At 52.8% G+C, this 57,671-nt stretch carries 40 protein-coding genes, 1 tRNA gene and 2 pseudogenes (1 of these 43 running past the window's edge); 17 read left to right on the top strand and 26 right to left on the bottom strand.

Translation table 11 applies throughout. From position 1 onward, the window contains the following. Nucleotides 1-4,043: the 3' portion of a hypothetical protein gene (locus FJ147_00685; protein MBM4254393.1), read on the top strand. 2,227 nt of this gene lie to the left of the window's left edge; 4,043 of the gene's 6,270 nt are visible here — the last part of the coding sequence; the start codon falls outside the window, past its left edge; it ends in the stop codon at nt 4,041-4,043. Between the two features lie 10 nt (nt 4,044-4,053). Here the strand turns inward: FJ147_00685 and FJ147_00680 are convergent, their stop codons facing one another. The 15 genes from FJ147_00680 to FJ147_00610 all read right to left on the bottom strand — a co-directional run bounded on the left by FJ147_00680 (nt 4,054) and on the right by FJ147_00610 (nt 26,722). Further along, nucleotides 4,054-4,551 (bottom strand): hypothetical protein, encoded by a 498-nt coding sequence (locus FJ147_00680; GenBank protein MBM4254392.1) that lies wholly within the window; start codon nt 4,549-4,551, stop codon nt 4,054-4,056. A 141-nt stretch (nt 4,552-4,692) separates the two neighbouring features. Then, nucleotides 4,693-8,685 carry an FHA domain-containing protein gene (locus FJ147_00675; GenBank protein ID MBM4254391.1) on the bottom strand — a complete coding sequence of 1,331 codons (3,993 nt, stop codon included), beginning with the start codon at nt 8,683-8,685 and terminating at the stop codon, nt 4,693-4,695. A 20-nt stretch (nt 8,686-8,705) separates the two neighbouring features. Beyond that, complete coding sequence (locus tag FJ147_00670) at nt 8,706-9,779, bottom strand: hypothetical protein (protein ID MBM4254390.1); 1,074 nt, start codon at nt 9,777-9,779, stop codon at nt 8,706-8,708. A gap of 23 nt (nt 9,780-9,802) precedes the next feature. After that, nucleotides 9,803-11,371: a cyclic nucleotide-binding domain-containing protein gene (locus FJ147_00665; GenBank protein ID MBM4254389.1), complete on the bottom strand. Its 1,569-nt coding sequence runs from the start codon at nt 11,369-11,371 to the stop codon at nt 9,803-9,805. A 109-nt stretch (nt 11,372-11,480) separates the two neighbouring features. Next, on the bottom strand, nt 11,481-12,251 hold the full coding sequence (locus FJ147_00660; GenBank protein MBM4254388.1) for an HAD family hydrolase: 771 nt from the start codon (nt 12,249-12,251) through the stop codon (nt 11,481-11,483). Nucleotides 12,252-12,299: 48 nt separating this feature from the next. Then, nucleotides 12,300-13,055 carry a 6-phosphogluconolactonase gene (gene pgl / locus FJ147_00655; GenBank protein ID MBM4254387.1) on the bottom strand — a complete coding sequence of 252 codons (756 nt, stop codon included), beginning with the start codon at nt 13,053-13,055 and terminating at the stop codon, nt 12,300-12,302. A 45-nt stretch (nt 13,056-13,100) separates the two neighbouring features. Beyond that, on the bottom strand, nt 13,101-15,812 hold the full coding sequence (locus FJ147_00650) for a glucosidase (protein MBM4254386.1): 2,712 nt from the start codon (nt 15,810-15,812) through the stop codon (nt 13,101-13,103). A gap of 16 nt (nt 15,813-15,828) precedes the next feature. After that, entirely contained in the window at nt 15,829-16,827 is a 999-nt protein-coding gene (gene glk / locus FJ147_00645; GenBank protein ID MBM4254385.1) for a glucokinase, read from the bottom strand. Between the two features lie 32 nt (nt 16,828-16,859). Beyond that, on the bottom strand, nt 16,860-18,461 hold the full coding sequence (gene zwf / locus FJ147_00640; protein ID MBM4254384.1) for a glucose-6-phosphate dehydrogenase: 1,602 nt from the start codon (nt 18,459-18,461) through the stop codon (nt 16,860-16,862). A 240-nt stretch (nt 18,462-18,701) separates the two neighbouring features. Further along, nucleotides 18,702-19,598, bottom strand: coding sequence for a decarboxylating 6-phosphogluconate dehydrogenase (gene gnd / locus FJ147_00635; protein MBM4254383.1), 897 nt, complete (start codon nt 19,596-19,598; stop codon nt 18,702-18,704). Between the two features lie 134 nt (nt 19,599-19,732). Beyond that, nucleotides 19,733-22,603 carry a bifunctional transaldolase/phosoglucose isomerase gene (locus FJ147_00630; GenBank protein MBM4254382.1) on the bottom strand — a complete coding sequence of 957 codons (2,871 nt, stop codon included), beginning with the start codon at nt 22,601-22,603 and terminating at the stop codon, nt 19,733-19,735. A gap of 14 nt (nt 22,604-22,617) precedes the next feature. Then, nucleotides 22,618-23,607 (bottom strand): transketolase family protein, encoded by a 990-nt coding sequence (locus FJ147_00625; protein ID MBM4254381.1) that lies wholly within the window; start codon nt 23,605-23,607, stop codon nt 22,618-22,620. A gap of 5 nt (nt 23,608-23,612) precedes the next feature. After that, on the bottom strand, nt 23,613-24,446 hold the full coding sequence (locus FJ147_00620) for a transketolase (GenBank protein MBM4254380.1): 834 nt from the start codon (nt 24,444-24,446) through the stop codon (nt 23,613-23,615). Nucleotides 24,447-24,757: 311 nt separating this feature from the next. Further along, nucleotides 24,758-25,654 (bottom strand): adenylate/guanylate cyclase domain-containing protein, encoded by an 897-nt coding sequence (locus FJ147_00615; protein MBM4254379.1) that lies wholly within the window; start codon nt 25,652-25,654, stop codon nt 24,758-24,760. A gap of 96 nt (nt 25,655-25,750) precedes the next feature. Beyond that, nucleotides 25,751-26,722: a nicotinate-nicotinamide nucleotide adenylyltransferase gene (locus FJ147_00610; GenBank protein MBM4254378.1), complete on the bottom strand. Its 972-nt coding sequence runs from the start codon at nt 26,720-26,722 to the stop codon at nt 25,751-25,753. Between the two features lie 719 nt (nt 26,723-27,441). Between FJ147_00610 and FJ147_00605 the strand changes: the two genes are divergently transcribed. From FJ147_00605 to FJ147_00585, 5 genes are all read left to right on the top strand, one after another. Further along, a complete protein-coding gene (locus FJ147_00605; protein MBM4254377.1) occupies nt 27,442-28,638 on the top strand; it encodes an MBL fold metallo-hydrolase in 1,197 nt (398 codons plus the stop codon). Nucleotides 28,639-28,749: 111 nt separating this feature from the next. Beyond that, a complete protein-coding gene (locus FJ147_00600; protein MBM4254376.1) occupies nt 28,750-29,883 on the top strand; it encodes an LLM class flavin-dependent oxidoreductase in 1,134 nt (377 codons plus the stop codon). Nucleotides 29,884-30,302: 419 nt separating this feature from the next. Next, entirely contained in the window at nt 30,303-32,498 is a 2,196-nt protein-coding gene (locus FJ147_00595; GenBank protein MBM4254375.1) for a hypothetical protein, read from the top strand. Nucleotides 32,499-32,530: 32 nt separating this feature from the next. Further along, nucleotides 32,531-34,312 carry a tetratricopeptide repeat protein gene (locus FJ147_00590; protein ID MBM4254374.1) on the top strand — a complete coding sequence of 594 codons (1,782 nt, stop codon included), beginning with the start codon at nt 32,531-32,533 and terminating at the stop codon, nt 34,310-34,312. Between the two features lie 76 nt (nt 34,313-34,388). Continuing rightward, complete coding sequence (locus tag FJ147_00585) at nt 34,389-35,264, top strand: DUF4292 domain-containing protein (protein ID MBM4254373.1); 876 nt, start codon at nt 34,389-34,391, stop codon at nt 35,262-35,264. Between the two features lie 115 nt (nt 35,265-35,379). Here the strand turns inward: FJ147_00585 and FJ147_00580 are convergent, their stop codons facing one another. Next, a complete protein-coding gene (locus FJ147_00580; GenBank protein ID MBM4254372.1) occupies nt 35,380-35,847 on the bottom strand; it encodes a hypothetical protein in 468 nt (155 codons plus the stop codon). 287 nt (nt 35,848-36,134) lie between these two features. Between FJ147_00580 and FJ147_00575 the strand changes: the two genes are divergently transcribed. Then, a complete protein-coding gene (locus tag FJ147_00575; protein MBM4254371.1) occupies nt 36,135-36,350 on the top strand; it encodes a hypothetical protein in 216 nt (71 codons plus the stop codon). A 371-nt stretch (nt 36,351-36,721) separates the two neighbouring features. Here FJ147_00575 and FJ147_00570 read toward each other — a convergent pair whose 3' ends face one another. From FJ147_00570 to dprA, 5 genes are all read right to left on the bottom strand, one after another. Beyond that, complete coding sequence (locus FJ147_00570) at nt 36,722-37,888, bottom strand: acyl-CoA dehydrogenase (protein MBM4254370.1); 1,167 nt, start codon at nt 37,886-37,888, stop codon at nt 36,722-36,724. 65 nt (nt 37,889-37,953) lie between these two features. Beyond that, a complete protein-coding gene (locus FJ147_00565) occupies nt 37,954-38,268 on the bottom strand; it encodes a hypothetical protein (GenBank protein MBM4254369.1) in 315 nt (104 codons plus the stop codon). A gap of 137 nt (nt 38,269-38,405) precedes the next feature. After that, entirely contained in the window at nt 38,406-39,770 is a 1,365-nt protein-coding gene (gene trmFO / locus FJ147_00560; protein ID MBM4254368.1) for an FADH(2)-oxidizing methylenetetrahydrofolate--tRNA-(uracil(54)-C(5))-methyltransferase TrmFO, read from the bottom strand. A gap of 84 nt (nt 39,771-39,854) precedes the next feature. Then, on the bottom strand, nt 39,855-42,167 hold the full coding sequence (gene topA / locus FJ147_00555; protein MBM4254367.1) for a type I DNA topoisomerase: 2,313 nt from the start codon (nt 42,165-42,167) through the stop codon (nt 39,855-39,857). A 5-nt stretch (nt 42,168-42,172) separates the two neighbouring features. Next, nucleotides 42,173-43,315, bottom strand: a complete 1,143-nt coding sequence (dprA, locus tag FJ147_00550) for a DNA-protecting protein DprA (GenBank protein ID MBM4254366.1) — start codon at nt 43,313-43,315, stop codon at nt 42,173-42,175. Nucleotides 43,316-43,480: 165 nt separating this feature from the next. Between dprA and argS the strand changes: the two genes are divergently transcribed. Both argS and FJ147_00540 read left to right on the top strand, forming a co-directional pair. Continuing rightward, nucleotides 43,481-45,199 carry an arginine--tRNA ligase gene (gene argS / locus FJ147_00545; protein MBM4254365.1) on the top strand — a complete coding sequence of 573 codons (1,719 nt, stop codon included), beginning with the start codon at nt 43,481-43,483 and terminating at the stop codon, nt 45,197-45,199. Between the two features lie 97 nt (nt 45,200-45,296). Beyond that, a complete protein-coding gene (locus FJ147_00540) occupies nt 45,297-46,121 on the top strand; it encodes an alpha/beta fold hydrolase (protein MBM4254364.1) in 825 nt (274 codons plus the stop codon). 57 nt (nt 46,122-46,178) lie between these two features. Here the strand turns inward: FJ147_00540 and FJ147_00535 are convergent, their stop codons facing one another. Further along, nucleotides 46,179-48,335: an ATP-dependent helicase gene (locus FJ147_00535; GenBank protein MBM4254363.1), complete on the bottom strand. Its 2,157-nt coding sequence runs from the start codon at nt 48,333-48,335 to the stop codon at nt 46,179-46,181. A gap of 72 nt (nt 48,336-48,407) precedes the next feature. On the opposite strand from FJ147_00535, the gene FJ147_00530 reads away from it, so the two are divergent. From FJ147_00530 to FJ147_00515, 4 genes and pseudogenes are all read left to right on the top strand, one after another. Continuing rightward, entirely contained in the window at nt 48,408-49,460 is a 1,053-nt protein-coding gene (locus tag FJ147_00530) for a GTP-binding protein (GenBank protein MBM4254362.1), read from the top strand. Between the two features lie 440 nt (nt 49,461-49,900). Then, nucleotides 49,901-50,290, top strand: a complete 390-nt coding sequence (locus FJ147_00525) for an RNA-binding protein (GenBank protein MBM4254361.1) — start codon at nt 49,901-49,903, stop codon at nt 50,288-50,290. Nucleotides 50,291-50,431: 141 nt separating this feature from the next. Further along, nucleotides 50,432-50,674, top strand: a pseudogene (locus FJ147_00520) (RNA-binding protein). Nucleotides 50,675-50,683: 9 nt separating this feature from the next. Further along, a complete protein-coding gene (locus tag FJ147_00515) occupies nt 50,684-51,067 on the top strand; it encodes an RNA-binding protein (GenBank protein ID MBM4254360.1) in 384 nt (127 codons plus the stop codon). Nucleotides 51,068-51,088: 21 nt separating this feature from the next. Here FJ147_00515 and FJ147_00510 read toward each other — a convergent pair whose 3' ends face one another. The 3 genes from FJ147_00510 to purH all read right to left on the bottom strand — a co-directional run bounded on the left by FJ147_00510 (nt 51,089) and on the right by purH (nt 55,343). Next, complete coding sequence (locus FJ147_00510) at nt 51,089-52,357, bottom strand: DUF1015 domain-containing protein (GenBank protein MBM4254359.1); 1,269 nt, start codon at nt 52,355-52,357, stop codon at nt 51,089-51,091. A 41-nt stretch (nt 52,358-52,398) separates the two neighbouring features. Next, entirely contained in the window at nt 52,399-53,691 is a 1,293-nt protein-coding gene (gene purD / locus FJ147_00505) for a phosphoribosylamine--glycine ligase (protein ID MBM4254358.1), read from the bottom strand. A gap of 62 nt (nt 53,692-53,753) precedes the next feature. Beyond that, the gene (purH, locus tag FJ147_00500; GenBank protein ID MBM4254357.1) at nt 53,754-55,343 is read right to left on the bottom strand and encodes a bifunctional phosphoribosylaminoimidazolecarboxamide formyltransferase/IMP cyclohydrolase; all 1,590 of its coding nucleotides are present in this window, start codon (nt 55,341-55,343) and stop codon (nt 53,754-53,756) included. 119 nt (nt 55,344-55,462) lie between these two features. Here purH and thiS point away from each other — a divergent pair, with 119 nt between their 5' ends. The 4 genes from thiS (at nt 55,463) to FJ147_00480 (ending at nt 57,289) form a co-directional block, all read left to right on the top strand. Continuing rightward, on the top strand, nt 55,463-55,663 hold the full coding sequence (thiS, locus tag FJ147_00495; protein MBM4254356.1) for a sulfur carrier protein ThiS: 201 nt from the start codon (nt 55,463-55,465) through the stop codon (nt 55,661-55,663). A gap of 17 nt (nt 55,664-55,680) precedes the next feature. After that, nucleotides 55,681-56,454 carry a thiazole synthase gene (locus FJ147_00490; GenBank protein MBM4254355.1) on the top strand — a complete coding sequence of 258 codons (774 nt, stop codon included), beginning with the start codon at nt 55,681-55,683 and terminating at the stop codon, nt 56,452-56,454. Nucleotides 56,455-56,550: 96 nt separating this feature from the next. Further along, on the top strand, nt 56,551-57,180 hold the full coding sequence (gene thiE, locus FJ147_00485; GenBank protein ID MBM4254354.1) for a thiamine phosphate synthase: 630 nt from the start codon (nt 56,551-56,553) through the stop codon (nt 57,178-57,180). Nucleotides 57,181-57,216: 36 nt separating this feature from the next. Next, nucleotides 57,217-57,289 (top strand) — tRNA-Thr (locus tag FJ147_00480). 130 nt (nt 57,290-57,419) lie between these two features. Here FJ147_00480 and FJ147_00475 read toward each other — a convergent pair. After that, nucleotides 57,420-57,572: pseudogene (locus FJ147_00475) on the bottom strand (integrase). Between the last annotated feature and the right edge of the window lie 99 nt (nt 57,573-57,671).

The raw sequence follows: 57,671 nt of genomic DNA, 5'->3' as shown, positions 1-57,671 counted from the left end.
AGGCCTACCAGAAGCAAGAATATCGCAGTGCTACGGATCTCTACACTCAGGCTGCGAAGGCTTATACCCAAGCACGCACTAACGCTGAGCAAGAACAATTACAACAGGAAGTCCGTGATGCACAGCAGCAAGCGCAGTCTGCAAAAACGCGCGCTGAACAACGCGAAGCAACGCGTTACGCTGCTGAGTTGTGGCGCGATGGGCTTGCTGCACTGAGCGACGCTGAAAAACAGATTCGCACCAAAGAATTGCGGGCGGCGATTCAACGCTATTGGCGCGCGGCAGAGCTGCTGGCGAAAGCTGCTGACGATGCGCAACGGGAACGTCACAGACAGGAAGCCGTAAGCGCTCGACAACGTACAACGGAAGCACGGCAGATTGCCGAGAAGTCCGGGGCTGCACAACGCTTTGCCACGGATTTTGCTAAAGCCTCACACCTTGTTGAGCAAGCGGCCCAAGCGGAAACGCAAGAGAATTTCTCTCAGGCAAGCGAGGCCTATCAGCAAGCACGTCAACTCTGGGAGCGTCTTGGGGGCGAAGCCTTTCGGCAAGCTGAGAAGGAAAAGGCGGAAGCCGCACGGAAACGTGCGGCTGAATCTAGGAATGGATTGGCGGGGCTCACTGAATGGCGCGGAGCGAAATGGGCTGACGCGGAACGAACAGAAGCTGAAGCGAACGCCGCCTGGGAAGCCCAGCAGTATGCGAAAGCAGCAGAAGCGTATGATCGCGTCACGCAACGTTACATAGAAGCGCGAACAGAGGCCGAGAAGGCTCGACACGCAGCTGAGATCGAGCGGCAGCGACGCCGCGCACTCGATGCGCAGCAACAAGCGGAAGAAGCTCGCGCTGAAGCGCAACGAGCTGAGGCGGAAAGGTACGCTACGGCGCTCTTTCAGCAAGGGGCGCAGACTGCTCAACAGGCCGAACAACAGATGCACGCCCAGCACTGGAACGATGCCAGCCAAGCGTTTGCACAAGCACGGTCACTGTGGTCACAAGCTGCGCACGATGCACAACAAGAAAGAGCGCGGCAGGCTGTCATTGCCCTGCGTCAGCGATTGGAAGCTGCTCAGGTTGCAGCCACTGAAGCGGCAGTCCACTCACGCTTCGCACAAGAGTTTGCTCGTGCTCAACAGGTAGTTGTCCGGGGACAACAAGCGGAAACACAACAAGACTTCTCCCAAGCGAGTGATTTATACGAACAGGCTCGTCAGCAACTGTTGCGTCTTCGTCGTGACGCAGACGTTGAGGCTGCACGCGAAGACGCTGCAGCGGCGCGCCAACAGATGCTGCAGGCGAAAGAGAACGCGAGTGAGCTGAAACAATGGGCCAACGCACAATGGGAGGCCGCGCAGAAGCAAGAAGCCGATGCCGAGCGAGCGTTCTCAGACCAAGACTACGAAAACGCACTGGCGCAGTACACACAGACGGCGCAGTTATACACGACGGCAGCGACAGCAGGAGAACAGGAACGACTCCGACAAGAAACCGCTGCGGCAGAAAAACAGGCTGGTACTGCGAAGAAGCAAGCCGAAGAAGTTGATGCCCCACGCTATGCGGCCACGGATTTTAACCAGGCGGCGGCGGCTCTCGATGAAGCGAGTCGCCACCAACGACAGCAAAAATTTAGTCAAGCTACACGTGAGTATCGCCACGCAGAAGAACTCTTTGTGCAGGCGAAGGGTACGGCACAGCATGAGTACGCTAAGCAGGAAATGCTTGCTGCTCTGCAACGTGCAGAAGAAGCAGGATCTGCCGCAACCCAGAGTTCTGCCGAGCAACGTTTCCCGCGCGAGTTTGCTCAGGTTCGAGGACTTTTCGAACGTGGCCAGGCTGCGCAAAAAAAAGATGACTTCACTACAGCCCGCCAGAATTACGAACAAGCGCAACAACAGTTTATCAAGCTCGTTCAGGCGGTGCAGCAACAAATTGCTCAGGAAGAGGCCGATGTTGTGCGGCAGCAAGCCGCACAGGCAAAACAAGCGGCCAGCACCCTAGCTCCTCGTTTTGCCGCAGCCCGGTGGAAAGAAGCGCAAACCTCCGAGACCGAAGGTGAGAAAGCGTGGCAGGCACAGGCGTATGAGCAAGCCCGCGCGCATTATGCGCAGGCTGCACAGATCTATGAGTACGCGCAAGCTGAAGCTGAAGTAGAGGAGCAGCAGCAACGTGCCCTCTTGGCTAATCAAGAAGCGAAAGGACGTCAACGCGAAGCTGACGCCGTGCATGCTCCACAATATGCTGCAGACCTCTATCGACAAGCACAGGAAGTGCGAGAGCAGGCGGAGGCTGCGTTAGCTGCAAAGCAATTCGAGGAATCGGTTACGCTCTCAGCGCAAGCAGGAGAGTTGTTTGGTCAGGCATTGGGAATTGCCCGGCTTGCCCGAGCGAAGCAAGCCGCGACAGAGTCGCAGAAACGGGCCGTTGCAGCCCAGGCAGAGGCCCAGGCGGTCAGGAGTGAAGAATTTCTTCCTGGTCAACATGTCGAGGCGATGTCTGAGTTGCATAAGGCAGAGCAGGCGCTTGCCGACGAAAAGTTTGATGCGGCACGAGACCAGTTTGACCGTAATGTTTCGCGCTGGAAACAGATTCGCCAAGAGTCTGAGGTTGCATGGCAAAAGCATGAAGCCGAGGGTGCAAGAACTCGCGCGTACGAGCTGCGACAACAAACGCAGACTGCGAAAGGGAAACAGAAAAAGTCAGCTGAGAAGTTTATCACTACAGGCGATCAGTCGTTTCAGCAAAAACGCTACCCACAAGCGCTCGCGAGCTATAATGAAGCCTCTGCACTTCTCTCCGCATTGCAGCAGCAAGAAACAGAAGTCCATCCGCTGCTTGATCAGGGGCCAACAACGGAAGGCGAGCGTACCAGTCGTCCCGTTCCCGTGGATGCCCCTTCTCCTGCGCGTCAATCTTCGCCAGTTGTCGCAGGTATCGCCGCGTTTGTCGTTGTTGCTGCCTTAGGGTTTTATTTCAGCCGAGGAGGAGAGTCAGTTAACCCGCAGAAACCGTCGACTCAGCAGGCGCAGGAGGAAGAAGCCCGAAAGGCCGCCCAAGCGAATGCAGCACAAGAAGAAGAGGCGCGTCTGAAAGCTGAACAAGCCAAAGCCGACCAATTGAAAGCAGAGGAAGAACGTCGTAAGGCCGAGGAGGTAGCTAAATCCCAAAAGGCAGAAGACGATCGCCGCAAAGCTGAAGAAGTAGCCAAAGCTCAGAAAGCAGAGGAAGATCGGCGAAAGGCGGAAGCAGCAAAAGCGGAAGCCGATCGTGTGAAAGCCGAACAAGCCAAAGCTGAGAAGCTTAAGGCGGACCAAGAGAAAGCGGCAAAAGCGGAAGCTGACCGCCTAAAAGCTGAACAAGAAAAGACCCTACGGGCCGAGGCGGAACGACTCAAAGCTGAACAAGAAAAGGCGGCAAAAGCGGAAGCCGATCGTGTGAAAGCCGAACAAGCCAAAGCTGAAAAGCTCAAGGCGGATCAAGAGAAAGCGGCAAAGGCGGAGGCCGATCGGTTGAAAGCGGAACAAGAGAAGGCAGCAAAGGCAGAAGCTGAGCGCTTGAGAGCTGAACAAGAGAAAACTGCACGAGCGGAAGAGGAACGGCGCAGAGCAGAAGAGGCCGTTCGCCAGAGAGCTGCAGAGGAAGAGCGGCGGAAAGCAGAAGCCGCGAGACTGGCGGAAGAGGAACGATTGGCGAAGGTCCAACGCGAAGAAACTGAACGGGCAAAGGAAGCCGGACCTCCCAGTGATAGAGAAGCCATGAACTGGCTGGAAACCATCTATCGCCCGGCATGGGAAAACAAAAATACGGATGCCCTGGTGCAGCTCGGCGAAATCTCAGCACAGGACGCGACCAGACTTCGTGGGATCCTGGAGGGGTACAAAAGCTACAGTGTATCGTTCCGGGATGTGAGCGTCCGCAACGAAGGGAACCGTGCGGTGGTCCGCTTCATCCGAGTTGACACGATAGATGGCAAGACTCTTGCCCTGCCACCGAAAGAAGTCAAGTTAGAAAAAAGTAATGGCGGGCGTGTTGCTCGCACGCGATAGGCTTTTTTGTCTACCCCGCCTGAGTGGTGCGCGGCACTAAGGCAAACGCGACCTGATCAAGGCCGCCGAGCCGCCACCCATTTGCACCATATTCAAGAACAGTCGACAATTGAATACTCTTTTCGATCTGTCGTTCTGTGAGGCGATCAATAAAACGATCGGTGCGGAAAAACGAGACCGTAGCGGTATTCGCCGTGAGCTGGACTTGTACATTGCGCACATCGATGTGTAAGTCACGAATCGTGTGAGAAAAATAGCCTTGCAAAGTAGAAAGTTGCTCTGTCGTCAGGGTGGGGTGGTACTGGGCCAGTTTATTCACCTCGCCTTGGGCTAACGACGAGAAATAGCCCTGCAAAAAGGTGAATAATGGAGCTTGTTGTTGGGCCTGTTCTGGTGAGGCTGCAATAACCGTAGCAGGCTGTGATGTTTCCCCGAACGAAGAGGATGTCGCTGTCAAAAGGCCCAACCACGGCACGATAACAAGAGTGGCGATCCGGTACAGGTTCATACGATACCTCTTTGTACTGCAAATTACTGTACCCTACTTTATCGGCCTATTCTAGAAGTATTTTATTGTCAGACGGTGGGTACTGTAGGGGCGTCGTCTGCGACGTCCCTACGGCATTTGTACGGGGGAGGTGGCGAGGCCTTAGATCGTTTTCTCAACAATCACGTATTTTATCCCCATTTTTTCCAGCCAGGCCTTTGGTGGATCAGCACCGATGAGGACAAACACGGCGTCATTGTCGAGTTCGTGGACTTCGTTCCCTGCTTTGATTGAGACCCGTTTCTCTTCGATTTTTGTGACGTTAGAATTCAATAACACTTTCAGTTTTCCGGCTTTTTCTTGTTCTTTAATGGCTTCGACGTTTCGTGCTGCCGCGCGCGAGAAAGCCCCGCTTCTATACGAGATTGTCGCCGTGGCCCCTGGCTGTTTGGAGATCGCTACTGCCGCCTCAATGGCGCTGTCACCGCCACCGACGGCCAGCACGTGCTTCCCTTGCCATTCTGCAGGGTCGTTGAGGTTATACGATACTTTAGGAAGATCCTCACCCGCTGCACCGAGTTTGCGAGGGTTGCCCCGCGCACCTAAGGCGAGAATCACATACCCGGTCTGATAGGTGCCTTTATTCGTGGTGACGGTTATCACGTTGCCGTTCTTCTTGACTTCGCTGACCTCTTCGTGGGTATTCACGTGCAAGCTTTCCTTGCGGACAATGTCTTCCCACAGTGCGACGAGGTCTTCCTTGGTTGCATCTTTCATCGGTAACAAGCCGTAGACTGCCATCTGCACTGGTTCGGCGAGCACGGCTTTATCTCGTGGGTAGTTCTGGATCGTATTCGCCAAACTCTCGCGTTCAAGCACCACGTACCGAAGACCACGTTGTTTGGCTTCGAGACCGGCAGCGAGTCCACAAGGACCAGCACCGACGATGATAACGTCGTACTGGGCTTCAGGAATCCGCGGTTTACGAGTATCGATGTAACGAACAATTTGTCCGCCCTGATTGACGACCTTTTTGATGAGAGCGTTGCCCAGAATTTCTCCGCCCAAAAAGATGCCCGGAACATTGTGACTTTCGCTGTTGGGGTCAATATCCGGTCGTTCAGATTTTCTGACGATCGGCACAGGCGAGATACGGATCGCGCCGGTCGGGCAGTTCTCATGACAAATGGTACAGCCTTCGGTGAGTGACCGACATGCACCAGGAGTGACAACCGCAGCCTTGTGTGTCGCTGGAGACAGTGCCAGTACTTTTCCGGGACATGAGTCATAACAGGTACCGCATGGCAGACAGGCGTCGGAGTCAATTGTCGGATAGGGGTACAGGGCTCCCTCACTACTCGGAGTAGGTGGTGGGATCGCCGCTGCTGGTGCCGCTGCTGCTGGTGCCGCTTCTCCCTCATGCCCGTCGTGTCCTGCTGCTGCTGGTGCCGCTTCGTTTGCGGGGGGTGGCGTAGCCGTTTCTAATGACGCCAGCCATCGTCGAGCGAGGCGCATGTCTGCGTAGATATAGGCACCGGTCGCACCTACGAGTCCAAGCATAGAAAGAAGCACGCCGTTCAATGACAGACCACCAAACCAACCCCAAGCCAATTCGGTCGTCGATGGATAACTGTGATGTTGTCGATGGCAATCTAAGCAGGCGATCGTTACTTTCTTCTCTTCATGACACGAATAGCAGGCGTCCATCGGCATCGGATATGCTGCTGAAGAGCGGAGGACCGGGCGATACTCAGTCTCGCTTGTCACAACCGCATGACACTGAACACAGCGCATTTGCCCATGATCGTTATGCTGAAAGACGACGTAGTTGATATTTCGTGCGACATGGGTCACACCCCCGTCGGCCTGGGTGTGGCACAACTCACAATCTTTCGAGGCGCTCTTCTTGGCGATCTGGGGATCGACGTTGGCAACCTCTTTGTGACAATCGATACACTGAGCATGTGTGGGGAATGGCGCAAACTGCCCGTCTAATAACTTGACGTGGCAATCCAAACATTGCTCCTGCTTCTTGTTTTTCTCTAACACCTGCGCGCTGTGGAGAGCGTGTGCATACTTGAGCCCAGTCGGCTGCGCAGAGAAATCTTTCTGCCAGGTCTCTCGTGCGGTGGAGAGTGCTGCCGGTTGTATCCCTTGCGTCGGCACTTTTCCGGGTTGTGGGATCAGCTGTTCAGCGACAGAAAAGACTTGCGTGTGATACACTCCCATCGGACGTGAGGCATACGCACGGACGTTCATGCCTGCTTCATGACAACTCCAACATTGCTCTTTTCCGCCTTTGATCGCGAAGGTCCGGCCTCGGTGTTCAGTATGACAACTGACGCAATCGTCACGCCGGTCGTCTCTCACTTTCAATACATCAGCGTGACAGTCCGTGGCGGCGCAGGTGGCATTGACTGGTTGAAGACCCCAAGTGGGATGGCACGCTGTACAGCGCTGTTCAAAGGTGCCGTTCTCTAGCTTGGCGTGACTTTCTGAAATTGGACCACCGGCAAAATAGTCAGACCGTCCGAGCACCGCGAAGCCATACGAACTCAGGGCTGCAACCAACATCAAGGCAAATGTGGCCCACTGTCGAGGAGTGCCGGGAACTGTGAACGGTCGTAACGTCACTCCACTTTGCCGAGCGATAATAGCTAAACGATCTTTGAACGCCGCCGAACGTGACCTGACATTCTCGGTGGCGGGCTGCTCAACGACCACAGGTACTGGTGCATCCGGTGTTGCGGCTGGTGGAGTTGGCGCATGATAGGGAACATACGAGGTCTTTTCATCGGCACCCTCAGCGGCGGCTGCGGCACCTTCAGGAAGGGTGATCTCAACCTTGAACCGAGTGTCTGCCAGCAAGACTTCTTCGCCGCCCTTGAGAGCCACACGAGTAATACGCTCGGTGTTCTGTCCGATAAACGTCCCGTTCAGGCTTCCATCATCGACTAGGAAAAACCCAGCGGGGGAAATCTCGATTGCGCAGTGAATACGTGATGCTCCGCGATCTTGCAGACGAAACGTTGCTTGTTCGCCACGACCGATGGTGTAACGTTCCACACCAGGAAGAGGAGTGAAAACCGTCCCTTGATCTGCTCCTTCGATCACCCGTAGGGAAATTTTAGGACCAGCCGGAGCCGCGCTCGTCGGTTGCTTTGGTGGAACCGCAGGTTGCCTAACAAAACGGGTTGCTTCATCAAGAGGTGGGGTACTGCTTTGTGCCATCGCAACGCGAGTTGCTTCATCGGTTGGCACTATCTGCGTTGCTCGTGTGCCGCCGCTGAGCGCGCTCAGGGTGAAAGTAAAGTTTTTGCCGCCGACGGTTCCAGTAATGCGCATGGCTTCTTCACTGCCAACTTCTAAGGATACAGGGGGATGCGTAAGATGGATTTCGACGCGAAATTGGTTCTGGCCAACGAAAAATGTATCTCCATCAGCGAGGTCGGTTTGATAGACGCGAGTTTGCGGGGTGCTTAAATACACACCATTGACACTATTGTTATCATACAGGCGGTATTTCCCTGCCTCCCGCTTAATCGTGGCATGCACCCGAGAAGCGGTAGAGTCATTGACGGCAATGTCACATGTTGTTGCACGACCGATGGAAATAACCTCTCGTGCCGGAGAGTAAACCATGCCGCGGTTTGGGCCACCAACGATAGTCACAACGATCGGCACGTCTGGTTGATGAACGGCATTGAGACCGTCCGTTGCAGTCGGCGGCGTTGGACTGACCGGTGGGGTTGGGCTGACCGGTGGCGGTGCTTGGGCAATACGAGTGGATTCGTCTGTCGCAGCCGCGGGTTGTCCTGCACTGGCAGTGTTGCGCGGCCCCGGACTTTCCTGCGACTGCAGCGACAGGTCTACACGGATACGACTTTTCCCGATGAGGATTTCATCGCCGTCTTTCAGCGTATAGGGCTCGGTAATGCGCGTTCCTTGTGAGTTGACAAACGTCCCGTTGCCACTTTGGAGATCGGTCAAGATATAGTCGTTACCGCGCCGTTCAATGCTGGAATGGCGACGAGACACTGCGGCATCATGGAGCACGACCGTACAGGTGCTACTCCGTCCGAGAATAATCGGATCGCTTGAGGGGGAGATCTCTTTCCCTGTTTCTGTTCCGGTCTGTACCGTGAGCTTGATCATGGCCGCTATTCCTTCTGCGTTTAGTAGTAGAGGATCGAGACAATGTGAATGAGTGAAAAGATCATCAGCCCAGCGGTTAACGGAATATGCAAACTGAGCCAGATCTTCAGCAGATAGTCGTACCGCAACTGCGGGTAAAGTGAGACTTCAAGTTTCTCTTTCTGGAAGAGTAACCGCACCATCTGGCGGAAATCTTCTTGTTCGGTGCCGGGAATTTCTTTGACGATCAGACGTAGACGATCCGGACGGGTCGTATCGCGGGCAATTTCTGCTGGTGCCCACAACCAACGCCACGATGGCTTGAGACTCACCCCAGGGATAGCGGTTTCCTGTTGATAGATTTCATTGAACAGTTGGGATTTGCCTTGGATAATCGTTTCTAACTCTTGGGTCACTTCTTGTAACTCATCGCGCAACTCTTCTGGCGTTTTTTCGACTCGTTCTTCCACCTTGGTCAAGGCCGTGGGAACAAGTTGATAAATGATGTAGCCCCAAGTCCCTGTCGCTACGACGCCAATCAGGCAGATGAGAGCGAGGACGGCGACCAGATTACCGAAACGAAAACCCGCGTGCGTCAGAATGAGCAAGATCGAGAGGAGGCCAAGCATCAAGTGCCAGTAATACCAGGTCTGTAAACGGCCTCCCCACTCGCGTCGACCAATGGCCAACCGTACACCACGTCCGCCTGGACCGGCATCCACTTGGGCATAGAGAAAACGTTTCATCCCGGTTTGTCGCAGGATGGCGCTCGCTTGACGACGAACTGCGGAAACCGTCAGTGAGGCATTCTGCATGACCTGGCGTTGCAAGTTTTGCAGCTGTTCAAGTGCGGTGCGCTCGCCTTCTTTAATCTTCCGTCGTACATCTGGATCAACGCGGATCGCGTTCATTGCGCGACTGAGAAAGCGACGGCGGACACTATACAGCAGCGCACCGATCATGGCCGCAAACCCGAGATTCCCCAGAACGAGCCCTTCAAACGTGCGGCCCGACGGCGGCCCGACCAAGTGTGCCGTATAGTGATCGTAATACGCGATGTTGACCAGAGCTACTAATATGGTAGCGATAACATACCAACGTGCGGGTGACCGCATACGCTTCTCGTCTCCTGCTGGCGTTAAGACTTCTTGTTACGTTGTCCAGTGATGATGACGTCAAGTTCATCGGCCCGGTAGCGCCGAATGGCTTGGGTTGGGCAGTTGTTCACACACGCGGGAAAGAGGTGGCCCTTATCGAGGTCACACTTGACCGGCACCTTTTTCAACCGTGGGCGTTGCTCAGCCCCAACGGTTTCGCCGCGTTTGTGGGCAGCGATATGAAAAAGCTGATCCGCTAAGGTCGGTGGTGTCAAATGCTCCAACTCTTCGATGTCGACCATAATAATGTTGCCGTACGGGCAGCGTTGCGCACACCCGCTGCAACCAATACAACTATCGGTGAAGTAGATATCTCCGTCTTTGTCGCGTTTGATACCACCTGACTTGCACAAGAGGCACACGGGATCCTGGCAGAACCGACACGCTGTGGGTAACAGCATCTCCTGAAAGATCGTTCCCTTACGAATAAGGCGAGAGATGCCATCATCGTGAGCGGCGGCACACGACTTTACGCAGTTATCGCAACGAACGCAGAGGGTTTCATCGATGGCGAGAACATCCAGGTTCGGCATCACCTCGGCTTTGAACTGCAACCGTGCACCAATAAATGTCACGTCTTGTGCCATGTCGGCATCTAACCGACGTAGATTGGCAACGCCGCGACTTTCCTGGATCGCTTGTGGGTTGGCATTGACCAGTATTTGGAACTGTGGACCTGGCACGACCAGCAACTCCGTACGGCTCATGGCTGTCGCACTTGCTGCGCGTGGGGCATTGTTCAGGACGCCGATTTCGCCGAAGCAATCGCCTTCACTGAGATAGCTGAGAATGCGCTGTCGGGCTTCGCCGCGCTTCGAGATTTTGACGAACCCTTGATGGATGACATACAAGTCGTCTGGTGGATCGTCTTCTTCAAAGATGATGTCGCCAGCTTCAAACGTCTTCAACTCCACTTTCTCTAGGAGACGTGTGATGTCGTTGTCGGAGGTGAAACGCAGCATCGGAATACGACGAAGCAGGGTGAGCACTGCTCGTCGTACATACTCTTGCATGATCGGGCCACGGAACGCATCTTGAGTTTTTGCGAGTTCTTGAACGATAAACTGCGGCACCAGGAGCAACAGTGTCGGCGTCACCGCCTCAGCCGTGATGAGATGGGAATTCATGGAGAGCGCAGACATCTCACCAAAGAAGTGCCCGTCTTTGAGGTCTTCGAGCGGAACCATTGCTTTACGTTCGTTATCTAACGAGACGCTGGTGTTGGTGCGTACCGTTCCTTTGAGGACGATGAAGAGATGCTCGCCGAAGCTTCCCTCCTGAAAGATGACCGTCCCTGCTGGCACTTCGTAGAAATCGGCATTCTCAACCAGCGCGTCCCGGACGTAAATGTCACGTCGCTGTTTGCTACCGTCAGGCATGAGGACAGGACGCATCTTTTCAAAAAGTTCATCAAGCACATCGCCAAAGATTGGCAGGCGGGTAAAATAATCCAGTTTTTCCCGCGCGTTCAGGGTAATCTGGCGCGCGGTGTCACCAGAGGGATGATAAAATATCGGGCGATGCTGCCCAGCAGATTCAGTAAATGGCATATGTTCTACCGTTGAGGAAAATGAAGGAAGCGCCCTAACGTAACAAGAGACATTTACGATCTCAAGTGTGCAAAAGAGAACGTCTTCATTTTCGTCGTTGTGATTAAAGTTAATTTAGCTCATCAACTGGAATATCACCAGCTGTATCGAACACATAATGCGGACGGAAGGCATACGTGGAGATGTCTTCACGTCTGGTGACGCCGGATAACACGAGAATCGTACGCATACCCGCTTCAGTGCCAGCGATGACATCCGTATCCATACGATCCCCAACCATAAAGGTATCTCCTGAATGCGCACGTAACCGACGCAGGGCTGTGCGCATCATCAACGGATTTGGCTTACCGACAAAATAGGGATGGGCTCCGGTCACGAGCTGAATAGGTGCAACCAATGCGCCGCACGCTGGAATAATTCCATGATCAGATGGGCCAGTGACATCGGGATTGGTCCCGATAAGCCGTGCTCCACCACGAACGAGAGCTACAGCTTTTTCCATGCGGTCATAGTCATATGTCCGGGTGGTGCCGACGATGACGTAGTCGGGGCGATCTTCGGTAATTGTGTATCCTACGGCGAGGAGCGCTTCGCGTAGCCCTTCTCCGCCGATGATGAACGCACGGCCATTGGGCAACTGGTTGTTGAGGAAATCAGCGGTGGCCATGGCTGAGGTGAAAAAATGATGTTCGCTGACCTCGATTCCCATTTTGCTGAGTTTGCGCTGTAAGTCCGGCGGCGTCAGATTTGAACTGTTGGTGAGAAAAAGAAACCGATGGTTTCCCTTCGTGAGGCGGTCAATAAAGTGCTTTGCGCCGGGAATGAGTTCGTTACCAAGATAAATCACCCCGTCCATATCGATGACATAATTACTAGGCATAGGTTCCTCACTTACTTGTGATGTGTGTGTTGTGCTGCATGGTACGTGTCACGTGTCGCTGGGGCGGTGTGTGAGACCGCTTGCTGCCGTTGCCTCCACCAACCACTGGAGGCTTTCCGGTGCGGGTTGAATCAGTTGTGAAGGAAGGCGGTCGGGTTGAAACGGACCTTCGAGCACTTCTTTTAACGTCAGTGCTTTATCTGCTCCGGCAACGAGAAAAGCGACGTGCGCAGCAGCATTGAAGACTTTTGCCGTGAGTGTGACACGCCAGCTTGAGAGTTTTTCGACGTAATGGGCGACGGCGAGGCGGGTTTTTTCCTGTAAGCCACTTGTTCCAGGAAAGAGGGACGCGGTGTGGCCGTCAGGCCCCATCCCGAGGAGTGCGAGGTCAAAGCACGGGGTGCCGTCGGATGGCAGTGAAAATACCTCTCGGAGTTTTCGCTCGTAGTTATAGGCTGCCTCAAGCGGCTCCAGTTCTGCCTGAATGCGATGGATATTCTCCGGGGGAATAGGAACGTGCGCGAGTAACGCCTCGTTTGCCATGTGATAGTTGCTATCTTGATGCGTTGGTGGCACACAACGTTCGTCACCCCAGAACACATGCACGTAGGGCCAGGCGATCGGTTGCATGCGAGGATTACCGTGAGCAAGCAAAGTGTAGACGCTTTTGGGAGTGGATCCTCCAGAGAAGGCGACCGTAAAGCGTCCTTGGCTGGCAATGGCCTCGTTCGCCAAGCGTGTGAACAGGGCCGCGGCTTCGGAATATAACTCTTGGGTATCCTGGTATATGTGAAGGTTTGTCATAGGTTATAAAAAGTAAGCCATAGGCTGTAGACTTCACAGCCGCGTTTATTCGTCTCGTCTCCATTCATCAATCAATGAAGCTACCAGACCGGTCCAGCCGGTTTGATGAGAGGCGCCGAGGCCCCGCCCGGTATCAGCATGGAAATGTTCGTAAAAGAGCAGACAATCACGCCAGTAGAGGTCATCACGAAACTTCTGAGCTGCCCCGTGGACTGGACGTTCCCCGCGTTCATTGCGAGTAAACAAATTGATCTGACCATTGGCAAGCCCACGTGCTAACTCATCGAGAGTGACTTGCTTGGCAGGATTTGTAGGGTCAGCAATCGTCAATGCAGCCCCGTAGGCTTTCCGAAGTTTGCGCAAGGATTCGATCAGGAGAAACGTCGTTGGCAACCAGACCGGTCCGCGCCAATTCGAGTTCCCGCCTTTATGCATGGCTCGGGATTCGCCGGGCTCATACTCCACTCCGTCGTTGCCGAAGGTAAACGGATGCTGCTCGTGATACCTGGAAAGGCTACGAACCCCAAACGGCGAGCGAAACTCCTGTGGATCCCATACTCGCTGCAGGAGCTGGCGGATCTGCTCAGGATTCATGATGGCGAGAACATGAACCTGTTGCCCGTCCTGTTGTACGGTCGTGACACACTGTTGCACTAAATCTTGGCGATTGCGTAAAAACCAGTGCAGGTTGGCACGGAAATCTGCGAAGGGCACAATCCACTCTTCTTCGAGGCGTTCAATCGCATATAAAGGAATCAACCCCACCAGGGAACGCACGCGGAATTTGTGAAACTCACCGTTCGGGTAACGTAAGACGTCGTAAAAGAATCCGTCTTTTTCATCCCAGAGCTGGTAGTCGCGGCTCCCCATGTTCTTCATCGCCGCGCCGATATAGACGTAGTGCTCGAAGAATTTCGTGGCTAAGGCCTCGTAGGTTTTGTTCTCTTTGGCCAATTCCAAGGCAATACGCATCATATTGAGACAGAACATGCCCATCCAGCCGGTTGCGTCAGATTGTTCGAGCTTGGCGCCGTGGGGTTTCTCATGGCTGCGGTCGATCACGGTGATGTTGTCCAAGCCGAGAAAGCCACCCTCGAATACGTTATTCCCTTCACTATCGACTTTATTGACCCACCAGGTGAAGTTCAACAACAATTTGTGACAACACTGCTCTAAAAACTGGCGGTCGGCACTGCCGGAGCGGACACGGTCCATGTTGTACACCCGCCACACTGCCCATGCTTGGACTGGAGGGTTTAAGTCAGAGAATTCCCATTCGTACGCAGGGATCTGCCCGTTCGGGTGTTGAAACTGCTCGAAGAGTAACAACCAGAGTTGTTCCTTGGCAAATGCAGGATCAACGAGGGCCAGCGGGAGGCAATGAAACGCGAGATCCCAGGCGGCGAACCAAGGAAATTCCCATTTGTCTGGCACGGACAAGATGCGCTGTGAATTCAAATGTCGCCAGTGGACGTTCCGAATGTGGTGGCGTGATTCTGGGGGTGGCCATTGCGGGTTGTCACCGTGCAGCCACACGTTCACATCATATAAATAACTCTGCTTGTTCCACAGCATGCCGGCGAGGGCCTGGCGTTGAATCAGACATTCATCTTCAGTGGCGTTCTCAGGATGAATCGAGCGGTAAAAGGCATCAGCTTCTTTTTTCCGCTCTTTGACAATGGTGTCCACTTCAGCAAGCGGACTCGCAAGTTTCGTATCCGTTAAACGGAGGCGGACCACCACTGACCCATGAGCAGGAACAGTGAGGTTTGCATAGTGGAACCCGGCTTTGGTACCAATTTGCTTAGGGTTGAGACAATCTTCACCGTTGATGATATGGCGATGAAAGGCATCTTTGACATACGGGCTACGGGATTGCACCTGTGGACCCCACACCCGTTCTGCATTGGTCTCATTGTTGGTGAACAGCAGTTGGGCCCCAGCTTCGCCATACAAATACCGTGGCCCGAGCTGATAGGACGTCAACAAGTTGGTGAGTGGTTCAGCAGCAGAGTCATTGGCGCGAAGGCTCAGGAAGTTTTTCCCACGCGGGCCGACCTCAATCACAGGTTCGGGCTTTGCCGTGGGGTCCCAGGCCCAGCGATTACGGAACCAGAGTTGTGGGATAATATGAACCGGTGCTGCTTCTGGGCCGCGGTTGCACACCTCAATGCGAATGCACAGGTCGTCTGGTCCAGCTTTGGCATATTCAACAAAGACATCGAAGTAACGGTTCTCGTCGAAGATGCCGGTATCGAGGAGTTCGTATTCAGTCTCCCCAGTTCCTTGTCGTCGCTGATTTTCCTCTATCAGTTGCACGTAGGGATACGTCGCGTGCGGATACTTGTAGAGGTACTTCATGTACGAGTGCGTAGGGGTAGAGTCGAGATAGAAGAAGTACTCTTTCACGTCCTCGCCATGATTTCCTTCAGTCGGGACCAGGCCAAACGCCCGCTCTTTGAGAATAGGATCTTTCCTATTCCACAGTGCGAGCGCAAACACTAACAGTTGGTACCGATCGCAAATTCCGGCGAGGCCATCTTCCCCCCAGCGGTACGCGCGAGATCGCGCATGATCATGAGGAAAGTAATCCCAGGCTGTACCGTAGGGGCTGTAGTCTTCACGAACCGTGCCCCAGGCCCGTTCGCTGACATACGGTCCCCAACGTTTCCAGGACGCTTTGCCTCGGGCGTCTTCGGCAAGCCGTTTGGCTTCTACAGTGACTGTTTTTCGTGGAGCCTTCGCTCGTTTGGCCATGTGTAGCGGTTCCGTTCTAGTGGTTCTCAGCTAATAATTCGCGAGCAGCATGGGCGGCACCAAACTGTGAGGCCTTGGCATTAAGAATGATCCGTACGGGAATGTCAGCCATGAACGAGGCGTAACGTCCCTTTGCCAGGTAAGCATCCATAAACGCGCCGGAGATAGCTTTCGCAAGCAGCTTTACAATGATGCCACCACCTATGTACACACCGCCGAGCCCCATGATTGTCAGTGCGAGATTGCCAGCCTGGGCACCATACACGCCAAAAAAAATGTCGACTGCCTCGGCGCACGTCGAGCAGAGATCCTCGACGCCTGCCTGGCCGATGACTGCAGCTGGGTCCTCGTTGACCAGACGTTGGCGAACGATAGGAGCGACGGGCTGATGCAAATGCTGATCGAGAAAGTTGAAGATATTGACGAGCCCAGGGCCTGACAGGAGACGCTCGTACGATACGTGCGGGTAACTCCTTCTGAGAAAATGGAGTAACTCGACTTCTTTTTCTGTCCGAGGAGCAAAATCGGCATGGCCTCCTTCGGTGGCAATTGGCCGATAGCGGGTACCATCCCACATCAAGAACGCTTGCCCCAGACCGGTCCCGGCCGCTATGACGACGCGGTGACCGTTGCGTGTTTTCCCTTCGTGGAGAATCTGGATTTCCTGGGGTGGAAGGAACAGCGACCCATAGGCCGTTGTTTCCAGATCATTCATCAGCTGAATGCGCGAACAATCGAGTGCTTTGGCAATGCGGTCAGTTTCTACCTTCCACGGCAGGTTCGTGGCCAACACGACGCCATCGAGCACCGGCCCGGCTATACCAAAGGCAGCGGCGGAGACGTGTTCTCGGCCTTCCTTGAGGAACTCACCCAGCACTGATTCCAATCCATCGTGTTGTCGACTGGAAAAGGAGGACTCGCGGACAAGGGTAACGTGCGCAGGTCGCTCGACTGCGTAGATCGCCAGGTTCGTCTTGGTACCACCAATATCACCAGCCAATATATACTGTGCCATGCGTGCCTCGTTGCTCTCTCCCTGTGCATGATCTACATGTCACGAATCGATCGCCACTGTGCTTGTGTCCCGTCGAATAACTTCTGCGCTTCATCCGGCCCATCGGTAAATGGGTAATAGTTGGGAAAAGTCGGGGAAGGAAGATTTGCCCAGCCATCATGAATTGATGAGATAACGCGCCAGGCATACTCGACTTCATCCGAACGCGTGAACAACGAGGCGTCACCACGCAACGCATCGAGTAAGAGCCGTTCGTAGGCTTCGGGTGAGCGTTGCTGGAATACTTTGTTATAGAAGAAATCCATGTGGACATCTTCAAGATGAATACGCATTCCTGGCTGTTTGCAGGCGAATGAGAGATTGATGCCTTCGTCAGGCTGAATCCGCAGAACCAGCACATTCGATTTTGACCGGGAGACATCTTCGTTGCCATTGTTTTCGAGTTGGCCAAACAAATGGAGCGGGGGATGTTTAAATTCTACCGCGATTTCCGACACGCGCTTGTGCAAGCGTTTGCCCGTGCGCAACAAAAACGGGACACCGGCCCAGCGCCAGTTGTCGATCTTCAGACGCATAGCAACATAGGTTTCGGTGATGGACTTCGGATTCACGCCTTCTTCTTGTCGATACCCTTTGACAATCGTGCCGTTGTTTTCTCCGACACCGTACTGACCACGCACTGTATTGGCCGCGACCTCTTTGCGCGAGAGTGGGAGTATGGCACGCAGCACTTTTACTTTCTCATCACGAATGGCACGTGCTTCGAGTGCGGCTGGTGGCTCCATGGCGAGGAGACACAGTAATTGCAGCATGTGGTTCTGCACCAGGTCACGCATCGCTCCAGAGGTGTCATAGTACGCACCACGTCGGCCTTCCATGCCGAGGGTTTCGGCGACAGTGATCTGCACGTTGTCGACATATTTTTGGTTGAACAGCGGCTCGAAAATCGAGTTGCCAAAACGGAAGCTCAAAATATTCTGTACCGTCTCTTTGCCGAGGTAATGGTCGATACGGTAAATTTGACTCTCGTCGAGGAGTGCGGTGACATCCGTATTCAATTGCCGGGCACTGGTGAGGTCTCTACCGAACGGCTTTTCGATAATCACGCGCGACCACGTCTTATCTTGGCGTCCACAAATCAAGCCTGCAGCGCACAGGTTCTGAATAATGACGGTAAAAAACTCTGGTGAAACCGAGAGATAAAACAGCCTGTTTCCAGGCAGATTCCGCTCCCGATCGAGCTGTTCGAGTTTTTCTTTCAACGCTTTGAACGAAGCCAGATCATCGTTACTACCTGGGTGATAGTGCAACGCTTGCACGAGTTGGTTGTCGGCAGTGACAGTATGCCCTTCACTTGCCAGTTGTTCTTGCAACGCAGTACGCATGTTTTCGCGATAGGCTTCATCGCTCATCGAGGTACGTGAGAAACCGACTACGGCGTATCGCTCTGGCAGGTACCCGGCCCTTTGCAACTGATAGAGCGCAGGGATGAGCTTGCGCTTACTGAGATCGCCAGACGCACCAAAGATGACAATGGTAACAGGATCTTTGGCGCGAAAGACCTCGTCTCCTACCTCAACTCCTGTGTCGCGGTTTCCTGTGACCGATGTTTTGACTTCGCCTGCGCTGTCCATAGTATGTCCTCTTATGATTTACATGTCGGAGCACGGTATCCCGGGCGCCGCGTATTGGGAGGTGCCTCGGCACCTCCCAATACCAGACGTCACAAAATTCGTACACCTTCCGCGGTACCTATTCGCCATTGTCATTCTGAGCGGAGTGAAGAATTCTCTAGGAGAGACCCTTCACCTCGTTCAGGGGGACAATTCTGGGGTGCCAGTTCTCTGCTATTGCCAGAGCGAAGACGGACGTGTTTACTTCGCCTTCACCGCATGCCCACCAAACTCATTACGTAACGCCGCGAGTACCTTCTCGCCAAACGACTCCGCCTGTCGCGAACGAAAACGGGTGTACAAGGATTGGGTAATCACAGGGGCCGGAACATCTTTCTCGATCGCGTCAAGAATTGTCCATCGACCTTCGCCTGAATCCTCGACGTAGCCTTGAATCTTTGCCAGTTGTGGATCTTTACTCAAGGCACTGGCGGCGAGGTCCAAGAGCCACGAACGAACAACGCTGCCCTGCATCCACATATTGGCGATGAAGGGGAGGTCGAGTTTAAAATCGCTTTTTTGCATCAGCTCGAACCCTTCGGCGTACGCTTGCATCATGCCATACTCGATGCCGTTGTGAATCATCTTGACGTAGTGGCCAGAGCCGTGTCCGCCCATGTAGCCGTAGCCGTTCTCCGGTGCAAGCGTTTTGAAAATGGGCTCATGTTTGTTGAACACTTCGCGGTCACCGCCAACCATCATGCAGTAACCGATTTTGAGTCCCCAAATACCGCCGCTGGTACCGGCATCAAGATAATGAATACCTTTTTGCTTCAGCATGGCTGCGTTGGCTACGTCATCTTTGTAATGAGAATTGCCACCTTCAATGACTGTGTCTCCAGCGCTGAGAAGGCCTGCCAAGGTATTGATGTTGTCAGTCGTCGCCTTTCCTGACGGGACCATGACCCATACGGTCCGAGGGGCGGGAAGCTTTTTGACTAGCTCTTCAATCGAGAAAGCAGCCGTAGCCCCGAGTTTTTCCACTTCACGAGTTGGTTCTGGGCTACGATTGTAGGCAATGATTTGATGCCCACCTTGCAATAAACGCCGAACCATGTTGCCACCCATACGTCCCAAGCCAATGAATCCTAATTGCATATGATGCCTCCTCATTAAAAAATTTATGAATTAAGAATGGAGAATGCCAAATGAAGAATATAGATAACCGCATGTGAGATTTTGTCGCGTGCCATTTGCAATGTTCATCATCTTCATCGTGCATTCTCAATGCTTCACTGTTTTGCCGCCGCTCCTGCTATGAGATCGCACACTCGCTCAACGTGTCCTGGGTCTGGGGAGTCGAGGTGCACATGCACCACCCGTCGCCCGGTCGCTTCAAGTGAAGCAACATCGCCTAGTGCCTGCGCCAATTCCAAAGTGGCAAAGGAGAAGGGCTCACCTGGAATGGCCAGGTCTTCCTGCGGTGTTGCTGTAAGCACGATAAACACACCACTATTCGGACCACCTTTGTGTAACTGGCCGGTTGAATGGAGATAGCGAGGGCCGTAACCGCCCATCGTTGCTACACGGCACAGGTCGCGCAGTTGGCTACGGACACGCTGCAATGATGCTTCAATCTTGTCGTTGACTGGCAGATAGGCAAGCAGTCCGAGGTAATCGCCTTTCTCCACCGTGCGCAGAAACTCTGCCAGCGCACTGAGAGGGCGAGACACATCGTTACCACTGGCTTTGATCTTTTCCCAACTGGCCTGATCACAGGTCAACGAGGTGCCGTGTATTGGTACCTGGGGTGTGGGAACAGGGAGCTTTCCCTCGGTGGTGAATCGTCGCAACAACGCTTTTGTCGCATCTTTTGCTTGTTGAACATTTGGTTCATCGAACGGGTTGATATCCAAGATGGCACCGGCGGTAGCGGTGGCGATCTCCCAACGTACGAACTCTGCACCAATTGCGGCAGGAGCATGCATACTGATCGTGATAATGGGAAACCCCGCTGCTCGCAGTCGCTCCATTTTGCCGTCTCGATCATGTTCTTCAGGATCGCCGCCATGGAGTCGCAAGCGGACAAACAACCGATCGCCTCCATACACCTCTGGCAGTCCGAGTGGCTCACCAACAATGGGAACAATGCCTGTCCCCTTTTTCCCCGTGGACTCAGCGATAAGCTGTTCAATCCACAAGCCAAATGGACGCAGATGTGGGCCAGTAACGAGCGTCAACTTATCGCGGCCAGTACGGGCAGCCGCACCCATTGCGATACCTAAGGCGACGCCAGGGTTCTGGGCGATGGCGTTGGTTGGACCACATAAGAGTGCCATTCCCCGCCCCCAGGCCAGGAGGTCGACCAAATCAATCCCCATGAGTGCGGCTGGCACGAATCCAAAGAAAGATAGAGCGGAATAGCGGCCACCAATGTCTGACGGGTTCACGAAGATCTCGCGATAATGATCGTGTTGCGCCTGTTCATGGAGTGCAGTTCCTTCGTCGGTAATCGCGACGAGGTGACGAGCAGGATTCGCAATCCCGGCGTTTTTCAACAGCTGGCAGAAGTAGGCCGACAAAGTGTTGGGTTCGATCGTTGTGCCGGACTTACTGGCAATGAGGAAGATCGTCTCTTTCAGTGATATGCGATCAGTAATTGCCTTGATGGATCCAGGGTCAGTCGAGTCAAGCATCGTGAACGTTGGAGCCCCAGGCTGCACCCCGAGGATCGCCCGCATCACCTCTGGGGCGAGGCTTGAGCCCCCCATGCCAAGCAGGACCACGTGTTTGATACCGTCATGACGGACAGCGGCAGCAAAGCGCTTCAGCCGCGGGAGCGCTTTTGCCATCACTTCAGGTGAATCCAACCACCCTAAGCGATTCGCGATCCGTTTTTGTTCCGTCGGATCGTCTGACCACAGTTCCGCGCGTTTGCTCCACATGCCTTCGACATAGTCTTGGAGTTGCAGGTCGATATTGTAGCGGTCGAGCGCGTCACCCAATTTGGCGCCAGCAATCTGATAGCGGCCTTTCAACAGTGCGGCTTTGCGTTTGGTATCGACTCCTAAAAGAAGGGTGTCAAACGAATCAGCGAAAGCTTGGAGCCCTTCCTCTTTGAGTTGCCCGTGGACCTTGGTCATGTCGACACCCAATTCGCCAAGGCGATCAAACGCATTTTGTGCCTCTTGCGTGTTGAGTTCGATCGTGGGGCGCGCACGGCCATGATCGCGAAACGCCGCAAGTGCACCAGGAGGAACCGTATTCACCGTGTCCGGGCCGACAAGTTCTTCGATGTAGAGGACGTCGCTATATTTGGGATTTTTCGTGCCAGTGGAAGCCCACAGTGGACGCTGGCGACGGGCTCCGTGCTCTTCTAGTCTTTGCCACTCACTGCTAGAGAAGAGCGCTTTGAAGCGCTGATACACCAATTTGGAATTGGCGATGGCGGCCTTGCCTTTCAAGTTTTCGATGCCTTGGCGTGCTTCGCTGTCACGGGTGGTAGCCAGCGCTTGATCGAGGAGTTTGTCGACGAGAGAGTCAATCCGGCTCACGAAGACGCTCGCGACTGAGGCGACACGACTGATGTCTCCGCCTTTATTCAAACGGTCAGAGAGTCCACCAATATATGCCTGCGCAGCAGCTTCATAGTCGGCGATCGAGAAGAGGAGGGTGATGTTGACGTTGATGCCGTCGCTGATGAGTTTGCGTACCGCGCGAAATCCGGCTGGCGTACCAGGGACTTTGATCATCACGTTATCGCGTCGGATCTGTTGCCACAGGCGATGCGCTTCGGCGATCGTTCCCTCGGCATCATCAGCTAAACGTGGAGAAACTTCGAGACTGACATAGCCATCGCCGCCATTGGTCGCGACAGAGACAGTCTGCAGAATATCTGCAGCTTCGGTAATATCTTGCACGGCGACACGCGTATAAATGTCTTCAGCAGACAAACCATGACGAGCGAGGATGGCCATTTCCTCGTCGTAGGCATCGGTTTTGTTGATCGCCTGTTCAAGAATACTGGGGTTTGAGGTGACGCCGGAGACGCCGTCTCGGTTGATGATGCGTAATAACTCGCCAGATGCGAGGAGTTGGCGACTGATAAAGTCATACCACACACTTTGACCATACTGGCGGAGATCGAATATTTGGTTTGCCATCGTGGCTTCCCCTTCTAACGAGCTGAGGCTACTTGACGTTTGTCTTTGCGCCGAACAACCTGTTGGATAGCGCCCAGCACATGTTCAACTGTCAGACCATAGGCGCGGAAAAGTTCTTGCGGGGTGCCAGACTCGGCAAAACTGTCGGGCAAACCAACAAACTCCATCGGGACTGGACAGCGATTGACGACTACTTGAGCGACAAGCGAGCCTAGCCCTGGGCGGCTTAAGTGCTCTTCAACTACGACTAACGCTCCGGTATCACGCGCGGCAATCTCGATCGTCGCTTCGTCCAACGGCTTCGCCGTATGGAGATCGATCACCCGCGTGTGAATGCCTTTGCGTTCCGCTAATTCTGCTGCCTGGCACGCCAGGGCAACCATCAGGCCATTGGCGATGACAGTGACGTCGTCACCATCTGAGAGTGTTTTGGCACGACCGAAAGCAAACCGTTCTCCGGCAGGATAAATTTTGGGCGCGCGTGGGCGGCTGACACGAAGGTAGACCGGACCGTAATGGGCAGCCGCGGCTTGGACCAATTCGCGTGTGGCCACCTCGTCCGCGGGCATGGCAACCGTGAAGCCTGGGAGGCTGCACGCCAGCGCAATATCTTCGATCGACTGCTGCGATGGGCCATCTTCCCCTAAGCTGATTCCACCGTGTGAGCCAACGAAATTGACATTCATTTCCATGTACGAGCAACAGATACGGAGTTGTTCATAGCCTTTGCATAAGAGGAACGAGGCAAAACTCGAAGCGAACGGAATAAAGCCGTCAGAGGCGAGTCCGGCGGCGATAGAACACATATTGGCCTCGGCGATCCCCACATCAAAAAAGCGCGCCGGAAATTTTTTGCCAAACAGCGAAGTGAAAGTCGACTTCGACAGGTCAGCATCAAGGACCACAACTTTAGAATTCTCTTCTCCCAATTGTGCTAACGCGTGACCGTATGCCTCGCGTGTCGCCATCCCCAGTTCCCATTGTGTCGGCCAGCGTTTGATCATGGCGCTTATCTCCCGGTGGTGATTTCTTGCAAGGCTTGCTGGATTTGTTCAGCTTTTTCGGGGACACTGCCGTGAAACTTGATCTGGTTCTCCATGTATGACACGCCTTTTCCCTTCACCGTAGTGGCAACCAAAACTGTAGGTTTCCCTTTGGTCTGTTCGGCATGTGTAAAGGCGCTGAGGATGTGTTCGTAATTGTGCCCGTCGATTTCCTGCACGTTCCATTGAAAAGCACGCCATTTCTCGGCCAATGGTTCGAGGCTAGTAATTTCCTCGACGCTGGCATCGAGCTGCAGGCGGTTGTAATCGACGATAGCGCAGAGATTGTCGAGCTTCTGATGCGCTGCCCACATCGCCGCTTCCCAAATTTGCCCTTCTTCGCACTCTCCGTCGCCAAGCATGACGTAGATGCGAGAAGGGCTGTTACGCAGACGAGCGGCAAGAGCCATCCCCACACCGAGTGAGAGGCCGATGCCCAGCGATCCCGTCGAGGCCTCCATAAGGCCAAATTTGCGCCGGTCAGGATGCCCTTGGAGTGGGCTGCCAAAGCGCCGCAACGAGGTTAATAGATCTGGGGTAATGTATCCGGCTTCGGCCAGCGCGGCGTACAACACCGGACAGGCATGACCTTTCGAGAGAATGAAGCGGTCGCGATCCTGCCACGTGGGATCGGTCGGCCTATGGCGCATGACCTGGAAGTACAAGCAGGTAACAAGGTCAGTCGCCGAGAGGCTCCCTCCTGGGTGGCCTGAGCCGGCAGCAGCCAACATTTCGATGATCGACCGACGGATGTGTTGGGCCTTTTCGCGCAGCCGGGTAAGCTGCTCACTGTCGTGCATGCGTTTCTCCTTATTAACTCCCTGTTACACTCCGAAGCAGAGTAGCGGGATGAAGTACGGGCTGGGACCAAGAGGAAGGAGAAACAGGTTGTTGGGTGTCCCTTTGTTAACTTACTAAACCACGCTTCGTAATGTCAAATGTCCCCTTATTCATATTCGATGTATGAGCGAGTCTCTCCGTTTCAACGGCCTCGGAGAGAGACGATGGCGGGAGAGGGGGGAGATGTCTATACAGAAACAGCCTGAGGAAGGTACGAAATTTCCCTCATGGGGGAAATTTCTCGCACGCAGGTGAACCAAATCTGGCGAAATTATGGTTCGCAGACGAAATGAATCAGGGTTGGCGGATTTCCATCCAACGGGCGACCAAGGCTGATGACTCCTGTTCCCTGCAGGAGCAGTTCTTCGCGGTGGAGGTGCAACGGCTTTTCGTTCTGAATGATGACGAAAGTCCCATTGGTGCTTTGGTCGAGAAGGACGAATTTTCCACGACGCAACTCGACCCGCGCATGCAGCCGTGAGGCGAATTCATCAGCGATCACGAGGTCATTCTCTTGTCCGCGGCCGATAGAAACCGACGGACGAGATGGGGTAACTTCTACCGCTTGCTCACCAAAGCTCAGGCGTAATCGCGCGGAATGTGCTGTGGGAAGTGGAGCAAGGCTAGGCCCTTCCATGCGGGTGAGTTCATCCTCACGCCAGATGACTTCATAAATATCAACGGCTTCTTGTTTTCCCTTGAGCGGGGCACGGTCGACATGTCGTGTCATGGTTTGCAGCGAGGTGGGGAGTGTGTCGACAGTTTGACGGGAAGTAAGAATCTGATTCGCTTTTGCCAGGCCGACGATACGGGCAGCCAGGTTGACGGCATCGCCAAAAACATCCGCTGCTTCGACCAAAGCTGGGCCATAATGTAAACCCACCCGAATGGTGAGCGGGCTTTTACTCAAGGCCGCACGTTCGGCCAACGATTCCTGCATCGCACAGGCCGCCTGGACCGCAACTTCAGCACTGGGAAATGTACTCATCACTTCGTCACCGATAGTTTTGATGACTGTACCTCCACGTTGCTGAATCGCTTCGCTGAGCACCGATAAACAATCCGCAACCTTCTGCCGCGCGAGTGCGTCACCCAAGGTCTCATACAGGCGGGTACTTCCACTGATATCGGCAAAGAGAATGGCGAGAGTTGTCGTTGGCTGATCCATGCTCTGTATTATATAAACTTCATCGCGCGAGAGCTATGGCAGCCTGGCGCAAGGGACCGTGGGAAAAAAGCTATCGGCTTGGGCGAAGGCCAGCCTTTAGGCTTCAGGCTTTAGGGGGAAGATGGCAATGGACTCTCCGATATCCTTTCCACTCCCCGCTTGGCGTAGTGCTCGACCGTGAGCATCTGGTGAAAGCGCTGCAGTCATCAGGCGTTGAAAATCGATTTCTTGCTCTGTCCAGGAACGTTCAGTGAACAGTAACGCGAGCAGTGCTTGACGAACGGCATAAGCGTAGAGCTGTTCTTCGCCGCATTGTTGCGGAGGATGATGCGCACGAGTCTCGTTGATGAATTCTTCTACTGCTGGAGGGACATACGCTGAGATGGGTTGCTCGGTCGCAAGGTTGTGACGGACCTGTGTCGCCGATAAGTCGGTGATATTTGCGGGGAGAGTGAAGAAATGCACGTGTTGACGAAACGGATGATTCTCAGGCTGGTCGAATAATTGGGAAAAGCTCTGCTCATCCATATCGCCACGATTGGCAACAATAAGTGAGGTAAGACTGAAGAGTTGTTGTAGCGCTGCGTCCCGATCTTGATAGTAACGCGGGTCAAAAATCTGTAACAACTTGTCCATGCCGATGAGGAAATTCAGCTCTACCTGATTGCCAAACAATGAGTGAAATGCTTGTGCTTGCTCGAAATAGAGTCCACGATTGACGAGGGCGACGCCGAGGTTGTGATGTTGCTCAACATAGAGCGAGAGTGACAACAGACGATCTTCTAAGCTCATGCCTGTTACTTGCTCTTTATCAACTGTCACTTTAGCAAGGGTAAAGAAGACCTGATCGAGGGTAAAGGCTTCGATTGCTTTTTCTGCTAAGGTCGTGTGGGCGAAAGTGAGAGGATTGAATGACCCGCACAGGATTCCGACACGACGGAGCGATGGTGCGGTGTGAGGAGCAACAAGTCGGACGGTCGGAGGAGCAACAAGGTCGAGTGTGTCTACGGCTTCTCGTAAGCCAAAGAGGCGTGTGAGATCGTAAATTGCCTGACCCAAGATGGGCATGGTGGTTACCTATTCCGATCTAGATGCTCGTTCCGACGCACTTCTCTCACACGTGTGGAGAATCCCATACGCCGTAATAAGAATGCCCAACGTGTGAAGTGCTTTGCGTTTTCAGTGACAACTTCAGCTCCAATCGCTGCACCGGCGAGCAAAATGAGGATGTCATTGACATGTTCTCGAGGTTCAATATTCCCATAAAGCCGACTGTAGTGGCGAATCCCTTGACCTGCCCGTATCCAATCTTCTGCGGTCGGTACCACGAGAAAACCCAATGTCTGATATGTACCAATACTGTAGACACTTTTTGGAGATAGACGATTCGTAAATGGCCGACTTCTTTGAGATCAGAGAATTAAATGCAAGTCAGGGAGCATGCTAACTTTGCTTTTATTCGATTTTGTAGCCGTAACCTTCTGATTTTATAGAAATGTTCCGCCGAAAAAGTGTCTGAAGTACTGATATGTACGATAAATTACATCTAAATCCACTTTATCCCGGGCAGAACGTGTTCCAGCGTAAAGTTCACTCAATACGACAGTACTGAGACGAACGCGAGCCGTGCGGATCATGCTTTCTATAAGATCCGTATATGCCTCTTCTCGGAGGTATGGGATGTAAATCGAAGTATCGAAGATAACAGGCAAAGCAATCATCGGGGTTATTTGCGCGAGTCTGGGGCGCTCCGATGGAAAACATCCTCAATACCGCCGCGTGCACGGATGCGGCGAAAAGCGGTTTGGGCTTTTTCAAGCGCAAGTCGGTCTCGTACGGCAATACGGACTGCTTCTGATTCAGTGGCGACTTGCAAGACACGCTTTAGCATACGAACGTCTTCTTCATTGACCATAAAATTTTTTCTCGCCAGGGTTCCAGAGGTGCGCATACTGCTTGCTTCTCCACGTGTGGAAATTTCTTCCTCAATATACACACCTGCAATAGTCGGTCAATTCATTCTGCCGCTTCCCTACTTGATTAACTGGATTCGGTATATAACTTCGCTTTCTCAACCAGTAATACACGGAGGACTCATGGCAGAGGTGCGTAGTTTCGGTCGCGTCAAAGTCATTATCGGTGAGAAAAACGGCAAGTATCCGCACGGTAACTCGATCCTGGTCGAAGATGATGTGACCGCGCTGATCGACCCATCACAGACAGTGTATGAAATGCAAGGAAAGGTGACAGGCCGACCGGTGGATATGCTGCTCAACAGCCACTACCACGAAGACCACTGGATCGGCAGTCATTGGTTCCCCGAGGTACCGCTCCACATCCACGCACTCGATGCGCCAGCGATGCGCTCGTTGGAAACGCTTCTGGACTACTATGGTATGGATGAAGCGTCGAATGACGTGTGGCGACCAGTTTTGCTCAAGAAGTATCACTATAAGTCACGCGAACAGATGGTGCATTTCCACGATGGTCAGGTGTATGACTTCGGGCACACGCGTATGCGCGTGCTGCATACGCCCGGTCATACGGGCGGACATTGCTGTTTCTTTTTTGAGAACGAAGGGTTGCTGTTCTTAGGAGATTGGGATCTGACCAAATTTGGCCCGGTGTATGGCGATGCCACCTCTGATCTTATTGCTACCATCGCATCGCTAGAGCAGATTCGTGCCCTCAGTACGAACACGTTGGTCAGTTTCCATCACGTCGGGATTTGCGAGAAGGATCAAGCGGCAATAGTGCAAAGTTATCTGGATATCGTCTATGAACGTGAGCAGATGTTGCTGGAGTTTCTTGCCCAACCACGCACGTTGACCGAGATCATTAAGAAGCGAATCGTCTACCGCAAAGATTACAATAACGTCGTCTGGATTGATGCGGTCGAGAAGAATTCGATGCAGTTTCATCTCCAAAAACTGATACAGGAGGGAAGGGTGGTGCAGGAGGGAGAGCGGTATCGTGTAGCATAAGCGCTTCTTCTTGCTCTCGCTATCTGATTAAGGTAGCCTTCCCAGAAATTCTTCTGCTCCCGCCTGGTATCCTGCTAAAGCCTCGCGCGGAGTGACACGAAAGGAATCGACATGAGAGTTGGCATTCAGATGGTTATCCAGAATCACAAGGATTACTCCGACCGCGAGATGTATAAGCACGAGCTGCGTCTAGCGATTGAAGCAGAAGGCTGGGGCTACGACATTCTGTGGCCAGTGGAACATCACTTCTTTGATTACTCAATTTGCCCGGACAACATGCAGTATCTGAGCTACATCGCGGCACGGACCGAGCGCATGGAACTGGCGACTGGTGCCATTATCGTGCCGTGGAACAATCCAATGCGCGTGGTCGAGAAAATGGTTTTGTTGGATCATCTATCTGATGGTCGTGCTGTTCTGGGATTGGGGCGCGGCCTCGCCCGTCGTGAGTATCGAGGCATGGGTGTCGAGATGTCCGAAGCCCGTGATCGTTTTAACGAGGCCTCTGAGATGATCGTGAAAGGCTTGGAAACTGGCTTTGTTGAAGGGAACGGCAAATACTATCCCCAGAGCCGCATTGAAGTGCGCCCACGCCCGATCAAGAGCTTCAAAGGTCGTCGTTACATGGTGTGCATGTCGCCTGAGTCATTCTCGGTTGCGGCGTCACTCGGTCTTGGCGCGATGTTGTTTTCGCAGATGTCGTGGGAAAAAGTCGCGGACGTCATCTGGGCGTATCGCGAAGAATATCGCCAGAAGAATAATGGTGAGGAAGCACCACCGATTCACATTGCCGATTTCGTCTCCTGTTACACAGATAAGAAGAAAGCTGAAGAAGTCGCGCGCGAAAAGATCGTTGGCTACTACTTCAGTGTCATGGAACATTACGAAATGCTCGGTGACCATTTCTCTGGTACTGGCAATTCATACCAACATTATGCCAAAGCGTCAGAGGCAATGAAGGCTGCAGGGCAAGACGCAGTAGTTGAAGATTTTCTCAGTGCCAACCTGTGGGGCACCCCGGACATGATTATTGCCAAGCTGCGCAAGCGCCGTGAACTGATTGGTGACTTTGAAGTTAACGGTGCTTTCAGCTACCAGAGTATTCCGTACGACCAAGTTGAAGCCTGCATGAAGTTGTTCGCCAAAGAAGTCGGGCCAGAAATTAAGAGTTGGAAACCATCGCCGCAACCACGTCGCACTGCGGTGGATGTCAACGCATCGGCACCGGTGCGGGCTGGGAAATAATCTCACGGTTCCCCACAGTTACCCACAGCTCACGCTGTGGGCTGTATTGTGTCACCCCTAGCGAGGTTCGTTGAGCCCTGGAAGGGCGACATTATACAGCCCACGGTGTTAACCGTGGGGGCGTTGGCGAGAATGACGATCGTGTCATTTGCCGATTCCCCATAGCTCACGCTATGGGCTGCATTATGTCGCCCCTAACGGGGCTCGTTGGTGAATTGTCACTTCTTCATGAGCCTCGGAGAGGCGGCAGATTATAGCCCACGGTGTTAACCGTGGAGCATGACGATATATTTCAGCCCACGATGTGAATCATGGGACAGATGTGACCCGCCGGAATGTGACAAGACAATTTATGACGGGGCTTTTGATTGCGTATCCCATCCGTGTAAGGTGGAGGGCGAGGTGGGAATCGCTCTAGCATGATTGCTCCGATTAGTGCGCATCAGATCTTTCTGTTCCTTGTGCAGTTCGCTGTATTGTTGGCTAGCGCTCGTTTGTTCGGTGAGATGATGAAGCGCTATGGCCAGCCACCCGTCTTTGGTGAGTTATTGGCTGGGATCGTTCTTGGCCCTTCCTTGTTGGGGTGGCTGCTCCCCGAGGTTTCTCTCGCGCTCTTTCCCCGTGATGCGTTGCAATATCAACTGCTCGAATTGATCTCCTGGCTGGGCATGATTTTCCTGCTGCTGCTGACTGGACTTGAAACCGATATCACCATTCTACGCAAACTTGGCCGACCAGCAGCACTTGCCTCACTCTTCGGTATTCTTCTGCCTTTCACTCTTGGTTACATTCTCGGAACCATGATCCCCGACCGCCTGGTTGCGCGTCCAGAGCAGCGAGTGGTTTTTCATCTATTCATGGGAACGGCGATGGCAATCTCTGCCGTACCGGTGATTGCCAAGATTCTCATGGACCTCAATATGCTGCGCCGCAATATCGGCGCGATTATTATGGGATCGGCCATCGTTGACGACATCGCTGGATGGCTCATCTTGTCAACTCTGATTGGCATGACCACGAAAGGTGTTCTCGATTTTCGCGATGTGGCTGTTGCCGTTGGGAGTACTGCAGTTTTTGTGCTTGTGGCGCTTGTGTTTGGGGTACACCTTGTCCGTCGCCTGATGCGGTGGGTTGATGAACGGGTACTCGTCGAGGAAGGCCATATCACTGCGGTGTTGGTGGTTACGTTGATCTGTTCAGCAATTACCGAAGCCATCGGCATCCATGCGGTTTTTGGCGCTTTTGTTGCTGGCGTGATGTTGGCGCAATCTCCGCGTGTACGTGCCAATGCTCTGGAGAAGTTAGTTGGTGTCGTACATGGCGCATTTACGCCGGTCTTTTTTGCCTTTGTCGGGTTACGGGTGAACCTCACGCTCTTAAGCGATTGGGGCCTGATTGTTGCCGTTATTGTAGTTGCCTGCGCCGGGAAATTAATCGGTTGTACCCTCGGTGGGTTGTTAGGACGCCTGCCGTGGTGGGAGTCATTCTCGATCGGCATTGGCATGAATGCACGCGGAGGTATGGAACTCATTGTGGCGTTGATTGGGCTGACTGCGGGAATTCTTGGACCAGAAGTCTATAGCAGCCTTGTGTTGATGGCGATGGTGACGTCGTTTATGGCTCCGCCTTTGTTGCAATGGGCACTGCAACACATCCCTCTCTCCAGTGAAGAACAAGAACGGCTGGGACTCACGACGGTCCAACGGGGAATTTTTAACAAGCGTACGCTTCGCGTGCTGCTTCCAGCAGCCGGTGGACCCAATGCCCAGACCGCCATGCGTATGGCTGCACCGCTGGCAACGAATGCCGAAGCGCGAATCACAACCTTGTTCGTCGGAAAAGATCCGTCGCAGAGCTTTGGCGTCCTGCGACGATGGTGGCGAGAGAGGGCCCCGTCTGTTGAAGGAGAGCCGCTCTTTGCGTTGCAACGCATAGCTCAGGATTTTGGCGTGACGATTGAGAAACGTGTCATTTCGGCGGATGGCATGCGAGAAGGGGAACTGGTCCGACGTGAGGCTCAGCGTGGATACGACTTGATCCTGTTGGGAGCGTCTGGATATCAGAATCCGCTAGGGGGAGAGTTTCTTGGCGAGATTTTAAAAGACCCACCAACGCATGTTGCTATTGTTAAAGCACGAGATGAAAAGCCACGCTACGAGCATATTCTTGTGCCTACGGCTGACGACGTCTATTCACAGCTTGCGGTCGAATTCGCTGCTATGTATGCCGAAGACGTCGGCGCGCAAGTGACGTTGTTGCATGTCTTGCCGTCCCCAGAACCGCAGCGATTTCGCTGGTTTCGCCGAAGACAAGACGGACTTGAGGAAAATGTCCTGAAAATGATGGCTGACACCATGCTGTGGGAGATGCGCCCCACAGGAGTGAAACCTGAACTACGCTTGGCAGCTAAAGTGATTGAGGGGGCGCGCCCGACTGAGGAGATTCTCCGGGAAGCTCGCAGTGGTAGTTATGACCTGGTTGTCTTGGGGGTAGAGAGTCGCTCGGGCCGCGCCGGAACGATATTGAGTCAAGGAACCGAGCAAATCGTCAATCAAGTCCCTTGTACTGTCGTGGTGGTGTTCCCTCGTGGGTTACGAACCAGTTTCATACATTGACCGTACATTTCTCGACGTGCTAGGGTTTCTCCATGTTTGTAAAGACAGCCACGGTTATGTGCCGTGTCGTTTTTTCTTTCCTTGTCGGTCTTTCGGTGTCTGGCTGTGCAGCCTTTCGTCCGGCTCCTCCTCCCCCGCCTCCTCCTGTCGCTCCTCCAGTCTTCAAGATTCCTGGTGAGCCTGTCGTTCTCTCCCCAGCCGACCGCGCCCTGGGAAATTTTCTCAAGGGGAAAGTCGCGCTTGATCGAGGGGATTCTGAAGTTGCACTTCCGGCATTTGAACAAGCAGTGACTAATGACCCGGCAAGTACCTTTCTGCGCTTACAGCTTGCCAAACTCTATGTTCGTAAAGGGAAGCTGGCGGAAGCGCTTGAGCATTGTCGGAAGGTGAGAGAACAAGACCCGAACAACGCTGAAGCTGAGTTGCTAATGGCTGGACTTCTCTCTTCCATGAACCAAGAAGAGGAAGCTGCCAAGTTGTACGAGGCTGTCCTGGCACGTTCACCACGGAACCAAGAGCCGTACCTCTATCTTGGTACTCTCTATGCCAAGCAAGGGAAATTTGACAAAGCGATCGCCGTTCTCAATAAATTGATGGATGTGCACCCGCGATCGATCCTAGGCTTGTATTATCTAGGCCAGGTGCATGCTGCCGCTAATCAATTTGACAAAGCAGAGTCCTACTACCAAAGAGCGCTCAAGCTGAATCCTCAGTCAGAACTGGTCATGCTCGATCTGGCATTGGTCTACGAGTTACAGAAAAAGCCAGAAAAGGCCATGGAGATCTACCAGAAGGCGCTGTCGTTAAACCCACAAAGCGCGCAAGTGCGCAAACGACTCGGTGGGTTTTACGTGGGGCAGAAGAAATTAGATGATGCACTGCTGCAGTATCGCGAACTCGAAAAAATTGAAGCCGACCCGCAAGAAACCAGAGTCCGCATTGGCCTCATTTATCGTGAGAAAGGGGAATATCAGAAGGCGGAGACCGAACTAAGCCTGGCCCTTGCCGCCCAGCCGGACAATGAACGTGCACGTTACTTTCTTGGTGTCGTTTACACAGAAGGCAAAGAGTACGACAAAGCGATTGCGGAACTGAATCGTATCGCTACAGGATCGGAATACTACCCTGATGCACGACTGTATCTCAGTTATGTGTATCAACGGCAGGGAAAATTGGATGAGGCAATCGGCGAAGCCGATAAAGCACTTGCAGCGAAGAAAGATGACCTTGATCTTTTGGGATTCTTGGCATCGCTCCAGCGAGAAAAGGGAGATCGTGAGAAAGCAATTGAGATTCTGAAAAATATGATCTCGTTGAACCCAGAGAACGATCAGTTTTATTTCACTCTGGGTGCTGTGTACGATGAAACGAAGGATAAGCAGAACTGTATCCTCAATATGGAGCAGGCAATTAAGTTGAATCCCAAAAACGCGGCTGCCCTCAACTATCTGGGCTATACGTGGGCTGAACAAGGAGTGCGTCTCGATGAGGCGGAAAAACTCATTCGCCAAGCACTCCAGGTAGAACCTAACGACGGGTTCTATATCGATAGCTTAGGGTGGGTGTATTACCAGCGTGGTGAGTATGCCAAAGCTGTCCAGCAGTTAGAACGGGCGGCTGAACTTGTGGGGCAGGACCCAACGGTCAATGAGCATCTCGGTGATGCGTACGAAAAAGTCGGACGCACGATGGATGCTGCACGTGCATATCGTGAAGCCCTCGCACACGCCAAAGAAGAAAGCCAAACTCAACGGTTGCGAGGAAAAATCGATACCATCGCGAGCGATAAAAAAGCCATCAGTGACGGAATCTAACTGACTGTTCCGGCGAGGAGCTGCACGCGTGATGAACTCGGTACGGGTGGGAAGTTCGACGCCACGTTAACATCTCATGCCGCTTTTCTCTCGCCGCCCCTGGACTTCGGACTCTGGACTTCGGACGTTTACTGTCGCTTGTTTCTTCCTATTCGCCATTGTTACCAGCTGTGCCCCACGTCAACCGCTTCCCTCGACCCCACCTGTTACGTCAGGGGAAACTCCTACAGGTTCAGGGATACCAACGGCAGCGCAGCTCCTTGCCCCGTTACGCTTGCGCCAACAACAATTGACAAGCCTGCGAGGCTTAACCCGAGTGACCTACAAAGATCGTGAGGAAAAGGGGACGGCACGACAAGCCGTTGCCGTTGTTGCTCCCGATCGCACTCGTGTGGAACTCTTTTCTCCGATCGGAATTGCCGCTTTGGTGACAACGAACGGCCAGCGACTGTCTGCCTATTTCCCCAAAGAAAAGACGATCTATCGTGGAGCTGCGAGTGCAGAAAACGCTGCGCGTTTCCTCCGGATTATGCTCTCTGCCAGTGATATTGCGAGTTTGTTGTTCGGCCTACCACTCTCGACACCTCAAGAAGAGAACAGCAACGTCCGCTTTGATGCCGATCGGGACTGGTATGTTCTTTCAGTGCCTGACGAGGGGGGAAACAGTCAAACCTTAACGTTCGATGCAAAGAAACGTCACTTGTTGCGTTGGGAAACTCTCAACAGCGACGGAACGGTGTCTGCTCGGATGTCCTTAGCCGATTACCGCATCGTGCAAGGACACGAGTTCCCTTTTGAGATTGTGTTGACTGATTTCCAAGGTGGACAAGAGGTTGGTATCTACTACGAACGCGTCGATATGAATCCGGTACTTGCGGATACTTTATTTTCGCTTGCTTCAATTACCGGGGTGCAGGAAGTGGATCTAGATGTAACAGGACGAGAGCCGTAAAGAGCAAGATCGCTACTGAGAGGTACAAGGATAAGATCCTGGCTGTGTTACCCTTGGTTCATCGTCAAGTGTCTGACTGTTTTGCTCCGGGCATGAGCGAATTTTTCACTCCTCGTTACTTATTCTCCGCTGCTACCGGTTCACGTTTCCGCACTAGCGCAATCGCTCGTTGCGCAACCGAATACCGTTTGTCCTGCCAGTGTTGAAACCGCTGACCTTGATCACTGTATTGTCCTACTGTCACCCAGTCGGGATAGATACTGTCAGTGTTGACGTGATCGACTTTTTGCAATGGGAGAAGGATGATCGCCTCTGCGCCTTCCTCACACGCTTTGGCTTTGATAAGCGATTCCATCTTTTCGGCCATCTCTGCTGAGCCTGCGTATGAAATGATGTGCGCAAAAGATTCATGAGGCTCGGATGGCGGGCTGGTCAAAATGGTGAGTCGGCAGTTTTCTGGGCGTGGCTCTGGATAAATGGTGTTGGTCCGATTTGTGAGCGCAATAGGTGGATAGATTCTCCCTGCACAACTCAGTGCGAGTAACCCACAGAATAACGATAGCCAGACACAAACAGCTTTCATGATGGGCTCCCTCCTACAATAAAGATCAACTATGAACGCAACAAGGAGAAGGGCATTACAATAGTTCGTCAATTCCTCTCATGCAACTCTAGCATGAGACAAATTAGGTCTCCCCGCTGTCAAAAATTGAGACACCGCTGTCTATTTTTTTAGCCCCTTGGGAAAACATCGTCTCTGCGGCGAAAAAAACTCCAATTTCATTGAGCTTTTTCTCGAAACAAAACGAGGTCTTTTGGTATGTCATTTGCTGTGGTATAAATATAACAACGGTCGAGAAAGGAGTTTATATGATCGATCGGAGCAAAGCTGGGAGGCGGTGCCGGACAAACCAACTCGTTCGGACGGTGGAGGGAGACTTAGTCAGAACCGCGATGGGGACGATCCGTTATGAAATGGAGAACCTTGGGCGGACCCTTGTCATGGTAGATTGGGATCAGGGATTCACTGTCCCAGTCTTTCCGCATGAAATCGAGATACTGGCTGAGAACGAAGCCCACCCGTAATGGTGGGCTGAATAGTCAGTACGCGATCTCTACCTGACGCTCCATATTAGCACTCCGACTCCTTGTAGGAGGCGTCCCACACCGGACGCGACATGCGCGCCTGTGTTCCAAGCCACCGCGTCTTGGCGGGAAAGGTGGTTTTCTAAGCGCATCTTTTCCTGGGGAGTCAGTTGTTCATAGGAGCGACCGTAGTACGTGGACGCTTGTTGCCGGGCGACGTTCTGCGAGTTTGCCGCAGTGCAGCCTGTGGTGGAGAGTATTCCAAAGACGAGTACGGTCAGCAGGATTTTTTGCATACGTATCCCTTTCGTAGAAAGCTCTCTCATTTAACGTAATCTTCGCGTAAAAGTTCCTGCGAGTGAAGACGAGCATTAGTCTTTCAGCAGCGAACGAGCGATCACCCAGCGATGAACCTCGGTGGGCCCTTCAAAAATTCGCATCGGTCGTAGACGACGGTACATAAACTCCAACGGCAGATCCTTTGACATTCCCATCCCCCCATGCACCTGCATGGCACGATCGACAACCCTGGTCGCCATCTCGGTCGCAAAAATCTTCAACATCGACGCTTCTTGGCGCACGTCTTCTCCTTGATCGAATTTCCACGCTCCATGATGCGTCATCAATCGCGAGGCATAGATGTCAGTTGCTGAGTCGGCAATAAACCACTGCACCGCTTGTCGGTCAGCGAGACGTTGGCCAAAAGTCACTCGTTGTTTGGCATAGTCGATCATCATATCGAGCGCACGCTGGGCCATACCCACACACCAGGTGCCGATCTCTAACCGTCGTACGGTCAAGCGCAGTTGCATTGGTGCGAACCCCTGACCGATGGGACCAAGGATCTGAGATTCTGGCAGGGTCAAATCTTCAAAGACAATTTCCCAGGGAGCATGGCCACCGATTACCGGAATCTGGCGTTGGAGAATCAATCCCGGTGTGTCTTTGTCGACGAGAAACGCGGTGATCCCTCCTCGTGCACGTTTCTCCTTGTCGGTCACGGCCATGACGATAATAAAGTCTGCAACATGGGCGCGTGAGATCCAGATTTTACGACCATTGATGACCCACTGATCACCTTTTTTGACCGCAGTGGTTTGCATTCCTGCTGGGTCAGAGCCAGCTCCTGGTTCGGAGATGGCAATCGCCGAACGCTTCGTTCCCTGCGCATACGGAATGAGATAACGTTCGCGCTGCTCCGGCGTGCAGGTTTGCATCAACATGTGCAAGTTGGGGGCATCGGGCGGGAAGATGAATGGCGTTACGGTCTTATGTAACTCTTCGTTCGCCAGACATTTGGGCAATGCGCTCAAGTTCAGGCCGCCAAATTCCTCTGGCACGTCGAGTCCCCAGAGCCCGGCCTCTTGAGCTTTGACCAGCAGCTTCTCTTCAACATCCTGCGGCAGGATATCTTCTCCGGTATGCCCTTCGGTGTCACGTTGCAACACGAGAGGCTCAAGTGGCAAGAGTTCCTGTCGGACAAAGCGACGGACCGTGTCTTGTAACATGCGGTGTTCTTCGAGCAGTGAAAAATCCATAATAGGTTCCTTCGCAAGCGAAAATCGCCCGCACTTTACCAAGGTTGGGAACAGAAAAGAAAGGCCTACGGAACAACGCTGTCAATTAGAGATTTGAGGTGAACGTACACAGAGTGTCGTTCGCTCGGTCGCGGCGGACCACAAGCCTCGACCTTCCATAAGCCTGGATTCGGGGCATAGGTACTTTTGGGGGCATACAATGTCGCATCTTGAAAATTCTGGTGCGCAACAAGTGTGACGGTATTGTCGTCATTTTGATCGAGTGGCGTAAACGCCAGAATAATGCGCGTAATGTTGGACAATGGTTGTCCGAATTCATCGGTAATGTGTAACGAGTAAGCCGCAAGTGTTTGTGACTTTCGTTCAAAGGAGAACTTCACCTGTAGTCCTTTACATTCTTGGGAAAGAACGACAGGGGTATAAGCCTTGCCAAAGATGTCAAGAGATCGAGAGCTGGTGGTCGTTGAGGTGCAGCTCGATAACAGCGCACAGAGCGCGAAAAGCGTGGTCCAGTATCTCATAGTGGCTTCGACCATTGTGGGTTAGCGGTTGCGGACTGAGGAGGAACTGCAGACAGAGAATCTTTTGCCAAGGTTGTTTGCCAAATCGTGAGGTCGCGCAGGGCACGCTCAGCCAATGCCGCTTTTTTCTCGCGTCCACGCATGTGGCGTTCGAGTGGAGGAAACAGCCCATAGTTGGCATTCATCGGTTGAAAATCGCGGCGTTCATCACTGGAAATATAGGTGATCAGCGAACCGAGAGCGGTTGTCGGTGGCGCAGTACGTAGCGGGAGTCCTTGCACAAGTCGTCCAGCGTTCAGTCCTGCCAACAATCCGGCAGCCGCAGATTCCAGGTATCCTTCGACCCCGATCATCTGCCCGGCAAAGAACAGGTTGTGACGGTCCTTAAACTGTAAGGTTGGTAACAACAATCGTGGCGAATCGATAAACGTATTGCGATGAAGACTTCCTAGGCGAACAAACTCGGCTTTCTCTAGACCGGAAATCATACGAAACACTCGCCGTTGCTCTGGGTACGTCATCTTGGTTTGAAATCCGACGAGATTCCATAATGTTCCCGCGCGGTCATCCTGCCGTAGTTGCACGACTGCGTAGGGGCGGTTACCAGTCCGAGGATCGGTGAGCCCCACAGGCTTCATCGGCCCAAACGCAAGCGTATCCTTCCCTCGTCGAGCCATTTCCTCGATCGGTAAACACCCTTCGAAATAGATCGCTCGTTCAAAGTCTTTTTCCGCGACTTTTTCAGCGGCAAGCAGTTGATCGATAAAATGATAATATTCTTCGCGTGTGAGCGGGCAGTTAAAATAGTCGTCGCCGTGATCATAGCGTGACGCACGAAATGCCACAGCAGTGTTAATCGACTCAGTTGTAACTACGGGTGCAATAGCATCGTAGAAGTACAGATACTCACTGCCGAATAAATCTCGGAGTTGGGACGAGAGCGCAGGAGAAGTTAATGGGCCGCTCGCAACGATAGTGACCTCACTGGGCAGTGTGCGTACTTCTTCGCGACGAATCTCAATCTGTGGATGTTGGCTTAACGCCTCGGTGATATACTGCGAGAAGATCGTGCGATCGACTGCCAACGCGCTTCCTGCCGGGACCCGCGCGACATCTGCGGCCGCCATGACCAGCGAATCTAACCGGCGCATTTCCTCTTTCAACAGGCCAATCGCGGTATCGAGCGAGGCACTGCGCAGTGAATTAGAACACACCAATTCGGCAAAACTGTCGGTGTGATGCGCTTCAGTTGCCCGCACTGGGCGCATCTCATAGAGGCGTGCCGCAACACCGCGGCGAGCAAGTTGCCAAGCGGCCTCACTACCAGCTAAGCCAGCGCCAATGACAGTAACTGATTGCATAATCCGTAAAACGTAAATCGTAAAACGTAAAAAGAGGAGGGAGAGGTTACATTTTACGCATCACGTTTTTTCTCAGCTCTGTCCTTATCCTGCTTCCGCGATCGGTTCTACTACCTCTTGATAATCGCACTCTTCACGGAAACAGCGCCGAGTGGTACCTGTACGTTTGGTGGTTTTCTCGACGATGAAGGGCGCCTGGCATTGCGGACAGGGTTCAGAAATCGGACGATCCCAGAGTGCAAATGCGCATTTGGGGTAACGACTACAACTATAGAAGGTCTTGCCTCGTCGTGAACGTTTTTGCTGGATGTCGCCTTCATTGCAGTCCGGACAGGTCACTCCGAGAGAGATAGGTGCAGCCTGTCCAGTTTTCTTGATGTTCTTACATTCCGGATAGCCAGAGCAACCAAGGAATTTGCCGTAACGACTAAACCGCACTTGCATAGGTTTGCCGCATTTTTCGCACACTTCGTTGGTTGCTTCTTCTTCTTCCTTCGTTGGAGTGACGTTGCCCTGGTCGTCACGAGTGAAGTTGCTCGTCGATTTACACTCGGGATAATTGGAGCAGGCGAGGAATTCTCCATTGCGGCCCCAGCGAATCGCCATCTTGCCATCTTCACACTTTGGACAGGCGATATCGGTCATTTCCCCTGTCCCTTTGACGTCACGCATTTCTTTTTCGGCACGTTCGAGATCAGCCGAGAACGGCTGATAGAACCGTTCCATCGCCTTCTTCCAGTCCTCCTGGCCGTCTTCGATCTTGTCGAGGACTTCTTCCATGCCAGCGGTGAATTCAGCATTGAGGATGTCAGGGAAGGATTCGACCAGGAGGTCAGTGACGAGCATCCCGAGGTTTGTAGGGCGCAAGCGACGTTGTTCGTCTTCTTCGACATAATCCTTGTTGATAATCGTGCCCACGATTGAGGCATAGGTTGACGGTCGTCCAATGCCTTTTTCTTCCAATTCTTTGATCAGTGTCGCTTGAGTGAAGCGCGGCGGGGGCTGCGTAAAATGCTGATTCGGCGTCAGCTTCAATAATTGTAGACGGTCCCCTTCCTTCAGAGGGGGAAGCTGCTTTTCGTCGTCATCGTCGTCATCGGCAGCTTTGTCGTCTCTGCCTTCCATGTACACTCGCAGAAACCCATCAAAGCGCATGACTTGTCCGCTGGCTCGGAACGTACAAGCATTGGCTGCGATGTCGGCGCTAGTCTGCTCGAACAGGGCAGGGGGCATCTGGCTAGCCATGAAACGGTTCCAGATCAATGTATACAAATTGAGTTCTTCACGGCTGAGGTACGGTGCGACTTTTTCTGGCGTGTTTTCTAAAGACGTTGGCCGAATGGCTTCATGGGCCTCCTGGGCACTCTTAGAGGAACGATAGGTGTTTGGCTTCTCTGGAACGTACTGTTCACCATATGTCTCGTTGATGTAGCCTCGGGCGGCTGTCATCATTTCCGGCGCAATCCGTGGTGAATCGGTCCGCATGTAGGTAATCAAACCGACTGAGCCTTGGTCTCCGAGTTCGACGCCCATATAGAGTCGTTGCGCGATTCCCATCGTGCGGCTGGGAGAATAGCCAAGTTTGCGTGATGCCTCCTGTTGCAATCGGGAGGTGATAAACGGAGGTGCAGGGTTGCGTCGCCGGTCGCGCTTTTCGACCTTGTTGACAATCCAGTCGGCTTTATCGAGATGTTCGAGAATCTCTTTGGCCTCAGCCTCATTGCCAATACGGAAGGTTTTATTATCAACGCGTTTATCGGCAACTTTTGCGAGTCGTGCTTCAAATGGCGGTGGGTCCTTCCCTTCGAGGTTAGCGATAATCGACCAGTATTCTTCTGGTACGAAGGCTTGAATCTCGCGCTCTCGTTCTGTGATGATGCGGACAGCGACTGACTGAACGCGCCCAGCGGAAAGCCCGCGTCGCACTTTCTTCCACAATAACGGACTGATTTGGTATCCAACGAGGCGGTCCAAAATGCGACGAGTCGCCTGAGCTTCGTAACGGTCACGATTGAGATCGGTTGGGTTCTGAATGGCTTCCTGAACGGCTTTTTTGGTGATTTCGTTCAGCAGCACTCGGTGAATCTTTTTACCTTTTTTGTCGAGCTTCTCAGCGATATGCCAGGCGATTGCTTCACCTTCACGATCAGGATCCGAGGCAAGGTATATGTGTTCTTTGTCTTTTGCTGCCTTTTTCAGGTCGTCGATGATTTTCGACTTGCCCTTGATGACTTGATATTCGGCAGCAAATCCTTTTTCGACATCGACGCCAAGCTTACTCTTGGGTAAGTCAACGACGTGCCCGACTGACGCTTTCACTTGATAGTTCCGGCCCAAGTATTTCCCAAGGGTCTTGGCTTTGGCCGGAGATTCAACGATCACCAGATTCTTTGCCATCCCAACTACCTTTTCTGTTTTGTACTGAAGAGCGTACCGGCAAGCGCAAAATGCATTCCCGGTAGTTGCGTTACTCCACCCTTTAGCTCTAACGCGAGGAGAATCTCAAGCACGCGTGCGGCCCCCAAGCCACTTTTACTAATCAACACATCGACATGTAGTGAATCATCCCTCAACAAGTCTATCAATTGTTTTTCGTGCGGTTCAAGTTGTAGCGGCGGAGTCACCGGAGCCGCAGGAGTAGAAACAAGCGAGGGCGCAATTTCAGACAAAATATCTTCTACCCCTTCAACTAGCTTTGCTCCTTCCTTAATCAACCGGTGCGGTCCCCGGCTGCGATCTGACGTCACACTTCCCGGTACCGCAAATACTTCCCGATTTTGTTCCAATGCGCAACGTGCTGTGATCAGTGATCCGCTCTTTTCCGCTGCTTCAACTACGACCGTCCCCAACGTCAGCCCGCTAATTACCCGATTACGATAAGGAAAATTCATGGCATCAGGTTTACTACCCAGGGCAAACTCGGAGATCAGTGCTCCATTTTTTGTCACTTCCTGCGCGAGGCTTCGATGTTCACTGGGATAAATGACATCAACGCCCGAGCCCAATACCGCGAATGTTCTCCCGCCAACGGTGAGAGTTGCACGGTGTGCCTCGGCATCGATGCCACGAGCTAAGCCACTGACGACGGTTACACCCTTTTCTACCAAACCACGAGCCAAGTCACGGGCAACTGTTTTGCCATAAGTGCTTGCAGATCGTGATCCGACAATTGCAATCGCTAAACGATCGGTTGGGAGCAGTTCTCCAGCAATATAGGGGAACGGTGGAGGATCATGGAGATGGGTCAAGTTGATTGGATATGCATCATCGGCTCGGGTTACGAGCCGTATGTTGGTCCGCGAAAGTTTTTGCAGCTCGGTATCAACAGTTTTCCATTGGTCGAAGGTGGCAATAGCCTGGGCAACTGTCGAGTGAATGCCGGCATCGATCAGTGCGGAAGCCGGTGTCCGCAAAATTACTTCAGGTGATTGAAAACGTTCAAGAAGTTCGCGATATGTGACGTTCCCTACTCCACGGACCAACCGAAGAGCAAGCCAATATCGCCACTGTTGCAAGAGATCTCTCCCTGCGAGTCCTTCGCCCATCGTGCCTGTTGCCTTTTCTTCTGAGGAATAGTCCCGCCTCTATTTAAGCATGAAGTGGTGGGGTGTCTAGAAACGCTGGTGTCTTCGTTTTTCCCATCTATTGACTCTCGTACTCTTGTCCTGAAAGCTGTGGACCTGACCTTAAAACGATTGAGAGTTTGTATAATGCCAACCATTACCCAGTTATTAGAGGAGAAAACCTCGGCGGCACTGGCAGTTGCCAGTGGCATGTCCGCTCCAGCCTTAGTTCAACCCACAGCCAATGCCCAGTTTGGCGACTACCAAGCCAACGGAGTGATGGCCGTTGCTAAAGCGCGCAAGGTCAATCCGCGCGAATTGGCCCAGAAAGTCATTGCTGCATTTCATCCGACTGAATTACCAGCCACCTGCGAAATTGCTGGCCCTGGGTTCATCAACTTTCGTCTTGATCCGCACTGGCTTGAGCGTACGGTGTTCGCCACAGCTTTAGATGAACGCCTTGGGATCGAACGAGCAGCTCACTCAGAAACGATTGTCGTTGACTTCAGTGCTCCGAACACTGCCAAGCCGATGCATGTTGGTCATATTCGCTCGACCATCATTGGTGATGCACTGGCAAAAACGTTTGCGTTTCTTGGTCATCGGGTAGTAACTGATAATCATGTGGGCGATTGGGGAACTCAGTTTGGCATGTTGATCGTTGGTTATCGCACCGTGCTTGATCGTGCGGCCTATGAACGCGATCCGATCGCCGAACTCGAACGGGTGTACAAAACTATTCAGGCGAAAGCCAAGGCTGACCCAGCCGTTGCTCAGCAAGCACGTGAAGAATTGGCAAAGTTGCAAAAAGGCGATTCCGACAACCTGGCGTTGTGGAAAGAGTTCTCTACCGTCTCGCGTACCGTGTTCGAGCGAGTCTATGGACGGTTACATATTCGATTTGATCACTGGCTAGGGGAGAGCTTTTACAATCCACTTTTGCCAGAAGTGGTGCAAGACTTACAAGCCAAAGGCTTAGCCCAGCCCAGTGAGGGCGCGATGTGCATTTTCTATGCGGATGACCCGGAACTGAGCGGCACGCCTTTTCTCATCCAGAAACAAGACGGGGCCTTTCTCTATGCCACTACCGATCTAGCGACCATCAAATACCGCGCGGACAATTTTCACCCTGATCGCATTATCTATGTTGTCGATAGCCGCCAGCAACTCCATTTCCGCCAGCTCTTTGCTGCCGCCAAACGCTGGGGCTACTCGATGACCTTAGAACACGTCGGCTTCGGGACGATTTTGGGTGAAGACGGAAGGCCAATCAAAACCCGTGAAGGTGAACCAATCAAACTCGAAGCCTTACTTGATGAAGCAGAGGAGCGTGCTCGGGCCGTCGTGCGCGACAAAAACCCCAGCCTGTCGGAAGAAGAGCAAGCGCATATCGCCCGTGTGGTTGGTATCGGTGCAGTGAAGTACGCCGACCTCATGCAGAACCGCACGGCTGATTATCGCTTTAGTTGGGATAAGATGCTTGCCTTGGAAGGCAATACCGCACCGTATCTGCAATACGTCTACGCACGTATTCGCTCGATCTTCCGCAGAGGCGAGCTTGAACAATGGCAACCAGAACCGAACACGGAAGTCCGACTGACCGCACCAGAAGAACTCGACCTCGCCAAACAGATGATCCGCTTTGGCGATACACTCCTGGAAGTCGAGCGTACCTATAAGCCCAATATGCTCGCTGGTTTCCTGTTCGACTTGGCGACGAAGTTCAACTTGTTCTACCAAGCCCACCCAGTGCTCAAAGCTCCAGATGATGTCCGTCCTACCCGGCTGCTCCTCTGCGATCTCACGGCACGTTACATTAAGAAAGGACTAGAGTTGTTGGGGATTGAGACGGTGGAAACGATGTAAAAACGTGAAACGTGTTGCGTGATTCGTGTTGCGTCTTATCGTCCACGTAACACGCAATACGCAACATACGTGACGCACCACGAAAAAAGGAGGCCCTATGCGCCAAGTACAACGTACCGCTGGTCCTGTATCGATAGCCTATGAAAAGCACGGCAACGGCCCGCTAGTTGTGTTTCTGCACGGCATCGGTGGGAATCGTACCAATTGGTATGAACAGCTTGATCAATTTGGTGATCGCTTTTGTGCAGTGACGTGGGATGCACGTGGCTATGGCGCGAGTGATGATCCTCCGCAAACCTTGAAATTCAGCGATTATGCCGATGATCTCAATCGTCTACTGGATCACTTCAAAGCTGAACGCGCTCATCTGGTTGGCTTGTCGATGGGCGGGATGATTATCCAAGATTTCTATGATCGCTATTCACAACGGGTCGCGACGTTATCACTAGTTGATACCTCTGCGGGCTTTGGTGTTGCCTCAGAAGAAGCCAAACGCGACTTCCTTGCTCGTCGACTCGATCCACTAGAAAAGGGCATGACTCCCGCAGATATCGCTCCTGGTGTCGTACAAGTCTTGGCGGGGAAAAGCGCCTCTGAAGCTGCAAGAGCGAAGCTTATCGCCTCACTTTCTGCGTTACGAGCCGGTCCGTACAAACAAGCGCTACATGCGATTGTTACCACCGACTTCCGCTCGGTGTTGCCCAAGATCACCGTGCCGACCTTGGTTATTGTCGGCGATGAAGATGTCGTCACGCCACCACCAGCGTCAGATTTTCTGGTTGCCAATATTCGTGGCGCAGAGTTAGTCACAATCCCGCAAGCCGGACATCTCACCAACATCGAAAAACCCGAAGCGTTCAAATCTGCGCTACGTCCGTTCCTGGAACAGCATGCCCAGCGAGCATCGGTTGTGACAATATAGCCTCGATGGAGTGCAACGGGATCGAGAATCGGCGAATGGTTGTACTCTAAAGTTGTATTACCACGTCCGTTTGCGCGGCGGTTGCCAACTGCCGCCGCTTGGTCGGCTTGAACCAACCCGGTTATTGTTGCCGAAACGATTCCCGCTGCCAAAGTGGCTGTTTGCACCTCCACCGTTTTCATAACGATTGGAGCGCCAGGCGTTGTCGCGACTGTCATCGTCTTCCATTAAGAAGACCGGCTCGATGATTTTGCGCGACAGACCGTCGAGAAAACGTGACGGTTTACTCAACACCATGCCAGTTGCTTTGTCGAAGACATTGATGGGATAGGAAATAAACAGCTTCTCTTTCGCGCGCGTCACGGCTACATACATGAGACGCCTCTCTTCTTCGATTTCATCATCGTTTTTGTTGTACAACGACGGAAAGCGTCCTTCGGTCGCCCAGATAACAAACACTGAGTGCCACTCCAAACCTTTTGCCGAGTGGATAGTGGAAAGCGTGAGCAACCCTTCTTCTTCACGTTCGGTGGCGAGCACATCTCCCACGCTATTGTTGGGTGGTTCCAACGCCATGTCAGCCAGTAATTTCTCCAAACTCGTATACCGTTCAGTGATGGCGATAAAATGCTCAAGGTCTTTCTGTCGCTTGGGGGCATCATCGCGATGATTGCGTTTGAGAATCGGCTGGTAGTATCGCACTACCGCTTCCATTTGTTCGGCTGGTTTCGACTCTGGCGCGTTCACTTCCATAAGAAGATCCGACAGCCTCCGCAACTCGTCGCCAATCACTCCTTTACCAGGATAGGTCACCAACTGTTGGGCAGGGCTCTCCCCGGCGGTTACGTGTGCTAAGATTTTCTCTGCGCCTTTCGGCCCAATCCCTTCAAGTAAGAGAATCACGCGGTTCCACGATACTGCATCTTGTGGATTGGCAATAATACGTAGATGGGCGAGCACGTCTTTTACGTGCGTCGTTTCAATAAACTTGAACCCACCACGTTTGATGAATGGCAGATTACGTTTCGCTAACTCTAATTCGAGATCGAACGAATGAAAACTCGAGCGAAAGAGCACGGCCATTTCTGTCAGCGGTACGCCTTGTTCTCGCAATTCCAAAATTTTCTGCGCGATAAAGCGCGACTGATAGCGCTCGCTCTCAGCTTCAACCAGAACCGGCTTCACTCCTTTATCCCGTTTAGTGAAGAGATTCTTGGTGTATTGATCTTTCGCGCCAACAATAATTTGATTGGAGAGATCAAGAATCGGCTGGGTGCTGCGATAATTCTCTTCGAGTTTAACGATCTTGGCTCCAGGGAAGAGCTTGGGAAATTCGAGAATGTTGCGCACCGTCGCACCACGAAAGCTGTAAATCGACTGCGCATCGTCACCAACGGCCATGACATTGTCATGAGCGTGGGCAAGGGCACGAATAATATCCGCCTGCAGGCGATTAGTGTCCTGATATTCGTCGACCATGATGTACCGAAAACTGTGCGACAAGCGATCGGCGACTTCGGTGTGACTGTGCAGCAAATCATTTAACTTCGTCAGCAGGTCATCATAATCCAGCAAGCTACGCTCGTGTTTATACTGACGATACATCCGGTCAATTTGCTGCAACTCTTCGAGTTCAGAGAATAAGTGGGGATATTGATCATCCAGGGTCTCGGCCACACTACACATCTTGTTGGCCGAGAGGCTGACAATTTCCATAATCGTTTGCTTTTTGGGAAAGCGGCGCTCTTTTTTCTCTAGGCCAAGACGAGAACGGATGAGATTAATGACATCCTCGGAATCGCCACGATCTAAAATGGTAAAAGAATTGGCGAACCCGAGCAGCTGCGCGTAACGACGCAAGACGGTATTAGCAAACGAATGAAAGGTGCCACCAGTAACACGATCACACTGCGCACCCAGTAACGCTCCCGCGCGTTCCAACATTTCCTCGGCTGCACGACGAGTAAACGTCATCAGCAGGATTGATGAGGGATCAATTCCTTCCTCAACCATGCGGGCAACACGAAAGACAAGAGTGCGAGTTTTCCCACTCCCCGCGCCAGCGAGCACGAGCATCGGACCTTTATGGGTAATTGCCGCTTCGTATTGTGAGGGATTCAGTTCTGCCTGGTAGTCAATGAGAAACCGTCGAGGTTGGGTTAATTCAGTTTCGGACTCTAGCACATACTTTTGCGGACGCGTATCTTCGTTCACCACACCACTCCTGGAAACAGGATGGAGGAACAATAACGGAAAAGGGAAAATGGTAAAAGGGGAAAGAGAGGCATGAGGCTACAAGCTTCATGCTGTAGGGAAAAAAGACAAAGCAGAAAAACAAGAACTGTTGCCCCACTTTTCTTTGCATCTTTTCATGCAGTACAACATAAGGCTATGGACGAGGTGAAAGAGCGTATTGTCTTTTCGGAAGGTGGTCGCATTCCGGTCCATCTGATCTCGGGATTTCTTGGCAGTGGGAAAACCACTCTCCTGCAAAATCTGCTTGACTATTGCCTGGCGCATGGGCGTAAGCCTGCCATCATGATGAACGAATATGGCGAAGTGAACATCGATGGAGAACTCTTGCGTGGGCAGGGATACACAGTCCGTGAGATGACCAATGGTTGTATCTGTTGCACGATCGGAGGAACGCTAGGACTCGCCTTAGTCGATGTTGTTGCGTACAAACCTGATGTGATTTTCATCGAAGCGACCGGGCTGGCCGACCCCATTGAGCTTATTGATCAAGCGACGAAAGAAGAGGTCCTCCCGCTTGTGCGTGTTGCTTCACTGGTTGCGGTTTTAGATCCGGTGAATTTCGCCCATTTTGCTGAAGTCGTCCATTCCGGTATTCGCCAGCAAACGGAACTTGCCGATTTCGTGGTGGTAAACAAATGCGATCTCGCCTCACCGTCGATGTTGGATGATATTGCGGCGCAAGTACGAGCCATCAATCCGCGAGCAGTGCTCTTCTACACGGAACGCGGGCGCATCGCGTACGAGCAATTGTTAAGTCATGCTGGGGAAATTCCTCGTCCGAGTGAGCGAACTCCTTTAGTTGCCGTGCATGATCATTTTCATACTATGACGGTTCTCTGTGCGCAGCCTTTTGTGCGAGCACAGTTCGAGAAATGCGTACGTTCATTCCCGGCGACAGTGTGGCGTGCTAAGGGATTTGTCCGTTTTACTGATTCACCGGAACAGTGGATGTTCCAATTCGTGAACGGGGACTTTGATATTGAATGGATTGATCTTCTCCCTGAGCCTCCAGAACACCTGGTGGTCATTGGCAAGGGGTTTGACCGTGATGCGCTGCGTCATGCGCTACTGGCATGTACGTAAATTGGGCACTTAGCTTGCAGCAATCAGCCAAAAGATCGAGAACAAAAAGGCCTTAAAGAAACTGCGTGCTGGTTATTGGATGCTACTCACGGAGACCTGATTGCTAAATGCTTGTCGATTGGCGTGAGTAGGGTCTGGCTGACCGCTGAAAGCTGAGTGCTGAAAGCTCAGTGTCCATAGAACAGCAAGTACCCACAGGTCAAAAATATCCCCAGGTATTTCCTGTCCACCTCTCACGGTTTTCTCGTGGCACTTTTCTTATTTCTCTTTATTGTTTTGGAAAGAAGAATTTGCTAAGGTCGCTGGAGTAATAGGCAGTCGTGTGTGCGCGTTGTTCGGTTCGTGCCGTTCGTTTGGAGTGAGTCGGTTCGAGAGTTTAGGCCCCCTGAACCCGCTCATGGGTTGAGGGGGCCTTTTTTTTGCACCGATGGAGGTGAGTCATGGCAATGAAGTTGTTCGTGGGAAATTTGCCCTTTAGTACGACCCCCGCAGAGCTCGAGTCGCTTTTCGGTCAGGTCGGTGCGGTTTCGTCCGTGAACATTATCACAGATAAGTTTACTGGCCGCTCTCGGGGTTTTGGTTTTGTTGAAATGACCAATAATGACGAGGCACAGAACGCGATCGAACGCTTTAATGGGCACGAAATGCAGGGCCGTCCGTTAACGGTGAATGAGGCGAAACCTCAAGAGCCCCGCTCCGGTGGTGGTGGCCGTGGTGGTTTTGGTGGCGGCGGTGGTGGCGGTGGTGGCGGTGGTCGTGGTGGTCGTGGTGGCTTTGGTGGCGGCGGTGGCCGTGGTGGTGACCGCGGCGATCGTGAGCGTCGTTGGTAAATGATTCCCCAACAAGCCAGCATACATAACGGCCGATAGTATGGCAGACGATAAAAAGAACTGAGAACTGAACAAAGAACCCCTCACTGCATATGTTGTGGTGGGGGGTTTTGCTTTTATATTCCGCATTTGGAGGTTGCATTGGGCGTTAGACTTTTTGTCGGTAATCTTCCCCCCCAGCTTTGTTTCCCAGAGCTTGAAGATTTGTTCACTCCTTTTGGTACAATTGTTTCCGCTGATCTCATGACTGATCCGACCACTGGGCGTTCACGTGGGTTTGGGTTTGTCGAAATGGAGTCCGGCGATGCGGCCCGTGCAGCGATTTCTGCACTGCATGGGTCTTCTCTTGATGGACAAACGCTCACTGTGAACGAAGCCAATCCCGTGCGAGGAATGGGGGCTCCTCGGGAAGATACCCGCCGTCCCTTCTCACCGAGTTCTTCTTCCGGTGGTGGAAGTGACCGTCCTGCGTCTTCGGCAGTTCGTACGTCAGGTGTACGACTCTTCGTCGGCAATTTGCCCTACACGGCAACGAATGCAGAACTCGAAAAACTTTTCTCTGAATCCGGAAAAGTGACTTCTGTGAGCATCATGATGGATCGGGCAACTGGTCAGTCAAAAGGGTTTGCCTTCGTTGACATGGGATCGAAAGACGAGGCCTCCGCTGCGATTAAACGCTTTGATGGGCGTGAGGCACTGGGACGAATCTTGAAAGTGAACGAAGCGCGACCACCAGAGCGTCGCCCCGGTGGTTTTTCTGGTGGCGGGCGACGCTAGTCTGCTTCGTAGCCGTCTCGCTTATAACTGATAGAACACCAGCCCGGTGAGTAGCTTGGGGTAGAAGTAGGTCGATTTTTGCGACATCGTCTCCCCTTGCTCACACACCGCGACAACCTGCTCAAACGGTGTGGGATTGAGGAGAAACGCCGCTTGGGTTCGACGTTCAGCAACTCCACGTAGGGCCTCTTCTTCATCGATGGTGTACGAAAGGGCTTGTTTTTGCAGTTCTGCAGGCAGGCCAAAAAATCGTGTCAGGATCACTTCGTGCAAGACGGTGACATCAAGTGCACGCAGGGGAATCGACAACGGCATCCCGGCGGTAACGCGATCGTCAAACGACAATAACCAATAGTGACTTGCCCCGGCGACTACGCAGCCAATCCGCCGCTCTGGCCCTGGTGCACGAAGGGCAGCAAGGAAATCCCCGGCCTTATCGAGCGCATACCGGGCAATACGAAAGTCTCGCTTCAGGACTGCCTGGAGATTCTGCGGGCTTGGGATCGTGGTGTTTTTTAACAGTCGATGGGTTGGAAGAATCACCAGCCCTTCATCATAGGCATTGGTCAAAAAAGCCAACACGTAATCATACGGTTCATTGTCACTCGCTCGGCCCTGAGCTGCGCGTTCTTGACGATAGCGTAGCGCGGTTTCGTAACGATGATGCCCGTCGGCAATAATCAATGACTCTGGAGCGATGCCTTCTGCAACTGCAGCGATCAGTGCAGGGTTTGAAGTTCGCCATAGCGTATGAGTCACGTCATGCTCATCGGTAAATGATGCAAGCGGAGGGGCTGAAAGTGCATGGCCTGCAACCTGCGCTAACGACCAGTCGCGCTTGCCGTACACACAGAAGACTGAACTGAGGTGAGCCTGGCAGGCGGTAAGGAGCGCGAGCCGATCTTTCTTCGCACCCTCAAAGGTCCGTTCATGCGGTCGTACAACACCAGAAGAAAACTCTTCAAGTTTTAGCGCAGCGAATACACCGAGTCGTCGACGTTTCACCCCATCTTTGAGTGTAAATTCTTGCGCATAGAAGTAGAGTGACGGTTCTGTGTCTGGTACGAGCACGTGCTGTTGTTGCCACTCGCGAAACCGCTGGGCGGCTGATCCGTACCGATCCGGGTCCTGACTCAAATCGACGTGAATCGCATTATACGGGCTGCGCAGATGCAGCTCAGTTTGTTGCTCACGAGAAATCACATCATAGGGGGGAGAGGCAAGTTGGCTGAGATCTCCAGTAATGGCGGGATTATACCGTATCCCGCGAAACGGACGAATAAGTGCCATAGGTGTACTGTACGAAACCAGAAAGAATTGAGCAAGGAAAACTAGGAAAGGGGTTTGTCAGTGAGATGCTGCACGGCGCGTTGGCCAATGTCTCGGCGATAATGCATGTTGAGCCAGGTTATTTTTTGTACCCCTGCATAGGCGGTTGAGATTGCATTACGAATATCGTGGCCAGTGGCAGTTACGCCCAGGACTCTGCCGCCCTTGGTGACATACTGATGATTAGAAAAGGCAGTGCCCGCATGAAACACAACTCCATCGTTCCAGTGGTGCAATGACTCAAGCCCAGAAATGATTTGCCCGGTTTCATACTTTCCCGGATATCCCCCAGAGGCAAGAACAACACACACTGCCGGGCGCTCGTCCCAGAGCAGTGAAATATCCGCCAAGCGTTGCTCAATGACTGCGTCCATGACGTCTACGAGGTCACTCTTGAGGCGGAGCATCAGTGGCTGGCACTCGGGGTCACCGAAACGAACGTTAAACTCCAATACTTTCAGTGTGTCTTTATTGATCATGAGCCCGGCGTACAAAATCCCTTTGTAGGTAATCCCACGGCGTTGTAAACCTGTGACGATGGGATACATCACTTCCTGCATAACCCGTTCAGTGACTGCTGGGGTAACAATCGGTGCTGGCGAATAGGCACCCATGCCACCAGTATTCGGCCCTTGGTCGTCATCAAACACGCGCTTGTGATCTTGCGCTGATGATAAAGGCAGCACTGTCTGCCCGTCCGTAAAGGCCAAAAATGAGGCTTCTTCTCCTTCGAGAAATTCTTCCACGACCACACGGTCCCCCGCGTTACCAAAGATCCGACCGCACATAATCTCGTTGATTGCTTCGTGCGCTTCACGAGTAGTCGCGCAGATGATGACGCCTTTCCCTGCCGCGAGACCATCGGCTTTGACAACAATAGGGGCACCGACCTCATCAACATAACGTAGGGCTTCGTCTGGATCAGTAAAGCTGCCAAAGTATGCGGTGGGCACGTGTTCACGTCGCATCAGATCTTTAGCAAACGCTTTACTCACTTCGAGTTGAGCTGCTTGTTTATTTGGGCCAAATGCACGCAAGCCGTGCGCTTCGAATTCGTCGACCAAGCCTAAGCTCAATGGTACTTCTGGTCCAACAACAGTCAGGCCAATGTACTCTTGTGCGGCGAAGCGACGCAGTCCGTGAATATCCTCTGGTTGCAGAGGAACGAGTTCCGCTAGCTCACTGATGCCAGCGTTACCCGGTGCACAGTAAATTTTGCTGACGCGCGGACTCTGCCGGAGTTTCCACACCAGTGCGTGTTCACGACCGCCGCTGCCGATAACGAGGACTTTCATAATGAACTCATTCGTAAAACGTAAAGCGTAAAACGTAAAGGGAAGGGGTGGGTGGTTACGTTTTAATGTCTGAAATGCCTCATCCCAGTAACAATCATTGCCATGCCATTATCATCTGCAGCAGCGATTACTTCTTTGTCTCGTAAACTGCCACCGGGCTGAATTGCTGCAGTTGCACCTGCGCGTGCGCAGACTTCAAGTCCATCCGGAAAGGGGAAGAAGGCATCAGAGCCAATGACTGTTCCCTTGGGATCGAGTCCAAGGTCACGCGCACGCGAGACAGCAATTTTGGCAGAGTCCACTCGACTCATTTGTCCAGCGCCGACGCCGATGACTTGGCCATCCCGCGCGAGAACGATGGCATTTGATTTCACATGTTTGGTTACCCGCCAAGCAAAGTGCAACGCGCGATATTCCTCCGCGGTCGGCTTTCTTTTGGTGACAACTTGACAGTCTTCGACCCGCACGCGACCAAAATCGCGATCCTGTAGTAACATGCTACCGACCACTGACTTCACTTCAAACCGTTCCGGTTGCGGATTGGTGATAGTGGGAATTTCCATCAGGCGAATGTTGAGTAATCGTTTCGAGGAGGCAAGGAGTTCAAGCGCTTGTGGGGAATACTGCGGTGCCAGCAAAATCTCGATGAAGCCTTCTTTGTAGAGGTTAAGAACTTCCTGCGCGGTTTCTTCATCAACCTCGCGATTCAGACCAACAATACCACCGAAGATCGACACCGGATCGCACGCACGCGCTTTACGAAACGCATCAGCGAGAGAAGTGGTCGAGGTTGCGACACCACAGGGGTTGGTATGCTTAATTGCAACGGCGGCAATCTCATCGAATTCTTTGAGCAACTCGAAGGCAGCATTGGCATCGACGATGTTGTTAAACGAGAGTTCTTTGCCTTGCAGTTGCCGCGCGTTGGCGATGCAGGACTCGTTGATCTCACGTCGACGGTAGAAAGCTGCGGACTGATGCGGGTTCTCACCGTAGCGAAGGTCTTGCACCTTGGCATATTGCAGATGCAGAGTTTCACCAAAGGGCACGCGTTTACCTTCAGCATCAAGACTACCGAGATAATCTGCAATCGCACCATCGTAACGAGCAGTCATGCGAAACGCCTTTTTGGCTAATACCAGTTTCTGTTCTGCAGATAATCCCCCTTGTGTTTGCAACGTTTGTAAGATGCTCGGGTAATCCTCTGGATCGGTGATGATGCCAACGTCAGCGTGGTTTTTTGCTGCAGCGCGTAACAACGACGGGCCGCCGATGTCGATGTTCTCAATCGCATCAGCAAAAGAGCAGTCTGGTCGAGCAACGGTCTGTTCAAAGGGATAGAGGTTAACGACAACTAAGTCGATCGCTTTCAAGCCGTGCGTTTGCATCGTCTGCACATGGGCTGGGTCTTCGCGTCGATGCAGAATGCCAGCATGAATCTTTGGGTGTAGGGTTTTGACACGGCCATCAAGCATCTCTGGAAAGCCAGTGAAGTTCTCGACTGGAACGACTGGCACCCCAGCATCGCCGAGAGACTTTGCTGTTCCACCTGTAGAAAGAATCTCGATACCAAGTGCAGCCAAGCCTTTGGCGAACTCGACAACTCCACGCTTGTCGCTCACACTAATAAGTGCACGACGAACTGTAGCCATGCTGAACTCCTTGCAAAAGTTGAAGGGGAATATGCATCATGAAGAAATGATAGAGAAGGCGACATAACAAAAGGCTCTAGGGTTGTAAAGAGAAATTGAACAGATTATGGTGAAACGCCATGACGGTAACACTCAACGGTGAAGAGCGAACCTGCCGTGAAGGCAGCACAATTGCAGACTTGGTCGACGAACTTGGGTTAGGAAAGAAACGCATTGCCGTTGAAGTCAACCGTGACATTCTCCCCCGCGACGAGTATGTGACGTATCGAATTCAGCCTGGAGATCACATCGAAATCGTGCACTTTGTTGGTGGGGGATAAGTGCAAAGGGCAGAACTATGAAAGATCCGTTTGTCCTCGCTGGCAAAGAATATCACTCGCGGCTCATTGTTGGTACCGGGAAGTACAAAGATTTCGCCGAAAACAAACGTGCAGTCGAAGCGTCTGGCGCTGAGATTGTCACTGTCGCCGTGCGGCGCGTGAACATCACCGACCCGAATAAAGAAAATCTGCTCGATTACATTGATCCAAAGAAGTACACTATCTTGCCCAACACTGCAGGCTGCTACACCGCCGAGGACGCAGTGCGCACTTGTCGCCTGGCACGTGAGGCCGGCGTTGGCAACATGGTCAAACTCGAAGTGATCGGTGACCAACGCACCTTGTTCCCTGACATTCCAGGAACGCTCGAAGCCGCCAAGGTTCTCATCAAAGAGGGCTTCATCGTGCTTCCCTACGTGCTGGATGATCCGATCTCTTGCAAGAAACTGGAGGATATTGGGTGTGCCGCAGTAATGCCGTTGGCAGCGCCGATTGGTTCGGGTCTGGGCATTCGCAATCCATATAATCTACGTATCATCCTCGAACATAGTAAGATACCGGTGATTGTCGATGCTGGAGTCGGAACAGCATCTGATGCAGCTGTTGCATTAGAAATGGGCTGTGATGCCGTGCTAATGAACACCGCCATTGCCGAGGCTAAAGATCCAATCTTGATGGCAGAAGCGATGCGGCTTGGTGTTGAAGCGGGTCGCAAAGCCTATCTGGCCGGACGCATGCCGAAGAAGCTGTATGCGTCAGCGTCGAGCCCAATGGATGGGCGGATTGAATAAGACTAATGAAGTGCACCTCCGTTCGTCCTGAGCGTACCCTGAGCTTGTCGAAGGGGAGGTCGAAGGGCGAACGAGGAGAAAAGCACTATCCTCAGAATCCCCTTGATTGATTTTCAGCTCTACTTTGTCACCGACCGCAAACAGACCGCTGGACGACCACTTGTTGATGTCGTCCACGCAGCGCTTGATGGAGGGGTGCGCGCCGTACAACTCCGCGAGAAGGACGTAGAAGGCGGAGAACTGTATCGTCTTGCCTCTGCGTTGCGTGCACTCACTATCCGTTACTCTGCACGATTGTTAATCAATGACCGCATCGATGTTGCGATAGCTGTAGCTGCTGATGGCGTTCAACTTGGGCAGAGCTCCTTCCCTGTTGCTACTGCTCGTACATTGCTCGGCTCAGAAAAACTGATTGGAGTTTCCACTCATTCACCTGAAGAGATCGAAGCAGCGCGAGGCGCAGACTTCATAGTTTTCGGACCAGTGTACTTCACCCCATCCAAAGCCGCCTACGGCGATCCGCAAGGACTTGAGCGACTACGACAAGCCGTAAACCAGACCCCGGTACCAGTGATCGCTATTGGTGGAATCAAGAAAGAGCAGATACCAGACGTTATTGTCACCGGTGCGCACGGTATTGGCGTAATTACCGCGATCAGTGCTGCGACCGATCCAGCTCAAGCCACGCGAGACCTGCTAACTGCGCTGTCCGTCCGATTGACATAAACAACACACTCGTTTATCCCTTCCTCACAACCATTTGCCATCCTAGCTCAGTCGGTAGAGCAGCTGATTCGTAATCAGCAGGTCGTCGGTTCGAATCCGATGGGTGGCTTCCACTAAGCCCTTGAGCAATCAAGGGCTTTTTCATGTTCAGCCTGCCCTGCCGCCTGAGCCAGAGATACTGCGGGTCCGTATAGGGTCCGTCCGGGGTCGGTCGAAACAATGTTCGTAGAAGTTGTCTGATCTAACTTGTCTACCGCTTCTCTGTTTCCCCCTGGAACAAGATGTCCGTAGATATCTACGGTCACTTGTATGGAATGATGCCCCATCTGCTCCTTAACGTAGACTAACGATTCGCCTTGCTGGTGGAGTTTAACAGAAAACCAAACCCACATATCAGCAGTCTTTCAGCCCCGGTCGGAAGCCTTGAGACCCTCGCGCGATTCCGGGGAAGGATTTCGCGCAACCGCACATGCCCATGATTGTAAGTTCAG

This window comes from Deltaproteobacteria bacterium (genome assembly GCA_016874775.1).
Taxonomy (GTDB): domain Bacteria; phylum Desulfobacterota; class Binatia; order Bin18; family Bin18; genus VGTJ01.
Note: the sequence above shows the minus strand (reverse complement) of the source record. Positions and strands in the feature narration are given on the sequence as shown.

What these genes read in the sequence shown, in the direction of transcription:
- FJ147_00680 (MBM4254392.1), bottom strand. Translation starts at nt 4,551, where the DNA reads ATGAACCTGTACCGGATCGCCACTCTTGTTATCGTGCCGTGGTTGGGC.
- FJ147_00675 (MBM4254391.1), bottom strand. Translation starts at nt 8,685, where the DNA reads ATGATCAAGCTCACGGTACAGACCGGAACAGAAACAGGGAAAGAGATC.
- FJ147_00670 (MBM4254390.1), bottom strand. Translation starts at nt 9,779, where the DNA reads ATGCGGTCACCCGCACGTTGGTATGTTATCGCTACCATATTAGTAGCT.
- FJ147_00665 (MBM4254389.1), bottom strand. Translation starts at nt 11,371, where the DNA reads ATGCCATTTACTGAATCTGCTGGGCAGCATCGCCCGATATTTTATCAT.
- FJ147_00660 (MBM4254388.1), bottom strand. Translation starts at nt 12,251, where the DNA reads ATGCCTAGTAATTATGTCATCGATATGGACGGGGTGATTTATCTTGGT.
- pgl (MBM4254387.1), bottom strand. Translation starts at nt 13,055, where the DNA reads ATGACAAACCTTCACATATACCAGGATACCCAAGAGTTATATTCCGAA.
- FJ147_00650 (MBM4254386.1), bottom strand. Translation starts at nt 15,812, where the DNA reads ATGGCCAAACGAGCGAAGGCTCCACGAAAAACAGTCACTGTAGAAGCC.
- glk (MBM4254385.1), bottom strand. Translation starts at nt 16,827, where the DNA reads ATGGCACAGTATATATTGGCTGGTGATATTGGTGGTACCAAGACGAAC.
- zwf (MBM4254384.1), bottom strand. Translation starts at nt 18,461, where the DNA reads ATGGACAGCGCAGGCGAAGTCAAAACATCGGTCACAGGAAACCGCGAC.
- gnd (MBM4254383.1), bottom strand. Translation starts at nt 19,598, where the DNA reads ATGCAATTAGGATTCATTGGCTTGGGACGTATGGGTGGCAACATGGTT.
- FJ147_00630 (MBM4254382.1), bottom strand. Translation starts at nt 22,603, where the DNA reads ATGGCAAACCAAATATTCGATCTCCGCCAGTATGGTCAAAGTGTGTGG.
- FJ147_00625 (MBM4254381.1), bottom strand. Translation starts at nt 23,607, where the DNA reads ATGATCAAACGCTGGCCGACACAATGGGAACTGGGGATGGCGACACGC.
- FJ147_00620 (MBM4254380.1), bottom strand. Translation starts at nt 24,446, where the DNA reads ATGCACGACAGTGAGCAGCTTACCCGGCTGCGCGAAAAGGCCCAACAC.
- FJ147_00615 (MBM4254379.1), bottom strand. Translation starts at nt 25,654, where the DNA reads ATGGATCAGCCAACGACAACTCTCGCCATTCTCTTTGCCGATATCAGT.
- FJ147_00610 (MBM4254378.1), bottom strand. Translation starts at nt 26,722, where the DNA reads ATGCCCATCTTGGGTCAGGCAATTTACGATCTCACACGCCTCTTTGGC.
- FJ147_00605 (MBM4254377.1), top strand. Translation starts at nt 27,442, where the DNA reads ATGCGGCGAAAAGCGGTTTGGGCTTTTTCAAGCGCAAGTCGGTCTCGT.
- FJ147_00600 (MBM4254376.1), top strand. Translation starts at nt 28,750, where the DNA reads ATGAGAGTTGGCATTCAGATGGTTATCCAGAATCACAAGGATTACTCC.
- FJ147_00595 (MBM4254375.1), top strand. Translation starts at nt 30,303, where the DNA reads ATGATTGCTCCGATTAGTGCGCATCAGATCTTTCTGTTCCTTGTGCAG.
- FJ147_00590 (MBM4254374.1), top strand. Translation starts at nt 32,531, where the DNA reads ATGTTTGTAAAGACAGCCACGGTTATGTGCCGTGTCGTTTTTTCTTTC.
- FJ147_00585 (MBM4254373.1), top strand. Translation starts at nt 34,389, where the DNA reads ATGCCGCTTTTCTCTCGCCGCCCCTGGACTTCGGACTCTGGACTTCGG.
- FJ147_00580 (MBM4254372.1), bottom strand. Translation starts at nt 35,847, where the DNA reads ATGAAAGCTGTTTGTGTCTGGCTATCGTTATTCTGTGGGTTACTCGCA.
- FJ147_00575 (MBM4254371.1), top strand. Translation starts at nt 36,135, where the DNA reads ATGATCGATCGGAGCAAAGCTGGGAGGCGGTGCCGGACAAACCAACTC.
- FJ147_00570 (MBM4254370.1), bottom strand. Translation starts at nt 37,888, where the DNA reads ATGGATTTTTCACTGCTCGAAGAACACCGCATGTTACAAGACACGGTC.
- trmFO (MBM4254368.1), bottom strand. Translation starts at nt 39,770, where the DNA reads ATGCAATCAGTTACTGTCATTGGCGCTGGCTTAGCTGGTAGTGAGGCC.
- topA (MBM4254367.1), bottom strand. Translation starts at nt 42,167, where the DNA reads ATGGCAAAGAATCTGGTGATCGTTGAATCTCCGGCCAAAGCCAAGACC.
- dprA (MBM4254366.1), bottom strand. Translation starts at nt 43,315, where the DNA reads ATGGGCGAAGGACTCGCAGGGAGAGATCTCTTGCAACAGTGGCGATAT.
- argS (MBM4254365.1), top strand. Translation starts at nt 43,481, where the DNA reads ATGCCAACCATTACCCAGTTATTAGAGGAGAAAACCTCGGCGGCACTG.
- FJ147_00540 (MBM4254364.1), top strand. Translation starts at nt 45,297, where the DNA reads ATGCGCCAAGTACAACGTACCGCTGGTCCTGTATCGATAGCCTATGAA.
- FJ147_00530 (MBM4254362.1), top strand. Translation starts at nt 48,408, where the DNA reads ATGAGGCTACAAGCTTCATGCTGTAGGGAAAAAAGACAAAGCAGAAAA.
- FJ147_00525 (MBM4254361.1), top strand. Translation starts at nt 49,901, where the DNA reads ATGGCAATGAAGTTGTTCGTGGGAAATTTGCCCTTTAGTACGACCCCC.
- FJ147_00515 (MBM4254360.1), top strand. Translation starts at nt 50,684, where the DNA reads ATGGGGGCTCCTCGGGAAGATACCCGCCGTCCCTTCTCACCGAGTTCT.
- FJ147_00510 (MBM4254359.1), bottom strand. Translation starts at nt 52,357, where the DNA reads ATGGCACTTATTCGTCCGTTTCGCGGGATACGGTATAATCCCGCCATT.
- purD (MBM4254358.1), bottom strand. Translation starts at nt 53,691, where the DNA reads ATGAAAGTCCTCGTTATCGGCAGCGGCGGTCGTGAACACGCACTGGTG.
- purH (MBM4254357.1), bottom strand. Translation starts at nt 55,343, where the DNA reads ATGGCTACAGTTCGTCGTGCACTTATTAGTGTGAGCGACAAGCGTGGA.
- thiS (MBM4254356.1), top strand. Translation starts at nt 55,463, where the DNA reads ATGACGGTAACACTCAACGGTGAAGAGCGAACCTGCCGTGAAGGCAGC.
- FJ147_00490 (MBM4254355.1), top strand. Translation starts at nt 55,681, where the DNA reads ATGAAAGATCCGTTTGTCCTCGCTGGCAAAGAATATCACTCGCGGCTC.